Source organism: Bradyrhizobium sp. MI1.4 (assembly GCF_055811315.1).
The window spans coordinates 1-57,671 of the sequence record NZ_JBVVPP010000002.1; the positions used below are offsets into that span (position 1 = coordinate 1).

Here is a 57,671-nt window from a genome sequence, read left to right on the forward strand (position 1 = left end):
TTCGGTAGAGTGGATTGCGTTCTAGTCGACGACTACACGCGCACGCCTCCCCGGGCCCCGAAGGCCGTGGTGGTTTTGGTCATGCGTTTGGTGGTCGCGAACATGGCGGCGACTTATGCGGGAGAGTTGTCCCAAAACTTGATGTTGAAGAGCCACGGATGGCTTGAAGCATTCGAGATCGGACATTCTCAAGTCGCCTTCAGCATTGTCTGAACCCGGCCACCTTCTTTAAGGGACAACAAGTTCTGTTCAGGTCTATCGTAGCCTAACTGGATCAACATCTGCGGCGGCGCAACCGCAAGAAGACTGTCAGATCGAACCTCGATCCTGCTTGCATTTAAGTTCTTCGGGGCTGTTTGTGCTGGCAAGGCGAACATAACTGCGTGAGTAATGCTCGATGTGAGTTGCCGATTGATAGTTTCGAGCCACCAAACCGAGCATGTAAAACGGCCAGCGACACCCCTGAATACAAGCAGTAACCAGACACCCAGCGAAGACGGGCCGCAGGGCGTCGCATCACTCGTTGTGGGCTAGGTTTTCCTTGTGACCTGCGTGTCGCAATCGCCCAAATGATCCTAGACGTTCTGCCGGTCGCGAGCGCTTCGAAGGCGCTTAGATAGCCCCGATCGTGCACCTCCGATTAACGTCTCTCTTCATGTCTCCTCCTGCGGCTGCACTTTGGGAGCTCCAGGAGACTTTTCCTGCGAAATCGAACAAGACCCGCTGCAACAAACCTTCTCGCCCCTGTAGTTGGCCAAGGTCTGGAGCAACTGCGGCATATAATACTTTTTCGCACCTTCCCTCATATCGTCCGGCATTGCTTTCGGATGGTCTAGCCATGTCATTGCCCGCTCGATCAGCTCGATCGCGCGTTGGTTGTCACCACTCTCGTAGTAATACTGAGCGACCACCCTATAAGAAGAGAAGTTGAGGCCGCCGCTGGCTTGCGCTGAATTAAGGATATGTTCCGACACATCCCTGCCGATCGCGAAGCGTTCCGCACGCGGAAGGTGGGCCTTATCGTTCTCCGGATCAAAGAGTTGCGTCATCACGACAATCAGCCCACGCACAGCCTCTGACTGTTTCTCAATCGCATCTCGGACCAGTTGGCGTAAGACCTGGAACCCGGTCGCCGTGTCGCGCATTTTGTGAAGCAACAGATCCGCATGAATCTCGCGGAGATTGAGATTGTCCGGCATCGCGGCAATGCCCTCTTCGATCGCTGATAGCGCTGTCGGCCAATCATTTGCTTCCATCGCCGGTCGAATTGTCCGGCGCATTGACAATTCGCGCGCTAGGCGTTGGTCTTTCGCAATTCGTTTCGCATCAGCGGCTTTAGCTTGATAGCTGCCGCGCCAAGTGCCGTTGATAATTTTCGGCAAGACGTCGTCGATTTGGATCGGATGACCGATAAAGGCAATGTGGCCGTCGCGGTCGACGACGAACGATGTCGGAACCCCAAGAGAAGAGCTGGCATCCATCCAAAGCTTGTTCATTTCGCCTGTACTGTCGAACCCGATTCGATAGTTCAGATTTGAGAATTTTTCAGTCAACCATGCGTCCAACTTGGTGCGAGCCTCATCCGCCGTTGGTGCTTGTTCGCTAGCTGCGACTCCGACGACCTCAAGCCCCTCGTCTTGGTATTTTGCTTGCAGCTCTATCAGATGTGGCATCGCCCTCACACATGGGCCGCACCAACTTGCCCAAAATTCGACAATGTACACTTTCCCTGGCTGGAAGTTCGTGAGGGGCTCGCCACGCAGCCAGTTCTCGACTTTGAGCGAAGGAGCCGGGGACGCCATGCACAGCACCATGATTTTCTCCAAAGTTACTTGCTGCGCGACCTTGTCGCTTCACCTGAGTTAGCAATCACCGTGCCAGGCTGTCCGCGCCCACTGAGTACATGATAAAGCTTTGAAAAACATCCACACGACCAGTAGGGTCCCCTGTATGTAACCTGACATGCTTTGCGTCGGTGTCAGATTTCGGGCACACATCGCGCCCTTCGTGCCGCCAAAACATTGTCATGCGAATGCGCATCCGTGAGCCGCGCTGCGCCAATAGGCGGCGCGTGAGAAACCGGATGATGCCCGCTGACCGACAAATTGCAAGCGTGCGGACGTGGGGTCGCAAAGAACAACAGCGGTCAGCATCGGACACGGCACCAGCTTTCCGAACCGGGCTGCAAAGCTGCCTGTTCGGCGCGGTCCAGATGACCACGGAAGCCGATGACCTCGTGCGCGAGCTGCTCCGTCGGAATCGCAGGCGCGAAAGCCGGTGCGAGCCCTGCTTGAACATAGGAAGCCAAGTCTACCTCGCCAAAGCGGCGCAGTTACTCCCGTCGCCATGTTGATTTCCCCGCATTCCGGTTTCAACCAGTCGCGGGAGATGGTACTGACAGCCTCAGGGCCACCTCCGCACATCCGCTGCACGATTGTGTGGCCAGGACAACTTGCGAGCGACGTCCTTCGCATTGGTGTCGGCAATACCGCTGGGGCAAAGGCGTGGCATCTTGCGATGGCGCGGCGCGATCCGTCGCTGCCTGCGGCCATCAAGGATCGGATGGGTGGCGATCAGGGTGCCGTCTTCGAAGATCTGCATCTCGTTGGCGAGCGTGTGCACCTCGACGATCCGCTTCCGGGTGGCGTCGGGAACGCTATAGAGATTGCCGCCGACGCTCACCATCCCTTCATGGGAGACCCGCCGCTCCAATTTGAGCACCGAGCGGAATGATGCCAGCGGCAAGGGGCCTAGGTGTGGCTTCTCCGTCGCAAAGGCTTCGTTGACTACGCATTGGGTGGTGGCGTGCACGCGCGGATTAGCGACCGTATCGAGCCAATGCCGCAGCTAGGCGTTCAGATCGTCGAGATTGCGGAACGAGCGGGCGAGGAAGAAGTCCTCGCGGATATACCGGAACGGCCGCTCGACCTTGCCTTTGGTCTTGGCCCGGTAAGGGCGGCAGGCCCTGGGCTGGAAGCCGTAATGCCGGGCAAAATCGATGAGCGCGCGATTGTAGACAATGCTGCCACCTCCTTCGCCGATCACCGCCGTCTTCATGCGGTCGTAGAGGATCTCCTTGGGAACGCCGCGCCTCAAAGGCTGCCATGTGACAGCGCAGGACCGTCTGCATGCCCTGGTGGAGGACGAACCGGGCCCAGATCAACCGGCTATGTCCGAGCACGAAGGAGAACAACCACACGATCCGCGTCACCGAGGGCTCGTCGGTAAAGACGACCTGGAAGTGAGCAAAGTCGACCTGAGCCTGGTCTCCTGGCGGCGTCTCGAAGCGAACCTCGAATACCGGCAATGGCGTTGGCTGCAGTTCACGAAGCAAATCCGTGACGGCGGTATAACGCCGGCGTAACCGCGCTCGCGCAGCTCCCGCCACAGTCGCTGGCCGGTCAGGCCGGGGTAGGCCGTGACGCGCTCTCGCAATACGGCACGAACGGTTCAATCAGTCGCGAACGCGGCTTGCGAGGTCCGTACACTGGAGGCTCCAGGCCGCGGGCGATCGTTCGGCGAACCGTCTTCCGGTCGAGGCCCAATTCGCGGGCGATCACCGGTGATCCGGCCATCGACCCCGACGGAGCGGCATCGTCTCGCATAACGACGATGCTCATGCTGCCTTCGTGTTTAGGGAACACACTCGGCCTCCGCGAACATCCACCTTTCGAGGCTCATTCCCGCACCCCGCATGGCTCCTACATTTCAGACCCCGCGTTGCCGCGACGCCCGCAAGACTCGGTCCCGGCCTGCCTGCTTCGGTCTTGGCCGGATGGGACTTCCACCCACAAGCATTCATTAGCTTGGCATGATGTACTCCCCGGTGGTGGTGTAGCTCGGTAGAGCAAAGCCGCCCGGACGCGCGCCCCCAATAGCGCCGTAGCGGGCGGGCGGCTTTGCGGTGGTCACCGGCAGTTCTCCGGTAGGACCGGGTTGCGACACCCCAACCGAGGAACCAGTCCCGGACTTGATCCGGGATGACCGATGATATGATGAACCTGCGCACGCTCGTGGAGAAGACCCCTGATGCCGATCTGTTGCGTGAGATGATCGGCTTTGCGGCCCAGCGCCTGATGGAGCTGGAAGTCGAAAGCCAGACCGGGGCAGCTTACGGCGAGAAGAGCCCCGAGCCCCTGGCCCAGCGCAACGGTTACCGCGACCGGATTTGGGAAACCCGCGCCGGCGCGGTCGAACTGCGCATTCCCAAGCTGCGCAAGGGCTCCTACTTCCCGGGCTTCCTGGAGCCGCGCCGCGTGGCCGAGAAGGCGCTCACCGCCGTGGTGCAGGAGGCTTATGTGCAGGGCGTCTCGACCCGTTCGGTGGACGATTTGGTGCAGGCCATGGGCATGACCGGCATCTCCAAGAGCCAGGTGAGCCCGGCTCTGTGGCGAGATCGACGACAAAGTGAAGGCCTTCCGCGCCCGCCCGATCGAGGGCGACTGGCCGTATCTGTGGATCGACGCCACCTCTGTGAAGGTGCGGCAGAATGGCCGCATTGTGTCTGTCGCGGTGATTGTCGCAGTCGGCGTCAACGGCGACGGCCGGCGCGAGGTGCTCGGCATGGACATCGGGCCGTCCGAGGCCGCGACGTTCTGGACGGCGTTCCTGCGCAAGCTCGGCCGCCGCGGCCTGCGCGGCGTCAAGCTCGTCGTGTCCGATGCCCACGAGGGTATCAAGGCCAGCATGGCCAAGGTGCTCAACGCCAGCTGGCAGCGCTGCCGCGTCCACTTCATGCGCAACGCATTGGCGCATGCCGGCAACGGCGGGCGGCGCGTCGTCTCAGCCTTCATCGCCACTGCGTTTGCCCAGGACGATGCCGAGGCCGCAACTGCGCAATGGCGCAAGCTCGCCGATCAACTCCGCCCCAAGCGGCCAAAGCTTGCCGGCTTCCTCGACGAGGCTGAGACCGATGTGCTTGCCTACATGACGTTCCCGCCGCAGCATCGGACCAAGCTGCACTCCACGGATGAGATGGACAAGCGATTTTTTCCTGCCGAGCCGAGGATTGCGAAAATCCTGCAAGTCCATTCTTTTGTTCGGCCGCGCGGCGGGTCATTCTTCCGTCCCGGCCACCGATCTCGCAGCCGGCGCGCGCAGGGGCGGTCAAGGCTGGCCGCATTTGCGGCCACCGCAAGGCTTGGCCTTGACCGGCCCGAGCACGGTGGCAGGCTGCGTGGAACGGGACTGGCCAGCTCGGCTGGAAGTTGCTGTCAGCCGCGATTATGTTTGTGGGGCGCGGGCGACCTCGTGGCGAAGCGTGACGTGTCGGCTGCAAGCGTCACCGGACTGCCTATTTTGTCTTGCCGAACTGAGGCGCCCGCGCCCCGGCCTTTGGCCGCCCGCGGTTTCCATTGCGACACGAATCGCTCGTAGCTTTGCTCCGCCTGGGCGGCAATCAACATCTCTTGGTCGCGCAGCGCCTTGATGTTGTAGGCATAGGCTGGTCCACGCCGGCTGCCTTTCTGTTGCGGATGTCCGGCCTGAAGTAGCATCGCGCGGGTCTTGTTGGCGACCAGCGCTGGGCGCGCCCACAGGTAATCTTCGCCCCTCGTCAACAAATGCCAGCAGAGCACAGCGAGTTTGCGAGCCACGGCCACCGCGGCGATCTGATGGCCGCGCCGCGCGCGAATGCGCACGAAAAACGCATGCAGTGGACCGGCCGCCTTGGCCGCTGCCCAGGCCGCCTCGACCAGCATGGCGCGCGCGTGACTGCGGCCGATCTTGCTGCTGCGGCCGTGGTGGGCCGCTCCCAGTCCCGACTGCCGCACCCGCGGGTTCAGCCCGAAATAGCTCACCAGCTTCTGCGGGCTGTCGAACCGGCTGATGTCGCCGATCGCCGCCATGATGCCGGCGGCGACCGCCAGATTGACGCCGGTGATCGTCATCAATCGGTTGACCGCGGAATCCTCGATTGCGTCCTGCGCGATCTCGCGGTCGAGCAGGGCCAGGTCTTCCGCCAGCCGGTCGAACTCACGGACGTGCCGATCGATGGCCGCGCGCTCATCGTCCGGCAGCTGTTGAGTAGCCAACTACGCCCGGCCGCGGGCGTTGAAAAGATCGGCATGCGGGCACTTCCGGATCAGGTGTGCGTGCAGGATCGAATGCACCTCGTTCTTGAGCCGCGTACGATGTCGAACGACCTGGTAGCGCCGCGCCACCAGTCTGCGCTTGCGTTCGGTCTCCGCGTCAGGCGTCCAGATCTGCGGCAGGTATCCCGCCGCCTGCAGACTGGCGAGCGTGCCGGCATCGATCTTATCGGTCTTGACGTGAGCCTGGGCGATCGCCTTCACTTGCAATGGATTGGCGATAATCACCCGCGCCGCGAACGGTGCCAGAACCCGCGATACCGCCATGCTGTTGCCGGTCGCTTCGACCACCACCTCATCACTGGCCAGCAGGGTCTTGCTAAATCCCTCCAACGCAGTCCGCGTCATATCAATGCGGCCCGCATGTCGGAGCCTGCCATCCTCCCAAATCACCACCTCCCCGAAAGTTCGGTGGACGTCGATGCCAATCACCCGTCGCATTCGCACCTCCTGCCAATCAGACCACATGACGGGAGCTACGGGCGACACGACAACTACGGATTCGCGCTCTCAGCGCAACCGGGCGAGTCGCAGAGGCGGCCAGCTACTAACTCGAGCTCGCGGCTCATCGTATGCATCGGCCTGCCCGCACCTTCGTGCTCCCGGTGCCTCTGTCCCGATGGTCGCACCATACGCCACGGTGTAGAATACCGCAGCCGAACGTTGGCACCGAGAGATCTCATACCGGTTACCAATCCCATTGAACGCCTCAACGGCGAGATCAAGCGGCGCACCGAGGTGGTCGGCATCTTCCCCAACGAGGATGCCATCGTCCGCCTCATCGGCGCGATCCTGCTCGAACAGAACGATGAGTGGGCGGTCCAGCGCGCCCCGCTGCATGACACTGGAAACCATCGCGCCGTTGAGCGATGATCCGACCGTCAGCCTTCCGGCTATCGCCAGCTGACCTGCCCGGCTCCGGCCGGTGAACCCGGTGCCCCGCCGCCAGCTACACCACGCCACGGGACACGATCGAACGCACGACTTTCAGGGTCTCGAATCTGCTGTTTCGTGCACTGCGCTCGGGAGCCACAACGTGTCGGATGGAAGCACGTCGACGCCGCTCATTTCCAGACGACTACAACCGGCAAACCGTCGATCTGGTCGCATCGAGCGGCCGCTCGATCGCATCGGAGGAGGGAACTTGGCCTGCGCGATTCCGCGCTACGGCGCTGGGTGGAACGACGTGGGCCGGGCTGGAGCTGACCGCGGCGGCGCGGTGCCCCACAACGCAGGCGACGCTGCCGTCGACAGACCACGCAGCGGAGATTGCTTGTTTGCAGCGAGAGACCGAGCGGTTGCGCATGGAGCGCGACATTTTAACAGGTCAATGTGCTGGGCGCCGAGCGTCGACGGCGATGAAGTTACGATGAGAAGGCTCGCCTTGTCGAAGAGACCTTGCAGGCTGGCCAGACGGTCTGCGGCATCGCGCGCTGGCACGGGTGGCTCACAGCCTGTTGTTCACTTGAAGCCGACAAGCGCGCCAGGGTCGGCTGGACGGCGATTCCGTGCCAGCTCTCGTTCCCTTCGAGATCACGCCGGTGGCGGCTCCGATCTCGATCGACGCGCCACAATCGGCCTCTTCCCTGCCTGCGCAGCGTGCAAGAGCTGGAATCATCGAGATCGAGCTTGGCGGCGGCTGTCGCGTCGCGTTGCCCGTGACGGGGACGTTGAGGCGCTGTAGTGAGTTCTTGAGCTGCTGCGGCGACGATGATCCAGATTCCGAGCCGCGTCAGGGTTTGGATCGCCACTAGCCACACCGACATGCGTCCCAGCATGCGAAGTCTGACTCTTACAGTTCAGGAGAATCTAAGCGCGATCCGCACGCTGGCGATCTCAACATCTTCCGGGAACGCCGCGGCGATCTGGTCAAGATCCTCTAGCATGACGCAATAGGCATATCGCGGCAAGTTCATCTGGCCCTCCGCGTCGGCCGGCGCGGTATCGATCTCAGCGGCGGTCTCCTGTAATCCGCGAGCTCGCGACTTCGCGCACGAGACTATGCGGGTCATCGACGAGGCTAAGGATCTCAGTCACTGGCGCACGGCTTGCGACCTCGTAGCGGATGCGCCAGTCAGGATCGTGCCGCAGCAGCGGCACAAGCTGCACAGATAGTCGTCGGGCGATCTCCAGTCTTACCGACGCCTCACGATCGTCGATCATGCGGAGCAACCATTCATTTGGAATGCGCTGTGCCACAACACGGCGGACCTCGGCTTCCTCGTCGTCCACCATTCGGCGGAGCAGCATAGGCTCGATCCGGCTCGCGACGACAAGGCGAACATAGTAATATTCGTCTGAGGCCATGGGTAGCAATTCTTCACCGTCGAACAGGGTCGCGACCCGCTTCCTCAGCTCGGGATGCGGATGCTTCCGCAATTGCAACGCGTAGCGTCTAGGCAGGCGAACCATCGCATTCCATTGCACTTTTTCATTGGGATCATCGATCAGCCGCAGCAGCAGAAAGACATTGGCAGACTTCGCCGCGATTGCCCTTACCTCAGAATGCGGATGGCTGAGATAGCCGTCGGCGAGATCCGGATTCCATTCGAAGAACCTCTCGATGCTGGGGGGACAACGGTCGTTGACGCAGGCGTGCTTGAGTCGACACCCGCCGGTTTCGCTCAGTGGGAGATGCTCGCACGATGCGCAGTCAAGCCGGTTGCCTTCCCAGTCAAGAGCCTCGTCAATATTATCAACCATAGTCCTGCCCACTTAGGTCAGGCACGCGCAGCAACGACTTGGGTCCAAATTTTGTCGCAGGTAGCGAGCTCCAGAAGTTTTCCGAGCGCCAGCCCCGCGCCTGCATCTGAATGGTCTGATCGTAGAAGCCGACCGTCCCGTCGATAGAGCCGCCGACCAGCCCCCGCAGAGTCTTTGAGCCACCGGCTTGGAAGTTCTCAACGATAACGTTGAGACCATCGTCCCTAAAGGACCCAAGCTTCACGCCAAGCTCGACAGGCATATACTGAGCATCCGGGACTCCACCTCGATCGCTAATTGGGCCACCTCGGGCTCGGCGGCATGCTCCGAAATGACCGGCAAGCGGTAGCGCTATGACCAGCATCAGTCGTGTCAAAACGTGCATCCGAGCTTCCGTGACTGTTCAGAGAGCGTTACGAACAGGCTTCATGGGCAGGCGCGGGCCGCCAGACCAGGAGCCGCTTTCCGCGCGGTCCACGATGGCGTCGAGGACAACAACAAAGGCGGAAAGGACGATGATTCCTGCGAACACTCCGGTCGCATCGAGGATACCCTCGGCCTGCGCAGTCAGATGCCCCAATTCTGCGGACGAGCCGGAGATACTCGGCAACCACCGCTCCATGACGGCCATGCCGACGGACACCCGCAGGCCCGACAGAATCCATGTGGTTGCGGACGGCAGGTGCACGTGGCGCAGCAGGGAGGACTTCGATGCGCGCAGCAGGCGTTCATTCGCTAGCACGACCGGACTAACCTCGCGCACGCCCTGAAACGTGTTGAAGAATGCTACGAAAAGAACCAGCGTCGCGCCGAGCGCGACTTTGGAGGTGAGCCCCAATCCGAACCATATGACGAAAATGCGTCCGAGCACAATCCGCGGATCTCATACGAGGACAGCCTGGCTAAAATGGAGCCGGTGAAAACCCGCCGGCTGGGCTTCGATATTGAAGATCGCGCCGTACAGGTCGTTCGGCTCGATGCCAGATCTCCCGAGCTACCTTTGTCTCTGACAAACCAACCCTGTTCGTAGCGAAGAAAGTCGGTTTAAGCAGCTGGCACGTGGGTCTGACAGTTTGTCGGGCAGACCCGGGCGCAGGCGCTGCAGCCGATGCAGGCCCCCTCGTCCTTCATCACCATGACCTTCTTTTCGATCTCATCGTCATCCTCATCGAGATCGATCATCTCGCCGTCCTCGCTCAGGCCCTTCAGCGTCATGACCTCACGGCCGCAAACCTTATAGCAGCGGCCGCAGCCGATGCACTTCTTGGGATCGATAGAAACCAGGTAGTCCGGCCTCCAATTGCGACCATCGCGGGTTCTGCATGACATGGCTTAAGATCCGTTATGTTTTGTCCAGCGCCTGGAGATATTGGCGCTTGCTTTCGAGCTCGCTGAAGGCAGCGTGGGCTTTCTGGGCTACGTTCAGGATCGAGGACCAGTTGACCGGCAGCTCCTCGGAGAGGTCGTGGAGATCCATCTTGGCTTGGGTCGCCTTGGCCGACAGCTTCTTTATTTCCGCTTTGAGGCTTTCAACATCGCTCATGCTCGCCTCAATAATTCGCCACTTCCGGGAACTTACGGATCATCTCGACGCCACTGTTGACGAATTTGTCGCCTTGATCGGCGAGATCATAGAGATGGTCGAAACCAAAGCGATGCACATCGCGCAGCTGCTTGCTCACGACAACCAGCCGGCCGCCGATCAGCACGATCCGACCGAACCCTTCGTGATGCATCTTCAGCATTGGCGAGATCATTACACCGGTCGCCTTCTCGATCGAGAGCGCAACGGCGTCAAAGAACAGCTCCAGCCGCCATGTCGTGTCGGAGTCGGGATTGCCGACGATCGGCAGCGCACGGCGCTTGCGCTTGTCGAGAACGTAGGGTTCGAGCAGCTCGAGATCCTTCTTGCCCTCCCAGGCGCCGTGGGTGTCCTGGGCGCGCCAGATCTTGATGAGCTCTTTTAGAAATGAACTCTCCGCGGCGGCGGCTGGACTGACTTCAGACGGGTCGGCCATCTTTGTTCCTTCAGGCTTCGAAATCCACCGTACGTTCCGGGTTTTTGCTGAGCAGCTTCCGCAGCCAGGGCGGCGGCGAGCCCTTCAGCACGGTTTCGAGTTTGACGCAAAGGTCGTCGATGGGCTCTGGTTGCAGCACCTTCATCGGATGGACCTTGCTCGCGACGACTCGCGCAGCACCCGAGCCGCCGATCGCCGCAACATAGAGGATTGCGCAGTTCCTGATCGCCTCGATCTTCGGCGCGAGCTTATCCTCATTACCGTCTTCCGTGAGGTCACCGTCGAACTGGATCGCCTCAATAAACTGATGCCCGTCCGGGCCGACCTCGTAGATCGCGATGTTCTTGGCCCAGCCGAAGTGCGCATCGACATGCTTCAAGTCCTGAGTGGCGAATGCAACTTTCATCCGTGTTGTTTTCTCTCCTTGCTCAATGCAACTGTGGCGGATCGACCTGCAGGTCACCGCTGGTGGATCGCCAGGTGTCGGGCGTCGGCCCATGGTTGGTTTCGCGGTCGGTGATGATCAGATTGGCGATGTCAAAGATCAGATCTCGCGTGCCGCGATAGCCAACCGTCGTGAGGTGCGCAGCGCCAAGCCGATCGAACAGCGGAAAGCCCACCCGGAAGAACGGAACATTGAGTCGCGAAGCGGCCTGGCGACCATGTGAATGCGACATCAAGAGGTCGCAGTCACGCGACCTGGCAAGCTCTTCAAGATCCTCCAGATCGCCGATCAGGACGTCCTCGCTCCTGACCCGCTGGAGCACCGGTGAGTTCGTCGTCGTCACCGCAGCCGTTACCTGCGCCCCCATCTCGTGGAGGAAGCTGGAGAGATCGAATAACAAGTCCGGCTCGGCGCCGATCGCGAGCTTGCGGGCGCCGATATGGAAATGGGCATCCAGCATGGCGTCTGCCAGCTGTCCACGCTGCCGGCGATATTTCGAGGGCACCGACCGGCCGCTGATCTGGCTCAGGAACGCGATGAATTCGTCGTTTGGAATAAGACCGCAGAGCCGCTCGAACAGACGGAAAGGCGTGCCTGTCTGCGCCTGCATGGTCTCGGCCGCACGGCGCATTTGCGCGCCGATCGCGATCGTCCAGGCCGCCTGCCCCATGGTCGCGATCTCGTCCACCGCAATGCCGCCGATCGTGGTCGGCGTGAATTCGTCGGGGATGTGGCCGTCCAGCGAACCGGCAAGATCCGGCAGGAAGGAGGGCTTGAGCCCAAAATCCTCAATGATCGTGCGAAGCTCGTCGAGGTCGCCGGGCGTGAGGTGGCAACCAGGTAGCACGTTAACGCGGGAGGCATCGCGCGGTCTCGCTGCGTCGACGGGAGCCACAAGCACCTCGATCATCCGCGCCACTGTCTTGCCCCAGCCATCCTGAAAGGCATCCTTGAAATCCGGGGTCGAGACGTAGACAAGGGGGAGCTTTTCGAGCTGCGGATGCTTCTGTCGGATCAACCGGATGAAGGCTTCGACGTCATCGCCGTTGGTCTCGGTGACGCCAGTCGAATTGATGCCGATGATCTCGGGCTCGACGCGATTGTAGATGTTGAGGATCGCCTGTTCGAGGTTCTCGTGGCCGCCGAGCACGGTGGCAACTTCGCTCATGGCAGTGGTCTGCATCGGCACAGGTTCGTTGAAATGGCGCACGAAGAGTGTCAGCCCGAAGGAGGTGCAACCTTGCGGGCCGTGCAAAAGCGGCATGGCGCCGCGCAGGCCCATGAAGGCAAATGAGCCGCCGATCGGCTGGCTCATCTTGAGCGGATTGACCGAACAGGCTTTCTTCGAGGTAGTGACGATCGCCATGTCGTTCCCCTACTCCGCCGCCTGCAGTGCCGGGGGCTGGAGATCGGAACGAATGTCCTTACAAGCAACGCACAGTCCGCTGGAATTGGTGCACGGCTTGGCGGGCTCGTCGAGGTTCGGGCCATGCGCCGCAATCGCGCTTTCACAATTGCTGGCCTCACTTTGATTGGAGAAACTTATCGCATTGACGCCGTTCTTGCTCACGTCCCGAATTGGATCAGCGGTTTGCGCATGCATCTGCGCAACCGTCCTTGCCTGACGCTTCCGGTCGAACTCATCCCATGGCGCGGCTTGGCGGAGCTGATCCCATATCGGATTGTAGAGCGCTTTCTCGATCTCCTCCATGAGCTTGATAATGCCGACATAGCCCATATAGGCGTGGCAGCGCTCCTGGTTGATATCGAGCCATGGCATCGCCGCCTTTAGTGCGACGAATTGCGACTTGCCGCCGGAGAGCATGATGTCGGCTTTTGCGTCCTTGAGCATCTTATAGATCTCGCGAGGGGACATGTCCTCGATCATATGGGCGTGCTGGCCCATTAATTCCTTGATACGTTCCTTGTCCTTCTTGGTGGATTTCTTCACGGACGTGCCGACCATCTCGAGCCCGGCCTCCTGCAAAGCGGCCACCATCGACCAGGATTTCACACCGCCGGTGATGAGAACAACCCTCTTGCCGGCAAAGCGCGGCTTGAAACGTTCAATCGCAGCCCAGGCCTTGGTCTCTTCGCGTGCGATCAGGGCTTGCGTGCGTTCCATCAGCTCAGCCGGCGCGCCACTTTCGATCAGCATGCGCGCGATCTGGCGGAGTGAATCGCTGGTATCCTCAATACCGTAGAAGGAGCCTTCAAAAAACGGGATGCCGTAGCGCTGCCTCATCTTGCGTGCGACGTTGATCATTGCCCTTGAGCAAACCATCATCGCGGCTTTGGCCCGGTGCGAATAAGCGACCTCGCGATACTTGCCGTCCCCCGAGATGCAGGACAGGATCCGGATTCCGAGCTCATCGAGCAGGGGCTTGATCTGCCAAAGCTCGCCGGACAGATTGTATTCACCGATGATGTTGATATCATACGATGTCGTGTAATCCGGCTCTCCGGTACCGATGACGTGCTCCAGCAGTGCTTCGCCAGCAAGCTTGTTACCAAGGTTCTTCGACCCGACAAATCCCGGTGAATTGATGGGAATGACCGGCTTGCCGAATTTGGCGGAGGCCGCCTTGCAGACCATATCGATGTCGTCACCGATCATTGCGGGCACGCATGTCTGGTAGACGAAGATGGCCTGCGGGTTGTATTTCTCTGTGATCTCCTTCACTGCCCTGTACAGCCGCTTCTCGCCGCCGAAGACGATATCGGTCTCGCTCATATCTGTGGTGAAGCTTCTGCGCCACAGATCGGAGCCGGACGAGACCGAACCACGATTGTCCCAGGAATTGCCCTCACAGGCGATTGGACCATGCACAAGATGGGCGACATCGGTGAAGGGCTGCAGCGCGACTTTGGCGCCATCGAAGGCACATCCGCCGGCGGCGCCGCCCGGCTTGAGCTGCTTGGTGCAACCATTCTTACGCTCGACCTTCGACTTGCTCGCGTTCCTGGCGCAGCCCGGTTCGTTAAAGACGTCCTGTATGGTCGTGAGAAGCGAAGTCATGGTGTCTCTCTCGGGGATGTTAACACACCGCAGACCACAAGGATGACCGGCGGAGAACCTGTGATCCCCGCCGCAGCGCCGCTGTTTCTGCGGACGATGAGGCGGGGAGCTCGCCTTAGCGTATGATGTCGAAGCTGTAGTCTGTCTTGCCAACCGAGCTGGTCTTTCGATCGATCTCATCAAAGATCTTGTCGAGAATCTTGACCAGCACATTCATGCTCCCCTGATAGCCCCACACTGGATAACGATGGTGATGATGGCGATCGAAGATGGGAAAGCCGATGCGGATTAGCGGCGTTCCGGTGTCACGCTCGAGATACTTGCCGTAGGTGTTACCGATCAGGAAATCGACCGGCTCTGTGAACAGGAGCGATCGCATGTGCCAGAGATCCTTGCCTGGGAAGGCGCGGCAGTTTTTACCGAAGGGCGAGCTCGCGAACAGCGCCTGCATCTTCAGCTCCCACGCCTTACTCGCGTTCGTCGACAGCACGTGGGTCGGCTCAGCGCCGAGCTCCAGCAGGAATGCGGCCAAACCATAGCAGAGGTCTGGATCGCCGTAGATCGCGAACTTCTTGCCGTGAACATGCGCGCTGGAATCAGCCATTGCGTCTACCAGACGCCCGCGCTCCTGCTCCAGCGCATTTGGAATTGCCTTGTTGGTGATACGCGACAGTGTCATCAGGAAATCGTCCGTGGCGCTGATGCCCAGCGGGTGATTGAAAGCGACGACCTCCTGATCGTGCCCTTTGATGAAGGACAACGTCTTCTCCGTGCAATATTGCTGCATGGAAATGGTTGCCTTGGCGTGGACGGCGTTCGCGGCATCCTTTAATGTAGTGCCCCCATCATACATGCGGAACTCGCCGTCCGTGGGGGTATCGAACACGTCACTGTTATCCGCGAGGATGGTGTAGCCGATGCCCATCAGCTCGAAGATACGCTTTATCTCACGGACATTCCCGACAGTGTAGCCGTCGAAGCCACCGATGAAGTTGATCGTGTTGTTCGCTTTGCGCTCGAGTTTTGGGGCCGTGCCGGCTTTGCCATCCCAGAAATGCTCGAGGATGCCCTTGAGCGTGTTGTCGTAGCCAGTAACGTGGCTGCCGACGAACGCAGGAGTGTGAGCGAATGGTACGTCGTAGTCCGCTGGGACTGAACCTTTTTCCTTTGATGTTTTGATGAAGGCATTGAGATCGTCGCCGATGACTTCCGCCATGCAGGTCGTGGCGACCGCGATCATCTTCGGCTTGTACATGTTATAGCTGTTGGCAAGCCCATCGGTAAGATTGTTAAGCCCGCCGAACACGGCCGCGTCTTCCGTCATGGACGAGGAGACGCACGAGGTCGGCTCCTTGAAGTGCCGTGACAGATGGCTGCGATAATACGCGACGCAGCCCTGTGAGCCGTGGACGAACGGCAGTGTGCGCTCGAACCCGAGGGCGGCGAACACCGCACCCAGCGGCTGGCAAGCCTTCGCCGGATTAACGGTTAGCGCCTCGCGGGCGAAGTTCTTCTCGCGGTACTCGGATGTCTTGGACCATTCTTTGATGCGATCGACGTCGGCGGGATCATGCGGATTCTCAAATAGCGCCTTCTTCTTGGCCAGCATCTGCTGGTATTCGTCTCCCCGGAAAAGCTCAGAGTGGTCGAGTATGTGTTCGGCGTTCTGTGTCATCATGGCACTCTTTGGGTTCTTGCGTTCGTTCTCCTGCCCTTCCCCTCCTCTGCGGAAAGAAACGGCCCGGGGTCGGCCTTCCTATTCCGCTGCCATGAGGCTCGGCTGCGGAGCGTCCTTCCAAGGCGCGGTGGTCTTCCCCCAGATCGGGGAGTTAATCGCCATGTCCATGTCGCGGGCGAAGATCGCGAAGCCGTCATAGCCGTGGTAAGGACCCGAGTAGTCCCAGGAATGCATTTGGCGGAACGGCACGCCCATTTTTTGGAAGACGTATTTTTCCTTGATACCGGAGCCGACCAGGTCTGGCCGGATCTTTTCGACGAAGCGCTCGAATTCGTAGCCGGTGACATCGTCGTAGATCAGCGTGCCATCTTTGACGTAGTGCTGGGCGGTGCGTTGGTAGTCATCGTTATGCCCGAACTCATAGCCCGTGCCGACAACATCCATGCCGAGGTCCTCATAGGCGCCGATGACGTGGCGAGGACGTAAGCCGCCGACGAACAGCATTACCGTCTTTCCTTCAAGCCGCGGCCGGTATTTCGCGGTCACAGCATCGACAAGCGGTTGATATTTCGCGATGACGCGTTCGGCGCCTTGCTTGATCTTGTCATCGAAGAAGCTTGCAATTTTTCGCAGCGACTCCGCGATTTTGGAAGGACCGAAGAAGTTGTACTCGCACCAGGGAATCCCGAATTTTTCCTCCATGTGCCGTGAGATGTAGTTCATCGAGCGATAGCAATGCAGTATGTTGAGCTTTGCCTTCGGCGTCGCCTCCAATTCAGCGAGAGATCCATCCCCGGACCACTGGGCGATTACGCGTAGGCCCATTTCTTCCAGCAGGATTCGTGACGACCATGCGTCGCCGCCGATGTTGTAGTCGCCGATGATCGCAACATCATATGGCGTCGGTTCAAATTTAGGGCTGGTCTCTGGGGCGCTCTTGTCAAAGATCCAATCCCGAACGGCGTCGTTCGCGATGTGATGGCCGAGCGATTGCGACACGCCACGGAAGCCCTCGCACCGCACAGGCACAATGGTTTTGCCGCCATATTCCTTCGACTTTTCTCGGGAGACCGCCTCGATATCGTCACCGATCAAGCCAATCGGACATTCGGACTGAATGGTGATGCCCCTGTTGAGAGGAAATAGCTCCTGGAGCTCATCGATGAGTTTCGTGACCTTTTTATCGCCGCCGAACACGATGTCCTTCTCCTGAAAATCGGAGGTGAACTGCAGTGTCACGAACGTGTCGATGCCGGTCGTCCCGACGTAGTAGTTGCGCCGCGAGCCCCACGAGTACTGACCGCAGCCGACCGGACCGTGGCTGATGTGGATCATGTCCTTGATGGGTCCCCAGACCACGCCCTTGGAGCCCGCATAGGCGCAGCCGCGGATGGTCATCACGCCGGGAATGGACTTGATATTCGACTTGACGCCACAATCCGACTTCCCCGCCTCGTGAACACTGAGATGCTTGGCGCGCCTTTTGGCGGTCTTCTCGGGGTAGACCGTCAACACCTCATCGATTAGCTGCTTGTTGCGCGCCTTGATCTCTGCAACGCTTTGGGTAGGTGCTCGGCTCATACAGGTTTCCTTTTCGATTGTGGTCTCAACAAGAAGCGACGCTTTTGCGGTCGACCGACGGATTTCCGATCCGGCGTTCAGGTAAGCGTGCAATCTGCGTGGGCGGTCCTACCGATCGCAACTTCGCGACGTTCATGCCGCAGCGGTCGTTCACGATCATGTAGCTCATCTCGGCTGAGCGGTTAGGAGCGTCATGTGTGACGCTGTCTATCGATGACCAAGACGCTTCTCGGTGAAGTCATGCCTGCTCTCCAGCGGTTGGTCATATCGGCTTCTTTATTCACTCGCGTGCGATCACGGGGCATGTCCCTGTGCATGGGATGCAAAGGACTAACAGCCGCCTCCTGCGCAGGGGTCTGCAACGAGTGTGCCAGCGCCGGTTGAATAAAAAAAGCAACGTTTATAGAGCTAGATAGCTGCCGGATGCGGATTGTTATAAACCTGACCCTGTCTGCCACCAACAAGCGTAGCCGCAACGCCCTGTCTGAAACAAAACAATCGGATACGCTCTGCACCAGCGGCGTGGCTGGAGTCTGGCCGCGCCGACGTCACTCCAATGCGCAGCCTTGCTTCGTACGCGCCGATCCAACGATCGCAAACACCATCCGTTCGAAGCGGATTTCAGCGCGGTTAGATGTGCCCATCGTGCTCGCGATCCCACCCCCAGCAAGAATCGCATCGAGCGCTCCACCACCTGCTGCAGATGTCTCCACAAGAACTCAGTTGCCCAGCAGCAGTCCTCTCCCATTTCCGCATGGTCTCTCGCTCCGACGTTCTTTTATTTGATACTGCGGAGAGGCGCGCTCGGAGGGGCGAACAGCTGACGCCGTGGAGAGCACGTAAGCTGATCAATTCCCAAGCAGCGCGGTAGCTTAAACTCCGCAAGCGGTCACCCTGGGCTTGCCCGGATTTGAACTTGCCGGCTACGACACAGGGCGCTTCCGCATCAAACAATCTGCAGCTTTTGCGTTCGGCGTAGTTCGACAAAGGGGAACATCGGATTCTGACGCGTCAGACAGTTTGAGCGAATTCACGGAAAGGCCGGCAGCTTCGCAAGTGTCGGCAGTCGAGATAAGGCAGGTCGAATGCGGACCACTGGTCGATTTATCCTTTCTCGTTCCAGGACAGGATCGAAATTCCTTACGCTTACCTCCGTTGCGTGGTGTATCAATCGCCATTGAAACCAGTTTTGCTAACGCGCTCCGCCAGCCTTTTTGCAGAACAGCGCGCCGATGGTCCACTTGAACGGTATTTTTCTTGCCCAGGTAATTTATGGTAAAAAGGGCCAAGACCTCGGACCGAAGTGCTCAGGTGCGGATTTCACGCATTGCAACGTTCGTAAATTGGTGCATCACCACTGTTCCGGCGGTAACAGCGCTTGGGTTCATGGGACTTGCGCTCAAGGACATACCCATCACGGCGCTGTCGAATGCAAATCCTGAGATTATCCAGGTTGCCATTCTGAGCGTTTATATTTCGTGCTGGGCTTACGGGACCAGCATCGACACGAAAATCCAGGGTGGAATCTATGCGGACGACCCACAGGGAGGACGTGTCCGGACCGGATCAATTGCTGCTGTCGCCTTTCTCGCGGTTGTTTCAGTCATTTTGCGTCCTGAATGAGATGGAGGAGAAGTTCACGTTAGAACCGGCCATCGGGCGTGAGGGATCCCGAAAGCCCAGGGGTCGGCGCCGGCGTTCTTCAAGATGATCAGCTTCGGCTTCCGTGACGGACCCTGTTCGTCGATGCCGCGCTTCGCGAGGAATATGAACGGCTCCACTTCGAAAATCGACGCCGCCACAGATCGGTTACTTGCCGCATTGAAGCTCGAGGGAGGGACGAAGAAAGTATCGCCCAATCGCTCATCTTGAACATCACCGAGCACCGGCAGTTCGGGATCGGACTCATCGCTGCCATCGTCGCGCTTTCCGCTTTGATCCGCATGTCCGTTGGACTGGTTGGAATGATTCCACTTGGTACCTTCTGCCAACCATCATCGCCTTCTAGGTTCGGCATCACTACGCCTGGGGCCATCCTGAACCTCGTCTTTGGCTTGACCGCGCTCAGCTAAATTGATTCTCCGTGTCAGTGCCGATTGTCCTCGAAATCCGCATTGGACGCCATGTCACGGGATTCGGTACTTGGGCTGGCGAAGACTCCAGCCGGGATCCCGCTCTAACGATGTCTGCCCTCTGGATGGAAGATGCCCGTCATGCAAGCGGAGATCATCTCCTCCGAATCGATCGCTCTGCCTCGCGCGCCTTTCGCTTCTGTAGGGACGAGTTGGCTGCTGCACTAAGCCGCCGCGTCGGTTCACGACCTAGCGTTAGACCCGTTAATCTTCCCTTTTGAGCTTCTCGCGCTCCTGCTGAAGCGCTTCGGTCTCTCGGGCGACCTCGCGTCCTTCGCCCAGTTGTTCCTGGAAACGCTGGCGGGCCTCGGCGAGAACAGCGGGGGCGAAGGATTCAGTCAACCGAATCTCGATTGCAGATTGGGCACTGCAGGGTGAGTTCATGGGCCCTTTTGCCGCCGTCGGGTTAGGTGTCATGAACCCTCCATTTCGGCAGCTCTTAGGCCCGAATAAACGTGATCCGGCCCCCTTCGCCACGCTTCCGATGTGGCTTTATCTTTATTTCGACGTCCTGATCGAACGCCGCCAGCATGCGCAGCAGCTTCTCCACGGAAACCAACTTGAACTGCCCTTGAAGCAGCTTGGAGATGTTGGGCTGCTTCACGCCGACGAGCTTCGCGGCTTCGGTCTGAGTGATCTCCCGCTCCGCCATCAACCGCTTCAGTGTACAATGAGGGCTGCCTTGAGTTGGTACTCGTCCGCGTTCGGGAGGCGGTTGGCGGGCAACTTCTTCCTCGTGCTCATGATCGGGCTGCGTTTGTTCCGTGTTGATAGCTTCCGCGTCGCGCAGGCGCTGCCATGCGAGGCCAGATCGTCCCATATGCGGATCGGCGGCCAAAAGAGCTGCTGATCGGACCGCGTGAAGGTCAATTTGAACGCTCTACGCGCTCGAGTGCCTTCGGAGTCTTGGCTTAACCTGTTGCGGGTGTGCTCGTCTTGGGGGACGGCATATATCGGCCGGGGACCACATATGTGTGTGCTTAAGAGTATGGACAGTATTCGTGTGCACGCGCCTGCGGAATTCAGCGTAAGACACGCGTCACTTCCATAGAAGAGATTCTGGCCAGTCTGTGAACTCCAACTCGAAGCTACGTAGGCCGGTGGGTTTTGTCGTGAATTTAAGAGTCTTCCCTGAAAGGTCGGCCAATGAACCAGATGCGAATGTGAAAACTGTCGTGCCGGAAGTTGCGACCCCAATGCCTTGCTCGCCTTCCATGCTAGAGAAGTCGGTCGCCTCGGAGAGTTGCCCAAGTGCAACTCCCTCCAGCGCGTGGTGAAATTCCATGGAGGCCAAGTATGTCCCTTTGTCAGCAGCCCACTCGCTGACCGACACTGCTGTGATCCCCGCGTCGGTCAAGAGACCACCTTCGATCCGGCAGCCATATTGAACGGTGAGAATAATCCGCTCATTCCGAACTCCGGCCGGCTCTCGATCGGCGGCAGTGATCGTGCACGCGTACCGCCTTGTTTCCGCAACCGCCCCCATGCCTAGCCCGATCCACTCGAGAGCGGAACATAGTACAAAAGCGAGAGCGGGTCTTATCATTCGACTGCACCTGATCTGAAAAATCGTTCCCTGCTCTGTACAATCTGACGCTACGGGCGATTCAAGCTCCTTCGATCGCTCTGCCGGATCAACGTTACTCAGGTGACTGCGGTGTCGCAGAAGCGAGGCGAGCGGTATCCCCCGGCAGTGCCCTTGGATGGGGCCGGAACGATTTCAATGTCGGTGCGCAGCGGGCAGCACGTCGGTGAACCAAGGCTATGGGCCGAGCTTTTCAGGTCGGCGGCGGCCATGAGAGGCGCGACGGCCCGCGGCGCCGGGGCGCTACATTCCTGACCCAGGCGCAGGCGCTCTGTGAGCGGACGCTATTTAACGCGGAATGCTCCCGCGGCACAGGTCCCAAAATTTTGCTTCACAATCTCAATGTAAAAGGAAACGTGGCCGAGACGAGCCGTTCAAAGGCAGACTGCCGCTCAAGCAGACGCTCTTCGAGCATCTTACGCTGGAGATCATCTAGCTCGCTTTGAAGCCTTCTGCGACAACGCCAAATGTCATTCCGTACGGATCTGATCTCATTCAAGCGATCGTCAATCGAAGCCATCACGGATACCGTATCCAACTTGAACCAGCCATGGACAAGTGCTCAATCACGTCCTTCCTCGCTAAGCCGCCGATAGATCTCAGGACTTGGGCCATCTGCGGACATGATGTCACGACCTCCTCCCAGCGTGTCCTCTTGTATCGGCGTCTTTCAACGCAAGAGCACGAAGTAGCGGTTGCTCCTGCAGAAGTTCAGCTTATTCTGCCCTCACCGCGCAGGATTTCAAAAGCTAGCAGCAGCCCGTGAGTGGGCCGACTAGGTAATCCAACCAACACCCGCCGGATCACGGGGTCACACTCTGGGCAGCCGCGCCTTTCAGACTTGAGCACGGCAATTGCCATGCCAGCGAACCTCAGGTGGAATTGAAACAAGCCATGTTCGGTTCGGAGGCTCGTCCTTTACGAACGAGCCGGGCTTCGCGGCGGCGGCGCGCCAGAGCGGCCCGGATATGAGTCGGAGAGGCTTCAGTCGGCAGGGCTCGGCGAAATCGTGAACGATGCGCACCGCCGGGCGCCTCGGCTCAGTGTCTCGGCCAGCTGCGTAGGTCTTGTTACCGCCGTTCCCGCGTGCGGCCGGCAAGCTGGCAAGCGAACTTCACCACAAGCATCTGCGATCACCTCTAGCCGGGCCTGGCGCCTTGTAGCATCTGTGACACTGAATGTAGTGATCAAACCAAGACATCCGCCTTTGTTTGTTCCTCCGGACCCGTTCTACAACTAAATCAGCAACTTGCATCTCGGACGCAACTGGCATCGCAGTTGCTAATTGTCCAACCACACCGTGAGCGCTGAGCGCGGCCAGCGGTGCAAGACGGATACATCAACTTTGCGGGAGCGTATTGGCCACCCAATCGCTCGATGGAGCACCGATGCGGCCACCGGACAGCTTACTGCTTGCGGCACACTTGTTGTTGTCAGATCGACCTTCACGCCGAACGTTGAGGCGCTAGTCTGATCGACCAACAGAAAGGCCGCGATCTAAGCTCAAAGCGAACTCGCGAATCACATAAGCCCCTCAAGCCCGTGCGTGAACGCCGGCGGCGAGCTCCTCAGAGTCGTACATTTTTGATGCAGCCTCGCTTCAGAGGATCCGCTGCATGCTGCGCCGGACCCTCGAGGAGCGCGTGGCATCGCTTTCGACTGTTTCCTTTTCTAACAATCAGAACTAATGAGGCGGTGTATGAACATGTCGATCCCGGAGCTTCGGGTTGTCGCTGAAGCATCTATTTTAGCTATTGGGCTGCTGATGTCGTCAGGAGCTAACGCCGACGATGATCTGATGAGAAACGCCAAGCAGATCTTCCATCCAATCCCCTCGGTCATTCCTGCGGTAAAAAACAATCCGGTGACGCATGGAAAGGTGGAGCTTGGCAAGATGCTGTTCTTCGATCCGCGGCTATCGGCGAGCGGGGTCATTAGCTGCAATACGTGCCACAATCTCGGCACCGGCGGAGTCGATGCCGGTCCGACCTCCGTTGGTCACGGCTGGAAGGTCGGCCTGCGCCGGGCCCCAACTGTCTACAACGCAGTGTTCAATGCGGCGCAATTTTGGGACGGACGCGCCGCGGACCTCAAGGCGCAGGCCACCGGCCCGGTGCAGGCGAGTGCCGAAATGAATGCGACTCCAGATCATGTGCTCGGTATCTTGAACTCAATGCCCGGCTATGTCTTCTTGTTCAAGAACGCTTTTCCGAACGAAGCGAGGCCGGTCACCTTTGAAAATTTTGCGAAGGCGATCGAGGCTTTTGAAGCGACTCTCATTACACCTGCGGCTCCATTCGATCAGTATCTGGAGGGCAATACACATGCCCTCGATGATCAGCAGAAGTCAGGGTTGGCACTGTTTATGGCGAAGGGATGTTCCTCTTGCCACAATGGTATCAATCTCGGTGGACAGGCCTACTTCCCGTTCGGCGTGATGAAAAAGCCGGACGCAAGCGTGCTTCCGGACGCCGATAAGGGCCGGTTTGCGGTCACCAGGGCGGTCGGCGACGAATATGTCTTCCGCGCGGCGCCATTGCGAAACGTCGCGTTGCGAGCCCCTTACTTTCATTCGGGACAGGTTTGGAGCCTGAAGCAAGCTGTTGCCCTGATGAGTGAAATCCAGCTCGGCACCAAGCTTAGCGATAGAGAGGAAAACGACATTATCTCATTTCTGAATTCGCTGACCGGTCGGCTGCCTAAGATCGAATATCCGATACTGCCGACGCGCACCAACACGACACCAAAGCCTTCAATAGACAGATAGCCTTAGCAGCACCGGCCTCATGCCCTGCCGAACAGCAACAGATGCGCTCCAAGAACCCGGGGTCCCGCAATGACGCCAAAATGAATGATCCCCTGCTGTCACTGATAAGCAGGCACATAAAAAGCCGCCCGGCCGCAATGCGAGGCCGGGCGAAAGTCACGCGGGAGCGACGCTGCTTTCCGCATCGTTCCAGCTTTCGTCGGTAGGGAGGACTACCGGCGATCGACTTACGACGAGGGCACTCGCCGTCAAACAACAAGAAGCGGATATCGCTCTGCACAAGTTAGCGAGCCGCTTGCCTTCCGCTCCTGTCGTAAACTTCAGGACTTGCTCACCACTTGCCAGCTGTCCGGTTGGCACGGGCAGCGCCTTGACGGAGCTGGGATCCATCGCGCAGGCGGTTTGACTGCCGAGCCCTGAAACTCAACCGTCAGTTTGCCGTCACGCGCCAGTATTTTGGCACCGCCGAATACCAGCAAATCTTCCCGAAGACCGCGCGAAGGCGCAAATTAGGTATGAAATTCCGCAAGGGCGGTAAAATAGATTGTTGTGATGGGACGCATCCATGGGATGGATAAATGAAGCGATAGGATCGTGGTTCGCGTCGAGCGCAAGTGACTGGGAATATGTCACCTAATCGGTATGGCCGGCATGCGGTCGTCCGCCGGATTCGAGCTTGTCGCCGCTGTATGCGATCGCCTCCGCCGGGGCAAACCGGCATTCGTAGGCGCTGGAAACTTTGGAAGCTCGCAAGGTTATCGCGAGCTCCCAAAGCGCGTTCATCTTATTCACAGATAGGTTGGCGACACGCTCCGTACGATCATGCCTCGGCCCGCAACTCGCGTGCGGCGGCCACCATATTGACGAGCGCGGGACGCACCTCCTCCCATCTTCGAGTTTTCAGTCCGCAGTCGGGATTGATCCAGAGCTGCCGATCGGAAACCCGCTGCCGCGCCAACACAATCAGCTGCTTGATCTCGGCTGCTGCGGGAATGCGCGGTGAATGAATGTCATAGACGCCCGGCCCGATTTCATTAGGATATTTGTAGCTCTTGAAAGCGTCGAGCAATTCCATTTTGGAGCGCGACGCCTCGATTGAAATGACGTCGGCATCCATTGCTGCGATCGCATCGATGATTTCGTTGAACTCGGAATAGCACATGTGCGTATGGATCTGAGTTCCGTCAGCGACAGCGGAGGAGCAAACACGGAAACTGTCCACTGCCCAATCTAGATAGTCCTTCCACTGCGATTTGCGCAGTGGCAATCCCTCCCGCAACGCAGCCTCGTCGATCTGGATCATGGTCGCTCCAGCCGCCTCAAGGTCGATGACCTCGTCTCGGATCGCGAGAGCGATCTGTCGGCATGTCTCGCTCCGCGGGATGTCGTCACGGACAAACGACCAGTTCAGGATCGTCACCGGTCCGGTCAGCATAGCCTTGACGGGTTTTTTGGTCAGAGACTGCGCATGTCGCCACCATTTAACGGTCATGGGCTTCGGGCGGGAGACATCTCCAAACAGGATAGGAGGACGAACGCACCGCGAGCCATAAGACTGAACCCAGCCGTGCTTGGTGAATGCGAAACCCAACAGCTGCTCGCCAAAGTATTGAACCATGTCATTGCGCTCGAACTCACCGTGTACGAGCACGTCCAGGCCGATATCTTCCTGCCAATGCACGGTATGGGCTGTCTCCGCTTTCAGAAGCTGCTCGTACTGCGTGTCATTCAGCGCTCCCCGCGCATGAGCTGCACGCGCATTGCGGACGTCCGCCGTTTGCGGAAAGGATCCGATGGTTGTGGTTGGAAACATCGGCAATGCGAAGGCGACGCGCTGGACGTCGGCGCGCTGGGTGAACGCACTGCGACGGCGACGCATGCTATCGTCGATCGCGGCCATTCGTCCGGCGACGTTCGCACTGTGGATCTTCGGCGATGTTTCGCGGGTGACGGATGCATCCTCTGAGAGCGTGAGTTCATCGGTCACGTCGGCAGCATGGCCAGCCAGCGCTTTGCCCAATATCGAAAGTTCCTTGATCTTCTGCACTGAGAACGCCAACCACGTCTTCAGATTGGGATCGAGATCGATCTCTAGTTCAATGTCGGTCGGAACATGAAGCAGCGAGCAGGAGGGGGCAATCTGAACACGGTCCCTGCCCAGTTTTTTGACCATAGGAGCAAGTTGGTCGAGTAGCGCCGGCAGATTAGAGCGCCACACGTTGCGACCATCAACGACACCGAGCGAGACCACGAGATCTCTACCTGCTCTGGCGACAATCGCGTCCAACTGGTCAGGTGCACGAACCAGGTCGACATGAACCCCGGCAACGGGCAAGGCCAAGACTGTTTCAAGATTGTCGCCGACACCCCCGAAGTATGTGGCCACCATGATTTTAAGGGCCGGCACGGCCTTAGCGAAATGAGCATAGGCCCGGCGGACAGCGGCCCGAGATGCTTCGTCGACGTCCATCACTAGGCATGGCTCGTCGAGCTGAACCCATTCAGCGCCGCGCGAGGCTAGTTCGCGGAGAACATCGACATAGACGGGGAGGAGTCGATCAAGCAGCGACAGCGGATTGAATGCGGGATTTACGCTTTTGCCGAGCTTCAGGAAAGTGACTGGGCCCACTAGGACGGGCCGCGTCTGATAACCGAGGCTTCTTGCCTCCTCATATTCCTCGATCGGCTTCCGAGAGGCATACTTAAAGATCTGATCCTGGTGAAATTCCGGCACCATGTAGTGGTAGTTCGTATCGAACCACTTCGTCATCTCCTGTGCGGCTACGCCGGGCCCATGCTGAGCGTGACCACCGTCTTGAGCGCCACGCGCCATGGTGAAGTAGGTTTTAAGCGACACAGGACCTTCGTTCCAGCCGTAAACGTCGGGAATGGCGCCAACCATTAGGCTGGTATCGAGCACATGGTCGTAGAGCGAGAAGTCATTCGAAGGAATGACGGTCGCACCGCGGGATTTCTGCCGTGCCCAATTAGCGGCACGAAGTCCACTCCCCGCCTCGAGGAGCTCGGCTTCGCTGGATTTTCCCGCCCAGTAGCTCTCGAGTGCGAATTTGAGTTCGCGTCGTGGGCCGATGCGTGACGTCCCCAGTGTGGCAACGGGAAGCGAAAGGATTGACATAGCTTAGACCCCATGTTGGGGCAAAGGCCATGGCGGACGCAGACAGCGAACATCGCGTGAGCGACAACTGCTTGGCGCACACCGGGACGCCCCGCCCGTGGACGATATCTTGTCGAGGCAGGTCTCCTGGCTCACGGGTCGTCGCTGCTGTCCGGCCTTCCCGAAGCCGCATGGCTTCAGTGACTTCGTTGGACAGCGGCTCGCCGCTTACAGTTGCGGGGGCAGCGCCGGCATTGCACCGGCTTCCCTCTTAGCTCCGGATCAAACGAAATCCGGAGACCGCGACGGCTTGAAATTATGCGCACGAGGATCGATGCGTCAACCTACCGATTCTCGCTGCGACATTGCCCAAGCGATTACGAGCGCACTAGGCGGGTACGACGGTCTTGCTCGCGGCCTGGTGAACACGCCCTGATCCGTGGAGGCTCCGCTTGTGAAATGCATTCGCTCCCTGCTCGCGTAACGGTTGAGCTCCACCACCGGAACGAACCCGGGCCGCTTTCGGTATCTGTGTGATCGCGAGGAGGCGACCTTCCGTCAGCAGCTTTTCGAACCTGCGCGTCAGGAAGGTGCGATCATCCTCGGCCGGCATCCGTTTGGTCACAGCCCACGAGGCTCCCTAAAAATTTCGAAAGCCGGATTGCTCCAGGACCGCACGGATGATCAGGTCGGCTCCTTGGTGTTCGGCGGGCCCGCGACCAGGCACGAGGTCGACCGCTCCGTGAGGTTGGCCAAGATGATCTTCTCGGTGCACTAGGTGTTCACGTGCTGAGCGACTTTTGCGTCGGCTTCGATGCGTCGGTGGCCGCTCGACGCCGGTCTGCCTCGCCTCGACTCGCGGCGAGCGACGATAGGCCTTAACGCGGCCACTGAGCATCGAGGGCCTTGTCCTTGTTCGTGACAAATTCGACGGTGTCCTCCGACAGAGCCCTTTGAGGGGTTCCTCGGAGTCGCTCAGCGCCTTAAGCTCATAACGATGTTAATCGACCTCGATGCGCCCCATGCGGTCGTGGTCTCCTCAAGGTCCCACATCTACAACTTCGTTCGCGAAATCGAGCGATGAGGCCTTTTGGTCGCGGGCTGCCTATCCTGTCTTGGACGGGACACAGGTGTCAGGGACCGGACAGACCACCGCGCATTGCGGCGTGTCGCAATGGCCCTCGCACTCCGTACATTTTTTGGCATCGATAACGTAAATGTCGCGCTTCAGACTGATCGCCGCGTTGGGACACTCGAACTCACATGCGCCACAAACGGTGCATTGCGAAGCGACGATCTTGTAAGCCATGCCTTCCGACTCCTTAGGCGAGCGATGCCATGGGCGATCCCTTTCAAATGCCGTGCCAAACGCAGACGCGCTCAATGTTGGGCAATTTGCCCAATTCGGCTGTCCCGGGTCTGAGACCGTGTTGCATCTGCGACAGCAACAGGTCGCTTCAATTTCAGGCTACGAGCCCTCGGGCCCTCTTGCGAGAGTCAGTCGCGACTTGACGCTGGAAGCGTCCGTCGGTTTGTTTGGCACGTCAGCGCGGGGGCAAGCGAGGCTGACGCTTCCTCAACCGGCGACGGCAAAAACCGCCAACGGACGCAGGTCTACGTTGGATCTCGGCAAACCTCCGGTCACACACCCCGACTGGAGGTTTGTGCAAGCCTCGCTCATGGCTGCAACGCTAGCTGCGCGGAGGACTCGCTGGAGGCTTGCCAAAACGGGCTTGTGGTATAACAAGCTTCGGAGGGAAATGAAGTGGCGGCGGGACGAGCGACACTGGCCTTGCAGACCGAATTGCACTCAGCCTCATGCCTGGTGCCGAGTAGGCATGGCGGTGCTCGTGAGCGTCGCTTGGCCGCACTCAGCCACTCGCAACTATTTTAGACCAGCTGGAGCAGGGTTGAAAGATGACTGTGCAAATTGCTTCAGTGGCATGGCTTTTCCGAACAGATGGCCCTGCGCAAGGTCGAAGCCGAGTTCGGCCACGGCAATTAGGTCAGCCTGGCTCTCCACACCTTCGGCGACGGTGCGCACATTGTACTCTTTGGCTAGATCGACGATATGGCGGCACACCGTTCGCTTGAGGGGCCCATTCGCGCAGCCGCCGACGAACTGACGATCCACTTTCAATTTCATGAACGGGAATTTTGTCCTCCCCATCAGCTGCGGCCAATTGGCACCGACATTGTCGATTGCAAGGCCAATGTTGTGAAAGCGAACCTCACGCGCAACCTCGACCAGGAGATCTAGGTTCTGGATCGCTTCCACGCTCTCGATTTCAATCGTCAAACCGCCGAAAGCGGCGTGCGACGGCATGCGCCGACAGAGATCGCGTACTGCCTGCGGGTCAATCAGGAATGCTGCCGGGAGATTGATGGAGAGATCGATCGAAGTTTGCTGCTCCAGAAGATACTGCCAATCCTTGATCGCGCGGTCGATCACGAACTGCGACAAGTTCCTAAAATGCGGATCGTGAGGTTCCGGGATGAAATAGGCCGGTGGAACAACGCCCCAGGTCGGGTGCCGCATTCGCACATGCGCCTCGGCGCCGCGGCGGCTAAGGGTACACGCGTCAAACTTCGGCTCATACCAGAGCTCAAGCCAGCCAGCGTGTAAGGCTTCTCCGACATGGACCGCGGGACGGGGCGCCGGCTCTCTTGGCAAGAGCATGCCGATCCGATCGCGCAACGTCTCGGCTGCAAACGGCGCCCTGAGCGGCGGCAGCATAGCAAGTCCATATTCACTGCCGACCTGCTGCACTGCCGCCATGATGATCGACTCGCGCGCTCCGAACGCCAGCACTCGGCCTGCAAATTCTTCGCGCACCAGTATCTCGAGCAATCGTCCAGGCTCGATGCGGTCCGAGCCAATGCCGAGCAGGATCAGATCAGGGAACTCCGTGCGGAGTACATGCGGCAACTCATCAGCAGTCCTGCATTCGCTGATAACAAATCCCATATCCTCCAGCACATCCCGTAGAAAGGCGCGCAGATGCCGCTTGCCGACGGCCAGGCATGCCCGCGGCCGCACCTTACGTTGCCCGAAGATTACAGGTTTCCGTCTGACCAGTTCGGCCTGCCCATGTTCCATCGCAACCACTCCCGTTCCGTGACGGTGCCTTAAACGAGGAGCGAAGGTCCAAACAAGCTGTGCTTCCCGATATCTTTCGATTGTTCGAGATAAGCTTAAGATAGTGCATTAGTGTGCAAAATCTTTCGCGATCTTGCTCAGACGATTTTATCGGGCGCACGCGTATGATACCTGTCGCGCTTCGCGCAACTTTGTACGATGTCGTACGCGAGGTGGGAATCTCTCCTTCGGACGGACCGAGCTGACGCTCTATGGCGCTGCGATCATCGTGGCGCACGATTTATTGAATAGAGTAGTTCGTGAGCGACGATCGGCAATCACTCTTACGAACGTTTGATCGACATGACCGGCGTGTGCCGTTTGGTGATTGTTTTCCAATCGAAGGCAGCCCATCATGAGTTCGCAGCTGCTCAAGCCGCAGTCGATTCTGAGAACGGCAATGGCTTGCAATTACCTCAGCTCTGTTGCCTATAGCGAGTGTGGACGTGCTGCTTCCTACCGAGCCAGATAGTTGCTCTCAATTGCGTTTTCTGTATCCTCCTGAGCATGAATTTCCTCTAGAGGGCTCGGTCAGGTGTTCGTGTTGGCGCTGAAGGGCGAGGCACGTCCAGCGCGGGCACGGCTTTGCGCAAGAGCGTGCCAGGAGATGAGAACGCGGTCGCAAAAGCGGTCGAAGAGCTACTTTCCGAATTAGGTGGCCTCGGACCGGAGTTCAGCCTTCGAGGCGCGAAGCAGGCGCCGTTGCGCCTGATTCAGGATCCCGGGCAGGGCTTCATTTTTGTCGTCGAGGAACAAGGCACCGGGCAGATTGTAGGGGTAGCTAGCATCTCGGCCGTACAGGCCGTGAGAGCAGCCGGAGCGTACGGCGTGCTTCAGGAGCTATGGATTTCTCGTGACTTCCGCAGCTCTGACTGCGGTCGGCATCTGCTCGAGGCGGTAGATTCGGAGGCGAAGCGACGCGGCTGGCAGATGATTGAGGTTGCGTTGCCTCCGGATGGCTATCCGGCCCTAGAACGGGTACGCCACTTCTACGAGGAGAGGGGATATCGGGTTGGAGGATTGCGCGCGCGCAAGAGGCTCTGACAGTGGTACGACCTCTGCGCCACACACTTAAAGCGCTCCTGGGCTAGCGTGCTATCGGTAAAGTCCTTCACGCAGTCAATCCTGGGCTTGTTGCTTCTCAAAACGAACGCTTCACGCGTGCGTCGCGGCCCAGCATGATCGAGAACCTTTGACGCTGATGCGGTGCTGACTCCCACCGCGAGCGGTTACCTCTTCGGCCTTCTTGGCGAGAACGTTCAAAAATATCAGCGATCAATCATTCTGCATTGTGGGAAGCGATACCGCGACCCGCCCGACCAAAAGGCGACAGGTCGGCTGCGGCCCGTCGCGGGCGAAGCCCGACCCAGCCTTACGAATCGTTCGTTTGCGCTTCCCATGCAGTGCGATTTACTGGCTCTGGCTTGAGATCACCCACACAAACGCCATCCATTCGTCACCAATTACATTCTCTCGGCAACTGGCCAGCCAGTCGTCTACCAGTCTCATTTCCTGCATCTTGGTGCGGCGGACCGGCGCGTGAAAGGATTCCGCACCACCTTGCCACTCCTGCTGGCGAATTTCGAGGAAGGTGCGCGAGATCAGCCATCACACTGATCCGGTAGAGGATTCCGTAATGAGCAATGTGCCGAGTGCCGCGTCCAATACGACATTCGTGCAGCTCCCCCATGCGCAGGACTGGATGCAAGCGGACCGCTTCGCCGTTTGGCGCCAATACGAAAACGTGGGCCGAGGGAATCATGCGCGACAAAGAGCCGCCCTTTTTTGATCGACCGTCAGTCCGTCAGGACCGCTCGTCGCGAAGAACCAGCTGAATCGTCCGACTTTCCCCACGCCATCACGCATCAGCGGTACATGCCAGATGCTATTGTCGCGCGTCATTGCAACGAACAATACGGTCTCGTCCGAACTGAGCAGGCCATTCGGGCCCGGGCCATTAGAAATCAAGCAATGATCCGGCCGTCAGGGCAAAGTCGAAATACCCGGCCGGTCCGATCGTGCAATCCAGTCTGGCCCTGATCGGTGAAATAGATGTCGCCTTTGGTCGCGATATGCAGGTCGTTGCAGCCTCTGAAGGACTCGGAATTGCGGTGGCCCAGCAACGGTCGGATGGTCCCTCTCTGTGGATCGAGCTCCAGGAGACCGTTGATATAGTCGGACACGAGCACCCGGCCGTCCGGAGCAACCTTCAGACGTTCGGCCAGCCGTCGTATTCGATGATCAAAGACCAGACGCCCTCCGGTGAAATCCGGAAATGCAGCCGAAGGGGATGTCGACGACATAGAGATTCCCGGACTGGTCGAACGACGGTCCCTCGATGAAACAATCTACTGGATATGCCCCGCGGTTCGCGTCTGCCCATTCCGAAGAAACAGCCGGGCGACGAAACTCCGCCGGCATCGACGAGAACACGCTAACCTCCATCAGCTTGGGCGGGTTTTCGAGATGCTCATGATGCGCCTTCGAGCCTGCGACGCGGCTGGCCCTCGTATTTGTAGCCGAACTGCTTGGGCATCGGGCCCTTGTTGCGATCGTTGCGCCCAGTTTGCTCCCAGGCGTGAGCCAGGATTCCGACCGCGCGCGACAAGCAGAAGACCCCCCGCGCGAGCGGAGAGGCGAAGCCCAGTTCGCCGTAAATGACCGCGGTCGCGCCATCGATGTTCATCGGAATGAGCTTGCTCTTGCGCTGTTGCATCACCCGCTCGATCGCGCGAGCGGCCTTGGCATAATCGCCGCCGACACTGCCCTCGTCAGCTGCGGCATCCACCAGCGCCAATAGCGGGGCCGCGCGCGGGTCGACTGGATGAAACCGATGGCCAAAGCCCGGCAGATATTTGCTGCGGGTTGCGGTGAAATGGTCGATTGCAGCGCCAGCGGCCTGCTCGATCTCTCGCCCTTGGCGCCGTCGCAGCACATCCTCGTAGAGTTCGATAGCCTGCTCCCCTGCTCCGCCATGCACGTCATCGAGCGTGTTGATTGCCGAGGCCATTGCGCCATTCAGGGGCAGGCCGCAGCTCACCGCCATTTGGGCAATTGCAATGGAGGGCGCGTGCGGACCGTGGTCAACGGATCCAACCAGCGCAGCTTGCAGCAGCTGCTCCTGTGCTGGCGTCGGCAGATTGCCACGTAACATCAGCCAAATCATGGCGGGAAAAGAAACGCGGCCTATCAAATCTTCAATTGGATAACCCCGATAGGCGATGCGACCTGGCGCGATATCGCAAATGGAGGTTCGCCACCAACTGGCCGCTTGCTGTCTCAGTTCTTCTTCGCTCATTTCCGCTTCCGTCCTTTCAACCTGCCGATTGCCAACCGACGCAAGCCGTCGGATGTCATGATATCGGTCCGTCCGTGGCTGCGCGGACGGGCAGGAAATCAGCCTCTCCTTGCTTTGGCCTCCCGACGGCTCGGCTTGAGACTAGTTGCTCAACCTCCGCATACGAATAGCCGAGCCGCTGCAGCCATCGCTCAGTGTCTGCTCCGAGCGTCGCAGGTGGTGAAGGCACCGAAAACTCCTCATCCAGCCGGAACCCCGGCCGCGTGATTCGTAACGGCTGCGCATCGTCTTGTTCTGGCGCCAAAGTCTCGATGAATCCGCGCTCAACGACCTGTGGCTGCTGCAACACTTGCGAGACCGTCAGCACACGGCCGGCAGGGACACCAGCCAAGTTCATTTGGGCCTCCCATTCCTCAGCGGGCTTGCAACTCAATGCCTTGTTCAACTCCGCGCTCAGCGTAGCGCGGTTCACCTTGCGCATCTCGCGTCCAGCAAAGCGTGGATCCGTCTTCAGGTCCGGTCGGTCGATCAGGTCGCATAGGGCTTGATACTGCTTCTGCTCGTTGGCGGAAATGTTCAGCGGGCCCGTTGCGGTGCGGAACGTGCCGGAGGGAGCCGCGGTAAAGTTCTCGTTGCCGATGGGCTGCGGCTCGATCCCGGCGTTCAGGTGGTTGGAGACGACCCATCCCATCGCCGCAATGGTGGCCTCGAGCAGGGACACGTCGATGAACCGACCCCGTTGCCTATGCCGCTGGTCGACCAGAGCCGCGGCGATAGCAAACGCAGCAGTCAGTCCCGCAATCGTGTCCGAGATCGGAAAGCCCGTGCGCAGGGGAGCCGAGGCTATATCGCCGGTGACGCTCATGGCTCCGGAGAGACCCTGGACGATCTGGTCATAGGCCGGACGGGCGGACCACGGTCCGCTCTGCCCAAAGCCGGAGATCGCGCAGTAGACCAGACGCGGGTTCAGCCTGACAAGCACATCAAAGCCGAGGCCAAGGCGTTCCATCACCTTCGGCCGGAAGTTTTCGAGCACCACGTCGGCTTCCTTGACCAGTCGCAAGAACACCTCGCGGCCCGCTTCCGATTTCAGGTCCAGTGCAATCGATTGCTTGCCGGCGTTCACAGCGACAAACGAGAGTCCCTGCAGGCGCTCCGCTCTTTGCGGATCCGCGCCGAGGCGCCGCGCCAGGTCGCCGCCGTTCGGATTTTCCACCTTAATGACCTCCGCGCCAAGGCGCGCAAGATGGTAACCGCAGAACGGACCCGCCAACACGTTTGACAGGTCGAGAACGCGGATACCGGTTAGCGGCAGAGACATCTGAAGAGCCTTCTTGTAGGTGATCCGATAGCGAGCGCTTAGTACGCAACTTATTTCAGTTGCTGCGCAGCACGTTCCGCGAATCGATTCGTGAAGGTCTTGATCAGGTCGATCTTTGCGGCTGCGATCTTCGGATCAAAGTCGCCTAGGACAGCCAGCGGGATCTTGGCCGCCTCGATGTCCATCTGACCTGTTGGCGAGAACAGCGCTTTCGACGCGTTCATGATCTCGATGTTCACCTCGCGATTGTCGGTCTTGTATGCAGGAGGCATCGCGTCGACGAGTTGTTCCGTCGACGCCGTGTTGATCCAGCGGTGGGTTTTGAGCAAGGCGTTGACGAGGCGCTGGACCGTTTCTGGATTTTTGTCGATGAAAGTCTGCTGCAGGTAGAGACAGGCGGTCGGATAGATTCCGCCAAAGGCCTGTTTTGAGCCTTCGAGTGTGCGCGCGTCGAACAGCGGCGTCGCACTCTTTTTGCGCGCGAGAAGGGTCGCAATCGGGTCGAAATAGACGAGCGCGTCGATATTCCTGGCCTCGAGTGCCACCATACCGGGTGCCCCGCTGCCGACCGCGATAATGTTCACGTCGCGCGGACCCAACCCAGATTTCTTGATGTAGTAGCGCGCCATGGTGTCGGTCGATGACCCCGGCGCCGTGATCCCGAGCTTGAGGCCCTTCAGGTCGGCACCGGACTTGACCTTGTCAGCGAGGCCGCTGCGGATACCGAGCAACACGCCGGGAATGTCATTGAGCAGGAACACGCAGGAAATCTGTTTGCCCTGCGCCTGCATCTGAATGGTGTGATCGTAAAAGCCGACTGTCCCGTCCACCGAACCGCCGACCAGCGCCTGCAAAGCCTTCGAACCACCGGCCTGGAAGTTTTCGACGGTCACCTCAAGGCCCTGGTCCTTAAACGAACCGAGCTTCACACCAAGCTCGAGAGGCATATAGTTGAGGATCTGTGATCCCACTGCGATCTTCAATTTTGTCTTCTCGGGCTCGGCGGCATGCGCTGAAATGAGCGGCAATACAGCTGCCGCGATAACCACCATCAGTCTCGGAAAAGCGTGCATGGGAACCTCCGTGAGAATGGGAGCGCTACGATCAAACTTCGTGGGCAGGTGCCGGCCGCCAGACCAGCAGCCGCTTTTCCACCCGGTCGACGATGGCATCGAGCGCGATGACGAAGGCGGAGAGGACGATGATCCCTGCGAAGACACCGGTGGCATCAAGGACGCCCTCGGCCTGCGCAATCAGGTGCCCCAATCCTGCGGACGAACCGAGATATTCGGCGACCACCGCTCCCATCACGGCCATGCCGACAGATACCCGCAGACTCGACAGGATCCACGTGGTGGCGGACGGCAGGTAGACGTGGCGCAGCAGCGAGGACTTCGATGCACGCAGCAAGCGGGCATTCGCGAGCACGACCGGATTGACCTCGCGGACCCCCTGAAACGTGTTGAAGAATGCGACAAAGAGGACCAGCGTTACCCCGAGCGCGACCTTGGAGGTGAGCCCCAATCCGAACCAGATGACGAAGATGGGTCCTAGCAAGATGCGGGGGATCGCGTTGAACATCTTGATAAAGGGCTGGACCACCTCGGCCGCAAACGGGCTTAAGCCGAGCCAGATACCAAGCGCGGTGCCGATCCCGATCCCAACCAGGAAAGACAGCACCGTCTCCAGCAGTGTTGTCCCAACATCGGTCCAGAAGTCCGATGTTGACATCCACTCGCCTATTCTTGCGACAAGCGTCGATGGTGCCGGAAAGAAGAAAGGATCGATCAGCCCGACCCTCACACCCAGTTCCCAGATCAGGATCACACCGAGGACGATGGCGAACTGCGTGAGAGCAACCTTACCCCTGCGCATAGCTTTTCTCCACTTCGGCGCCGAGCAGCGACCAGATTTCACGATAGAGCGCGACGAATTCATCCGTGGTCTGGAGTGCCAAGACGTCGCGTGGACGGGACAGCGTGATCCTGACATCGCCAACCATGCAGCTGGCAGGACCGGCAGACATCACAACGACGCGGTCCGCCAGCGTGATCGCCTCATCGAGATCATGGGTGATAAAGACGAGGGAGCGCCGGTCCGCCTGCCATAGCTCGAGCAGGATGCGATGCATGAGGCGGCGCGTGTGAACGTCCAGCGCGGAGAAAGGCTCATCCATCAGGACGATCTTCGGCTCCATGATCAGGGTCTGGGCCATGGCAACGCGCTTGCGCTGGCCTCCGGATAATTGATGCGGATAGCGCTCCTCGAACCCCTTCAAGCCGACCTTGGCGAGCCAGGGCCGCGCCTGCTCGCGCGCCTTTGCGATCGAGCTTCCCTGAAACACCAGCCCGAGGCCGACATTGTCCTGGGCTGTTTTCCAGGGCAGCAGCCCTTCCTGTTGCAGCATGTAGCCGGACTGACCGTTCAGGCCCCTAAGCGATTTGCCGAAAATGCGAACCTCGCCGGCGGCCGGCTTCAGCAGTCCGGTGACAGTATTGAGAATGGTCGATTTTCCGCAGCCGGTCGGCCCGACCACTGCAACGAATTCGGTTTCGCCGACCTGGAGGTTCATGCTTTTCACGGCGGTGAAGTCGCCGAAGCGAATCATCACGTCGCGCAGGTCGACGGCAAGTGCCGGCTGCCCTTCCATTGTTTCGCTCCGCAGAACCTGTTCTAAGCCTCAAAACAGGTAAATGGCGCTACATCCGGAGTCAATTGCATTCTGCAACATAGAACCCAGATGAGCATTGAATACTGGACTTTCTATCCATTCTGGATATCTGTTCTGCACGACAGAACACGAGGACTGTATCAATGGCAAAGACTGGGGTTGATGCGGTCGGGCGCGCCCTGGCGATCCTCAAGGCCTTCGGCGCTGAGCGAGCAGCCATGACGCTGACCGAGATTGCCGAGGCGACCGACTTCTACAAGAGCACGGTCCTTCGCCTTGCCGCATCCCTGGAAGCGGACGGATTCCTGGTGCGGGGGACCGACCGGCTATTTCGACCCGGACCGGAGCTATGGCGCCTTGGGGCGCTCTATCAGCGTGGGCTGGACCTCGGTGACCTGATCAGACCCTCGCTCCATCGTCTGGTCGAAGCAACCGGAGAGACCGCATCCTTCTACATCGCGGAGGGCGACGAGCGCATTTGCCTTTATCGCGTTAATTCTCCGCGTTCCGTCCGGCATCACCTCGAAGAAGGACAACGATTGCCGATTGATCGCGGCGCTGCGGGCCGCGTTCTTACCGCTTACCGCGATTTTGCATTCGCTGATGGAAAGAAGATCAGAGATCGTGGCTTCTACGTCTCGATCGGCGAGCGTGATCCTGAGGTTGCGGCCGCAGCGGTGCCCGTAATCGATGTCTATGGCAAATTGCGGGGCGCGCTCTCAGTCTCCGCCATTCGCACTCGCTTTGATGCAGATGCTCGGAAATCTGCCGTTGAAGTGCTGAAGTCCGAGGCTAAAGCGCTGATTGGTTTGCTGCCTGCAACTGAGCGCTGAGCTACATGGCAGCGTTCTGTTTATAACGCACAGCTCGGCGGGTGCCGCAATGGCCTCTCCTGAGCGTAGCGCGCATTTCTCGCATTGTTGAGGCCTGCAGATCATCCTCGATCTCGACGCCACCCATCCCTACAGAAGCCGCTGTCGCGGCGTGCGTGGCGAGGTGGCGTAGATCGCCTCCTGCTGAGAGGATGTGGGTGTTGGAGCCCCCCTCAGACAGGGTATTGAGATGGCCGATTTGAGCCTCTTCGCCGCCGCATGATCGAGGACATGACAGTCCGCAATCTGTCGCCGGCGACGCAGCGATCCTACATCAGCGCGGTTTCGAAGTTCAGCCGCTATTTCGGCCGATCGCCGGAGCGGTTGGAGCTGGAAGACGTCCGGGCCTTCCAGGTGCATCTGGTCTCGACCGACATCTCATGGCCGGCGCTGAGCCAGATCATCGTCTGTGCGCTACGGTTTTTCTACGGCGTCACGCTCGGCGAGGCGCTCATCCCGGAGCGCATTCCCTATGCGCGAGAGCCCCGCAAGCTGCCGGTCGTTCTCAGCGCCGACGAAGTGGTGCAGTTCCTCGAGGCGGTGTGAAGCCTGAAGAGCCGCGCCGCGCTCACCACCGCCTATGCGGCCGGCCCCAGGGCCTCCGAGGTCGCGGGACAGCGGATCGAAGACATCGACAGCACCCGCGGTGTCATCCAGGTGCGCCACGGCAAAGGCGCGAAGGATCGCAACGTGATGCTGTCGTCCCAACTGCTCGGCATCCTGCGCACCTACTGGCGGCTCGCCCGGCCGCGGCTTTATCTGTTCCCTGGGCGTGACGAAGGTCACCCGATTGATCCGACCGAGTTGCATGCCGCCTGCCGCTCGGCGGTCAAGGCTGCGGGCCTGACCAAGCGCGTCACGCTGCACACGCTGTGCCACAGCTTCGCGACGCATCTTCTGGAGAACGGAATCGACATCCGGATCGGCCAGGTTCTGCTCGGGCACAATAATCCGTCGTCGACCGCGCGCTACACGCAGGTCGCCACCCATACGATCCGGGCGACCCAGAGCCCGCTCGACCGCCTGTCGCTGGAGGTGACGCCACCGGCATGACAACGGCTCCGGGATCCGGCTTATGACCCCCCGACGTCCGCCCGCACCGACCGCCATTGACATTGCCGATATCTTGCGCCGGCATGGCGACGCCTATCGTCGTGACCATGCCGGTCATCACGGTCGCGTCGAGCGGCGGGCGATGAGCGCCATTGTTGGGTGCCGAACCGAGGCGCTCGGCGGCCACGTCGAGGCCCGCAATGACTGCGGCATGACGCGGATCGCCTATAATTCCTGCCGGAGCCGGCATTGTCCGAAGTGTCAGGGGCCAGCCCGAGCCGCGTGCCTTGCCGCGCGAGAAGCCGACCTGCTGCCGGTTCCCTACTTCCACGTCGTCTTTACGCTTCCTGCACCGATCGCCGCGATTGCTTTCCAAAACAAGGCGGTCGTCTAGGCCATCCTGTTTAGGGCCGCCGCCGAGGCGATGACCGCCGCTTGCTGCCAATCCGCGCCGGCTCGGCGCGGAGATCGGCGGCGTCGCGGTCCTGCACACCTGGGGACAATCGCTAACGCATCATCCCCACATTCACTGTGTCGTGCCGGGCGGCGGCCCGTCACCTGATGGAACACGCTGGATCGCCAGCCGACCGAACTTCTTCCTGGCCGTCAAACCGCTGTCCCGGCTCTTTCGCTGTCTTTTTCTCAAACGCCTGATCGGGGCCTTCCACGCCGGCGCCTTGCGCTTCTTCGGCGATCTTGCTTCTCTTGCCGAACTCGACTCTTTCGCTGGTCGCATCAAAGCCATGCAGCGCGTCAACTGGGTTGCTTACGCCAAGCGGCCCTTCGGCGGACCCGCACAGGTGCTGGCCTATCTCGGCCGCTACACCCATCGCGTCGCGATCGCCAACAGCCGGCTCGTCGCACCCGACAACGATCATGTTGCCTTCACATGGAAGGATTACCGCCAGGACGGCGCGACAAAGATCATGAAGCTCAAGCCCGACGAGTTCATTCGCCGCTTCCTGCTTCATACGCTGCCCGATGGTTTCCATCGCATCCGCCACTTCGGCTTCATGGCCAACCGCCATCGCGCTGCCAAGCTCGCCCTTTGCCGCGAACTTCTCGATCATGAGACAGCCCAAACGACAGCCAGCCGCCGCCTGTGGATTCGGAAGCTCAAACCTGGGCCGAAGTTCCTGCCTGTCCGGATTGTGGTGGCGTCATGCGCATCATTGAGCGCTTTCGACACAGCTTCAGACGCTCCATCCCTCGAACATCACCGTTCCGATGCGACACATCGTGAGCCAAGTCATGCCGTGCACGACGATCATCATTCGTCATTTCGCTCCCAGCGTCTCGATCATCGCGGACGATGTCGACTCCGTGCTTTCACACTGCGCGACAACAACCGTCCGATGCAGCAAAATGCCTATCGCGATCTCCAGTGAAGCGCGTCTGATCTCAACTCTTCCCCGATGCGCACATCTCGTGTCTCTGCCTCACGCGCCGAGCCAGCAGATCGGGCCTTCCGATCTCGAATGTGCTGCATGCTCTGGTCCTCGTCTTCGGCCAGAACGAACTTCAAACTGGATTAAGCCCGAGGGGCAGGGTCAACACCCACGCCTTCCTCGGCGGTGCAAAATCCATGCACCAGATTCGTGTGGGCGTCGGCGGCGCCACTACAACGATCGCGTGGTTGCCCCCCAGCGCATCCAGTACGAGGGCAACCTATGGCGTGAGGACACCACGCGGCAATCCTCAGCGCGCGGCAATCCTCAGATGGGCTGTGACGGGCGTCTCTTGGAGACTCGTACGACTCTCACGGCTACTCGCCGTTCCCAGCCGGTGGTCGGCCACAGTCGTCTCTTCTGGCGCGATTTGGCGGATTGTTAGCAAAGTTGCGCGACTCTCCGACCGCCTACATCTGTTCGTCGGAGCCGTGGCCTCTCGCGAGATCCCGTGTCCGTTGCATCGTGTGGGAAAAATATTCGTCGCGCTCGCGGCGCACGCGCTCTTGATGCGCTCTGAAATTCGCAACTCGTTTGCTGATGTGCTCTCGCTCGGAGGTGTCCCAGCTCAACCGCGGGGGAGAATCGGGTGGGGAAGCTTTTGCGATTGGCGCGATGGGTGCTATCAGCTTTGGAATAGGCGCTACGCTCCGTGCGCGTTCTACGAGTGCCGCGGATTGTTGAACCAGCGCCTCCAGTTCCTTCTTCCAGTTCATCTTCCATGTTCTCCGACCAGTCATGGGAGCATGCTAATTTGGTGCGGTACGCTCGTCCAGCTACCCCTTTTGGTAGTTGCGAGGCCGCTGCTTGTCCGCAAAATAGTGGCCGATGAGCCATTTGGGCCGATGAAATTCGCGGCTTCCCTGCTAGGAGAACCCACCAACGTAACCTTCGTCACCCAAGTGACGCAACAGGATGGAAGATCAGAACGATGCGACCTGGGTCAAACCCGTCGGCTGTGCCTGGTCTCTGGCATGAAAGCATGATCGCCCAGGCTCGCCATGCTCGAACTCCTCAAGCGACTACGCTGACGCCGAAGCAGCGGAGATTGTGCGTCAATGGGCGAATCGGCGCCGCCCGAATGGTCCGACCAGAACTACTCTACAGTATTGCTCAAATGGGAGATGGGAGTGGCGAGGGGTGTTGTGAAATGGTTTAACGCGACGAAGGGTTTCGGCTTCATTCAGCCGGATGGGGGCGGCCAAGATGTTTTTGTACACATAAGCGCCCTGGAGCGCGCTGGCCTCTCTGACCTGCGGGAAGGGCAGGCAGTCTCTTACGAGCTTAAAGTCGACCCGAGGCGCGGTAAAAGCAGTGCGGAAAATCTGCGTGTCTGATTTCATGTCGTAGGCGTCTGGCCTCAGCCCCCCGCCCAAGTCTGGCGCTTACCTCGGAACGACCCCAGCCTCTTTAAGCACTGGGGTCGTTTCATTTCTCGCCAATTTTCGACGTTTCGCGGGTCCGAATACAAAAGAACGTAGCTAGCGATGCTCGCTAGCGCATCGCCTCTTTGTCCCGTTTGGTAGACGGGTAACAGTCAGTCCGCCCGCTCGTCATAGCGCGATTTGAAGGCGCTCGCGAGCGGCTTATTGGTCGGAAGGTCATCCTCCCCGATCATCCTGGACCGGAGGTGGTGGCGCCGGCGCTGATCAAACCCGATACCGTGCTGCGGCGCGAGTTCAACAGTGTGGACCAACGAAGGGATGGGAAACCTAAGCAAGGACTCTCGCGCGTTCGAGAGGGCTACGATATCAGGCTATTGATGCGCGAGCTCCCTTCGCCGGACGTTGGATCCGGTCAAGGTCGCCAGCCTCGAGGGCTCACAAGCAGGCAATTCGTAGATTGTGGGCAGGCTCCTCAACGCCCTCCATCAGGAGCCTTCGGGGATCTCGGGGAGCACGACGCCGCACCTGCGGCCGCGGTTGTGCATGCGGTCGCCGCGTTCTTTGCTCAGCCACACGCCTGGCTCGTACGCTGAAGCTGCAACCGCGTAGTCGCCCTTCAAGTGCTGGATGATCTCGCCGAGAAATGATACGCAGCGGCGATGATCGTTTACCTTCACATCAATAAGTGTCGGGGCAGGGCTGGATTGAATTTACCTTAATTGGGCGGGGCCATCTTTGGTTGAGTGCTCGTCCGGTCGCCACGCCATTATGGGATCGCTCTCCGCCCTAGAGCCTCTCGTCGTGGAGGTTGGCAATCCTCCTGGCGCAGCGAACCGGCTAGAACTGAAAATCGAATTTTGAGATGCACGAAGGCAATGCCGAACTCACCTATCGGAATTCCAAGGGGATTTTGCTGAGCCGGGACATTTCGGGCGTCCACCACCGATCCGCGCCCCTCGTAGTCTAATTTATGTAACCGCGGAACGCTTCCGTCCATCATTAGGGCTTCGCACGGACCAACATACGGCCCGTTGGCATCGCGCGTTGAAGCCCACTTGAGGATTCAAAGCCGGAGCGGCTGCTAGCATCAATGCTAAAGCTCGATCCGTCCTCCTAATGAACCAGCGCATGCGACGGCACCTTGAAACATCGCGCTTCCGATCGGCATCAAGCGTCGGCGCCTATCTGGGTCTTACGCCTCGACGCAACCACTCTGGCGAAACTGGGCAAGATATCACGATGGGGCGACCGTCTTCTCCCAACCTACCTGTACGAGGCGGCGATCGTCCTGCTTCATCGAACGAAGAAATGGTCCTCTCTTAGGGCTTGGGGCATGAAGCTCGCTAAGCGGATTGGCATGCGAAAGGCAAAGGTCGCCATCGCGCGCAAACTCGCCATCCTTCTTCACTGTATCTGGGTCTACGGCACATCGTTCGACTGGGGCCAGAGGAAGGAAGCCTGATCCGATCTTGTAGAGTTCCTGGTCCGGTCTGCCGGACTGGCGATGTCTCGCTGGGACGGTGTTGTGGCGGCCTCGGTCAATCAGGCGGTGGCGGCTCGTCCGCACTCCGCTGCAAACGTTGAGGCGCCCGACCCCGACATCATCATGAGGCGCTGCGCGACTTGGAAAGGACCATGATCCCAGCGAAGACCTCAACCAGCCCCGGCGATCTAATGCACGTATCAGCCGGCCCGCGCCGTCTCCGCAATCCGGACCAGCTCCGACGGCGCGAGCACTACCACCGTGCCGTGGGCGAGTTCAGAAATGTAAGTTTTGACAACAAACCGCAATTAAAGGGCCGATTGACACCCAGCGCGCGCGTACGCAGGCGAGGCAATCGCGGCTCCCCGGAGATCATGATCCGCGAGCGCCCTGCTAAAGCTGCCGAAGCAGTGCCGGGACATCGTGAGTGAGACCTCCTCCTCGGTGTTGGCAGCTCGGCAATCTGCAGGCCGTCCGAACGCACGAAAGGCATCACGATGCTATTGCACCGTTCGTTTGGCGGGGTTGGCGAAGCGCAGCGCCTGGTGGCGAGCGACGCAGCTCTTCGAGTAAGGTCAGGCCCTCTTTCACGACGCCGGCCGGAACGACAGTCCCACTCAGGACGCCAGTCGAGGACACCGAGTGCCGTTTGTCGTGTGTCAACTATCAACTCTCGCAGTTGATGGAGAGAACGACCCATGCAACCGTAACGATCGGATACCACCGATGCAGGTCGATTAACATCCGGAGAGACGCCCGTGCCATGCGGCGCCACGTCCATGGATGAAAAATGCGTACAAGCAGCGGCTGATCATCGACAAATCAAACGGGCGGATCCTTCGTACAGTGATGTTTAATAATGACGAGTGACGGCACAGAATCTTCGCTCCGCATCTGGCTCGCCGTCATCGTGCTAGGCATCGCCTCGTTTCACATCGTCTTGGCAGAGATAGCACCTATCGGGCTGTTGTCTCAGATTGCTCGCGACCTCGGACGAGATCAGGCAGCGGTCGGGCTCACGGTGGCCCTCTATGCCTGGATCGGTGCTGCCAGCGGTCTGTTGTCACCCGTTCTGCTTCAGAAGTTTCCTCGCAAGCCGCTACTCATCGCCTTGACTCTTATCCTTTCCGCAACAACGTTTGCGGCGACGATGTCTCACACTTTCGAAGGGTTGTTGCTGGCACGCACGGTGGGCGCTGTCGTTCACGGTTTCTATTGGGCCATGGCGGCTGCGGTTGCGTCTAAGATTGCGCCGTCCCGCAGTATGGGTGTTGCGATGGCAATCGTATTCGGCGGGATCTCGATGGCGACCGTTGTTGGCGTGCCGCTCGCGAACTTCGTCGGTCAGGTGAGCGGATGGCGTGCAGCGTTCAGATTAATTGGCGCCATCGGACTGATCACCTCAGCCCTGATGGTGGCAGTTCTTCCGAAAATGCAGGCCGGGACGCCAGCGGGATGGAGAGAGCTTGGATCGGTCTGCCGCAGGCATGACCTGTTGGGGATCTATGCCGTAACGACATTCATGGCGGCGGCGCATTTCGGGGCGTACACATTTATAGAACCATTCCTCAGCGAGATTCCAAACGTTGCCCAAGTCATGATCGGCGCGCTGTTGTTCGGCTTTGGCGGAGCAGGATTCCTGGGGAACATCCTGGCGGGCGTCCTCATCGACCGCTTCATGAAGCCCATCATCACTGCGGGGCTGCTTGCTCTGTGTCTGGCGCTCGTTGGCCTTGGATGGTTTGGTCCCCACTTGGGGACAGGCCGGGTCCTTGTCTTGCTGGTCATCTGGGGCGCTGCCGTCGCGGCGCTGTTCGCGGGACTCCAGACCTGGATCCTGCGCGCCGCCGGTTCGACAGTGATGACTGCTGCCGCGATGCACTCGGCGGTCATCAATTCGGCCATCGGCTTCGGAGCCGTCCTTGGCGCCCAGATGTTGACTGTAGCCGGCCCATCAGGAGTGATGCTGGCAGCTGGTATGGTCGTCATCATCCCTCTGCTGATAGTTCTCCCGCAAGCAGCCCCAGAGGGTGATCTAAAAAAGGGGGCGTTGCTTGATGGATAACGCCGCAGCCGTGCGCAACGCGCGGATCGCCGCGTGCCCTACCACGAATGTCGCACGAAACCTTCCGCTGGTACGCGAGCGTTGGACCAAAATGTTCGTGCAGCCAAGCGGACCGGTCGAAGGGGGTGAAACACCACGCCAGGCCTTGCCCGAGAACTCGTTGAGGAACTCGGCATCGAGGTTTCTGGCGATGTACGCGAACATTTCGGGGCGATTGCGCCGTTGCGGCATTGCGAGGAGCATTCGGTCGAGCGGTCTACCGCACTGCGGAACACTTTTGCATTCTTTCCACACAACAATGTCTCTGTCCTGAGATTACCCGGCATTCTAGCATCATAATTGGCGCTACCCGACAGACGGGCAAGCTCGCCTTCTTCATCCCGTGAGCGTCCTCACGCTGGCGTGTGACGCGCTTCTCGATGATCGGTCCTATCGCGCTCAACCGAAGGCGCTCTTTGCTGGCTCTTCTGAGGCGCTGCCGAGCAGCTGAGCCATCATCGCCTTCCTGCGCGAAATGAGCAAGCTGATGACCTATTTGCGTGCCTTCCTGATTGAGCGCTCACCAGCATCACAATGGCATTCCAAGCAGCGACTTTGATCAATTGCGTCCTTAGACCCACTGGGATCTCAAAGCCATGGTCTAGAACTGGGCTTACTGTCAATGAACGCGCATGATGGTGCCTTAAGACGAGACGCAAGATCGGCGCGGCCTCTAGATCAAGTTTACGCGCTAGACACGTCCGACCAACGGCCGATGATCCAATGCGACGGCCATCCCGAAACGAGTGAAGCGACCTGCCACAATGCGCTCGGAAATGTTGTCATCTGGCGCGGACTCTCCAGACACACCGGATCGAACTCTGCGCCGAAATTGGAGCGGTTGGAAATGTGGGTAAATGAAGTCTCATCGAACAGTTCCACCGCTGCGGCTTTGGAGCGGCTGTTTCCGCGGTCAGCGTGAGTTTCCGGTGCGCCAACCTGTCGAGCAGATTGACTCGCCGCAACTGCAAAATCGGACTAGTGGCACACCCGATAAAAATCCATTAGCGTAAGCTTCCTATGTTTAGCTTGCCTGATTTGCGTGTACTGGAAGTCGCGGCTGTCGTCATCGAAGAGGGCAGCATGAGCGCGGCCGGCCTCAGACTTGGCATCACTCAATCGGCCGTTTCACAAGCGATGAAGCGCGCGGAGGCGCATATTGGCGCGTCCCTCGTCCGTCGCGATCGTCGTCCTCTTGGGCCCACGGAGGCGGGGCAAGCTCTGCTCACCCACATGCGCGAGATAACCCTGCGCGTCGGACGAGCTGTCGAGGAAATGCGGGCCGCCGCAGCGCGTCCCGAACGCGAGGACCTTCGGCTCGGGATGATCGACACGTTCGCGTCCACAGTTGGACCACTGTTGGTCCGCAGCCTCATGGCGGGTTCAATCGCGCTTCGCGTGAGCGCGTATTCGGGGCTGGTACCCGCGCACGCCGAGGCATTGATGCGCAACGAGATCGATGCAGCTGTCACATCGGATCCAATGGAGGGCGTTGACGAAGTTACCCCATTACCCCTATTGCGCGAGCCATTCCTCCTGGTAGCACCGATTGCCTGGGCGGATACTCTTCGCGATCGTCCACTGGACGACCTACTCCTCGAGCACCGACTTATCCGCTACACTGCGCGTTCGCACATGGGAACGCAAATTGAACGTCATCTCCGGCGTCTAAGGATAGAGCATCCGCAGACGATGTCGTTCGACACGTCGGACTCGCTGCTCTCGATGGTCGCCAATGGCATGGGCGTGGCGATTACAACACCCCTGTGCATATTGCAGGCTGCCGTCCATCGACCGGCGCTCGAAGTCATGCCATTGCCGGCGACCGGCCTCTCGCGCACGATCGCGTTGGTGACTAAGCAAGGCGGATTAGACACGTTGGCTGCGCGAATAGCGGATGATATTCGTGTGCTCCTGCGGAACTGGACCTTGCCCCAGATCGCTGCTCAAATTCCCTGGATGGCTCGTTCCGTCGGCAGCATCGTGTTGGATCCGCTCGCTCACGAGGACGCCGCCTGCCGGTGCGTTGCGGGCGGCTCCACCCGGACGCTCGACGAACAGTATATCCCTAATTAATCATACTTATTAGCCTCCATAACATCTCCGATCTCAGCTTTAACTCTCGCCCGTCTTCGGAGAGAGTTGTTTGCGTAGCGTCCGAACCCGGGATCAGAGATGTCAGCGACTCGCACCGAAATAGACAGTCTAGGAACGCGCGAGCTGCCGCTGCGCGCCCTGTACGGCTTGGCCTCCCTGCGTGGGAGCGAGAATTTCGACATCTCACTCCAGAAGCTCGGTGATCAGCCGGCACTTCTTCGGGCACTAGCGCGCATCAAGCGCGCTGCCGCGGCGGCGAACCGTGAGCTCGGAGCCCTCGACGCCAAAGTAGCAGGAGCACTAATCGCGGCTGCGGACGAGGTCATTGCTGGTAAACACGATCGGCAGTTTATCATCGATTTGCTCGAAGGCTCCGGCGGCACATCGATCAACATGAACATGAATGAGGTTCTGGCGAACCGGGCCCTGCAAATTGTCGGTGAAAAGCCCGGCCGGTACGACGTGATCCACCCAAATGATCACGTGAACCTTTGCCAGTCGACGAACGATGTGCTGCCCTCGGCGCTCAAGTTGGCGGCGCACGAAAAGTCCGGCGATCTGGTGGGTGCGCTGGAACAGGTGGCGGCCGCTCTTTCGGAGCGGGCCATTGTATTCGCTGACGTATTGCGCGTCGGCCGCACATGCATGCAGGCCGCCCAGCCGATGACGCTCGGTCAGGCGTTCGGCGGTTACGCATCAGCGATCAAGCGGCTCTCCTTGAAGCTGTCCGTGGCGCGCCAGGAATTGATGGTGCTTCCCCTCGGAGGCACTGCGATTGGCACCGGGCTCGGAGCAGTGCCGGGCTATCGCCGTGCCGTCTATGGACATCTTGCGGCGATCTTGGGCGCCGCGGTACGCCCAGGCGACGACATGTTCGATGCCATGCAGAACGCCGACGCCTTCGCACGCGTGTCGTCGGAAATCCGCATCGCAGCAGAGGTATTGGCGAAAATTGCCTCTGACCTGATCATCCTTTCCTCTGGGCCAAATACGGGGCTTGGCGAGTTGCGGTTGCCCGCTCTCCAGCCCGGTTCTTCGATCATGCCAGGTAAACTCAATCCAGTTCTGCCGATGATGATCCAGCAAGTTGCGTTCGCTATCGTCGGCAACGACGCCGCAGTATCTCTCTCTGCGTTGAGCGGCCAACTCGAAATCAATCACTTCGAGCCAGTCATCGCCTCGCGCCTGTTCGATTCGATCGAGCTTTTGACGCGATCGGCCAGAATATTTGCCGACCACTGCATCTCGGGGATCCGGGCAAATCGGGAACGGTCGCTCAGCAACTTGATGCAATCTTCGGCTCTTGCGACCGTGTTCGTACCGCGCCTGGGTTATGAACAGGTATCGACACTTGTCCTTGCAGCCGCTGAGCAAATGCGGCCCTTCGTCGAAATCGCGATCGACCGCGGACTTCTGAACCGTAGCGCGGTTTTGCAGATGCTGCACGAGAGCACCCGTTATCGCGAGAATGGCGCATGAGCGCGATTCTGCACCTGCCCTTGTACGGGAAGGGCTCACGAGCATGCCGCGAGTCGATGCACAACACCGGAGGATCAACCTACGAAGGTCATACCACAGCCAACTCGCCATCGCCCTGTCTCAACCCGATGCGGCGGATGAGACGATGCGCCGCGATCGAGAGGCCGCTTGTTCATGGGTCAGTGCTCCGGCCTCTCTTCAAGTCGTGCTTATACGGACGCGCCTGGCCGAAGTGCCAGGGGCAGTGATCGGCAAAATCAGCAAACACGTAAGAAATTGTCGATAACGTATTCTAACCATTCGCGTGGGGCCGTCCTGGCCTCCGCCAATCTTCACATCCTGTTCGGCCGGTAGCCCGATCAAGATGTGCAAGTTCTCCGATAGCTGGTTACGGCCTGATTCACCTGATGATACATTCACGAGGCGTGATCGAGTCCCGCAGGTTCGAACACGGGCCCAACATTTTTTCGTTCGTTCGCTGCCGTATTCAAGACGGCACTGAGGCACGCGAAATCCATCCGATGCCGAGAGGCAGCTGCGCGCGTCAGAATCTCATCCGTCGTCTCGACTGGGGCCCAGCTGAAGTTTCCCCACTCCCAGCCGTTGTTTATGTCGTATGCGACATTCGGTTTGAGTATAAGGTAAGGTCAATCAAGATGCTCTGGCTATAGGCCTTGTCGATGACCGTGCCAGTGTTTACCTGGTTTGTAGCAAAAGTTAGCATCACCTTTTGTATTGGCGTCATTGCATTTAGCTGCTTGCCATAGAGTGGCAAAGCGCAAAGGGGTTCGCATTTCCATTCACCAATTCGGAAACGCCGCATGTTACTGGTGTGACAGTCAGTTCTCGATTGAGATCACCCCCGCTTCACGGCCGACCACATTGCCGCTGCCTTGGGCCGTTTCGACTTCCAGCCTTTGGCCGATATCAATGCCGTAAGAGCTGACGCCCTTAATTTGGCCGGTAGGGCGCGCAATCGGGCCGCCAAGCAGTTTGGAGTGGCGATCAGCACGGCGATCGGCTGGATGAAACGGGTCGATGAGACCGGCAGCGTTGCTCGGGGCCAGATGGGTTGGAAAACCATTACCTTTCTGGCGGCCCTGCGCCATGACCGGATCGATGCGCCATGGTTCATCGAGGGACCAATCATGGCGTGAGCTTCCGGATCTATGTGGAGAAGGTTCTCCTGCCGACCCTTCGGCCCGGCGACATCGTCGTCCCGGACAATCTCGGCAGCCACAAAAGCAAAGCCGTACGCCAGCTCATCCGCTTCGCCGGAGCAAAGCTCTTCTTCCTGCCAAAATACTCACCCGACCTGAACCCCATCGAACAAGTCTTTGCCAAACTCAAGCATCTGCTCCGCAAGGCAGCCGCACGAACTGTCGATGCGGTCTGCGCCGCCATCAGCGAACTCCTTTATGCATTTACACCCGAAGAATGCGCCAACTACCTCAAAAACTCAGGCTATCGAAGCTAGTCCCATCACGCTTTAAGGGCGAGCCTCCCAGGAGGCTAGCGCCCAATGCTCTGTGCCTCGATCATATCCGTTCTCAGCTCAACCCGCTATCCCGATCGCTCTTGAGGACCGTGCCGGAGCGCTCGTCTGAGCTCGCCGAACTGGTTGAACATGACGATGAGAGCGATTATTCCGGCGCCAAGCTCTGCGAGCGCTTGACTGGCTAACAGTCCGTTAAAACCCGCTACCAGCGGGAATAACAGTACGGCCGGTATGAAGAGATACCCCTGCCTGGCCAAGGACACAATTGCACTGAGGCGCGCTCTCCCAAATGACTGAAGCATTGCCGTCACGAAACTCTGCACCCCAAACAGTCCAAAGAAGAGATGGAACACGATGCAGGTCGAGACGGCAATTTCGGTGACGTACTCGTTATCGCTAAATAGGCTCACCAAAGGCCTCGCAAAAATCACAACGGCCGCAGAATACAGCACCGAGAATGCGATCGTCACGAAGAGCATGAACTTCGCAGCTCTCAATATATGAGCATAGTCGCGTGCGCCCCAACCGAAACCCAGGATAGCTTGAGCGCCAATACAGAACCCGGTGATAGGCAGTGCGCCGACCATCAAGATACGCACAGCTATTCCAACCGCGGCGATGGAATCGTCGCCGAACGGCGCAGCAGCTCCGTACAAGAGCATAACGGCAAGAGCAGATAAGATACTCGTCATTGTCGCCGGCGCGCCTACCAACGCGAGCTGTCTGATGCGATCTGCTCGCAATGATATGTGAGATATCCTGACGAGAACCGTCCCGCCAAGCTTCGTAAAATACACGATATACAGTCCGACAGCAGAGATCTGAGACACCAGCGTTGCGAGGGCTGCGCCTCGCACGCCAAGGTCAAGTGAAAATATGAAGACGGGATCAAGCACAGCGTTCAGGATAAACGCGGTCATCATCACCCACATGCTAAATCGTGTATAGCCTTCGGCTCTTACAATGAACCCGCTGACGGTATTTAGTAGCATCGGGGTGTACCCCAACAAAACCGTTCCCGCGTAGTCGAGCGCCACGGGCATGATGGTTGGGGTTGCTCCGAGCGTTGCAAATATCCCTGGCAGATTTGGAAGCAGAGTGAGGGTGACTATGATACCGATCGGAGCGGCGAGCGCGAGTGCCGTGCTTGCGCCTCGACTCGCTTCTAGGTACTCACGAGCGCCCAGATGACGAGATATGAACGACGCTGCTCCAACACCGATCCCCTGTCCGGCTGCGGCGAGCAGGACCACGATCGGCAAGGTCATGCTAACAGCTGCGATCGCCTGCGCGCCTAGGGCGCCAACAAAGATCGCATTGACGACCTGCTGCAGCGCATGGATCGATAATCCAACAACAGACGGAATGGCGAGCCGCAGGATAAGACTCAAGAGATTCTGGTCCGATAGATCGACGTGCTGTTTTTTCTTCGGCATCACATTGCGCTTGCTGTCGAGGGCGAATTCTGTATTCGGTCCATTCACGGACGAGTGAACTTTTCCAAGTTCGACGATGGCGTACTCAGCGCAATCCTCTCTGGATCTGCTCTGGCACGCCGTGATCGCCTGGATAGGTTGACGTTTTCAAAGCTGATTTTTGCCTGGGCATACGCCTCCCATCAGTTGTAGCGAATACTGACTGAGGTGTTTGAGGGTAGCCCCCAGGTTCTGCTAGTCATATTGTGCCGTTCCGCCCTTTGGTTGAGCATCGTGCCGGTTGCGTTCACTTCTCGGGATGATGATCGGCGGGGAAACGCGGCCAGACCCTAGAGCCTCAAGTTGGTTTTGGCATCTACCGGATCTTGTAGTAGACGCTCCATCATCTGCATGGCACAAGCAATGAACGTGCTCAGAACCACTGTGGTGGTTCGATGATGTCCTGCAATCTTTACAAGATATCGGGTTCCTCAGCGCGATCGAGACGAACGGCAGGCTGCCGGCCCCGGCCAGCGTGGTGACTGGATTTGCGTCAGTAAATCGCGCCGCGCTGGCCGTCACTCGCGGACACGAACTGAAAATTCGTGTGGCCGCAACCGGCAGCCTGCCAGACCGGTTCGATGAACGTGGCTTGGACAATTTCTGCTTCGATCGAAAGACCGCCCTGACGCCGTCGAGCGGCGGGCTATCTCGTACTGCCTGGCTCAGCCGAAATGGCGGCTCAGCGTGCCGTCCCACAAACACTCGGCATCACATGAAGATATCCCAAGCATTTAAGTTCGAGGCAGCGCACCGACTTCCAAACGTCCCGCAGACACATCGCTGTCATCGGGCGCATGGTCATTCCTATCGCGTCGAGGTCGTGCTGAAAGGGGCAGTCGATCCGCACACCGGATTCGTAATGGATTTCTTCAACATGGAGGAAGCGTTTGGCCTTCTTATAAAGAAGCTCGATCACCATTGCCTCAACGACGTCCCGGGACTGGAAAATCCGACGGCGGAAAATATCGCCATCTGGATCTGGGAGCACGCGAAACCGCGCCTCGCCCAACTCTCGAGCGTGAGGGTGTACGAGACGACGGATAGTTGGGCGGAATATGACGGGCCCGATCGCTGAATTCAGCGCTGATTTGGGACTGTGTCGATGCGGCGCGCCTGTCGTTCTTCGGCTCAGAAGCGGACTTGCTCGATCTGCGATTCGGCTCTTCATCCGCCACGCCCGCGGCCAGATTTCTCGCTCACAGAGGAGCCCTTGGATCCGACCGGAGCGCCCGGTTTGGCTATGAGGACACCCATCACGTGACCGCATTCGAAAAGCTTCCGGCCAAACGATTCGGAATCCCGCGTTGTGCTAACCGCGGAACGATCTGAGGGATTCGTCCTCAGGAGCGAATTCGATGCTGATTGTACCGGCGAGACGACCCGCCATCCCGGACGCTGCGGCTCGGCGACTTGGTGCTGCAGCAGGTCGGCGCTAGCCGCCAATGCGAGGAGCACGGGTGGATGCAAGATCGCGCAAGCCCGCATGTGCGCGAGCGTGCCATAGACATCGCCGTCAATATCCCCCGTTCGAACTTCGACGGGCGAAGCCTCAATTGAAGCTGGCGAGGTGCCGGACTCGAGCGTCCGCGCTGACTGGTCAGGGATGCATCCCTTGGCCGACTGGTTATTTCCACCCAACCAATAGCTGCGGACGTAAACCGGGCGAACAGCTGTCCACAGGAACCGATGCCTCGCCCCGCCGCATCCGATAGAGTGCAGTCAGGCCCGCACCGACCACGGGTTCATCCCGGGAACCTCCAATCCCCAAACCTTAGCCGAAATGGCGGCCGCGCTCGAGTAATCGCCGGACTATCGCGTCTTGGCCGGCTCGTTTCGCGCCCAAAATTGGCGGGGATTGAATTTCTTGGCAACTATCTAAGCCTGCAGCAAATCAGCGGTCTCTTTTCAGACAGCAATTGCAGCGCGGTCAGGAAGTGAATAATTCTCCACCAAGAACCAATTGAAAAATGGGTACGCCACCCATTCGGGGAACATGGATTCTGTCCCTGTCCCGGGCGACGTCAATCTTGCGAGTTATGCTGCCGTGATGTCCGGCAAATCACGTGGCGGTGGCCTGCTCGGTCAGGTAACAACAGCATCCGCCTGTCGGAGCAGAAACGGATCTGCGACGCGCTCTTCGCCGAACACATGACCCCCCCCAAGCTTCGCACCACCGGCTTGAAGCTCCGGACGCGCAAGGGACCGTGAAACCCTCCCAGGCATCCGTCGCTCACCACATCTGCACAATGAAGCGGCGGTATTTGGTCGCGATGTAGTCCTTCACCTCGGGCAAGCAGTAGATCGAGACGAAGCGCAGCAGCCGCGGATCATCCTTCCTGTCCGCCGCCATGAACTGCAGGCACCCAGTGCGATCAAGTTACCGCGGTCGGCGAGCAGCGCCGCTACGCTAGCGGCGCGATCGAGCAACCCGAGTTGATCGTTAGGATCATCGCTTGGCCAGGTGGGCATCGGATGCTCCGATGAAGGCGAGCTCGGCGGCGTTCTGGACGTGATCGGAACTCGCGTCGGCGCGGTGATCCGACGCGATCGCGACATAGAGCGCCGGCAGCACGAAAAGCGTGAACAGCGTGCCGATGGACATGCCCGCGACGACCACGAGCCCGATCGAGAAGCGGCTCGCGGCGCCAGCACCCGTTGCGGTCAACAAAGGTAAGAGGCCCGTGACCATCGCCGCGGTGGTCATCAAGATTGGGCGGAGGCGGACGCGCGCCGCCATCTCGATGGCCGAGCGGGAATCGAGTCTCTCCTTGAGCTGCAGCTGATTGGCGAACTGGACCATCAGAATACCGTGCTTGGATATCAGCCCAGCCAATGTCAACAGTCCGATTTGGGTGTAGATGTTCATCGTCGCCAAGCCAAAGAATAGCGGGATTAAGGCGCCGGCGATTGCCATGGGAACGCTGAACATGATGATGAGGGGATCGCGCAGACTTTCGAACTGCGCCGCGAGCACCAAGAAAATGACGATGAGTGCAAACGCAAAGGTGATGACTAGTTTGTTACCCTCCTGCACATATTGACGGGCGTCCCCGAGGAAGTCGTGGCTGAACTCTGCGGGCAGTTTCATTGCCTCGACGTCGAGGAAGTCCACAGCCTGACCGATCGTGACGCCGGGCATCGGTACGGCTTGGAAGGTCGCGGAGTTGAGCTGGTTGTAGTGGGTGAGTGCGTTCGGATTGGTCGCAGTCTCGATGGAGACCACGGTCGATAGCGGCAGCATCGAGCCCGCCGCTGTCTTGACATAATAGCTCCCAAGTGATTCCGGCGTCAGGCGTTTCTCGCGCGGCACCTGCGGGATCACTTCGTAGGAGCGGCCCTGCAGGTTGAAGCGATTGACGTAGTTTCCGCCAAGGAGGGTCGCGAGCGCGCTACCGACGTTCTGCATGGTGATGCCAAGGTCGCTCGCCTTGGATCGATCGACCTTGATTCGCACCCCCGGCTGGTTGAACACAAGGTCAGAGTCGCTGACCATGAACAGACCGCTCTTGCGCGCGGCATCCTTCAGCTCCGACATCTGCTCGTAGATGTACTGGAAACCGAGCGTCGACTTGATCACCATCTGCACTGGTAAGCCGCCCGAACCGCCCGGAAGCGGCGGCAAGCTAAAGGCAAATGCGTTGATGCCTTCCAGTTTGGACAGCTCGGCCTGGACCAGCGATTTCAGCGCGATCGATGAGCGCTTGCGCTCGGCCCAGGGCTTAAGCAACATCCCGGCCATGCCGCCCTGCGGACCGCTGATGCCGTTGAGCACGAAGCGAAAATCCGTCTCGGGAAACTTCTGGAGTGCCTTGTCGAGCTTGGCGCCGTAATAATCCAGGTAATCAATATTGGCGTATTTCGGCGCTTTTGTCAGTGCGAATACGATGCCCTGATCCTCCTCGGGTGCGAGTTCCTTGGAAGTGTGCATATACAGAAAGGCGACGAGGCCCAGCATGGTCAGCGCAAACAGCCCGGTAATCGGGCGATAGTCGAGCGAGCGGTCGAGCTTGCGGCCGTACCAGCGCGTCATGGCGCTGAACACACGATTCACAAACTTTGCAAACCGCCCCTCTTCAGCGCTCTTCAGGAAGACCGCGCACATCATGGGCGACAGCGTCAACGCGATCACGCCCGACACGATCACCGAACCCGCCAGTGTAAACGCGAATTCGCGGAACAGCGCGCCGGTGAGGCCGCCGAGAAAGCCGATGGGCGCGTACACGGCGGCCAACGTAATCGTCATGGAGAGGACGGGGCCGACGATCTCGCCCGCGCCATTCGTAGCGGCCTGCGCGGGCGACGCACCTTCTTCCATATGGCGATGAACGTTCTCCACCACGATAATTGCGTCATCAACCACAAGACCGATCGCAAGCACCATCGCAAGGAGGGTCAGCAGATTGAATGAGAACCCCAGCGCCAGCATCATACTGCAGACGCCAATAATGGACAGCGGAATGGTGACGACCGGAATGATGACAGACCGCAGGGAGGCCAGGAACAGGAAGATCACCAACACCACGATCGCGACCGCCTCAAGGAGCGTCTTCTCCACCTCGTCTATCGATGATTGGATGAACTTGGTGGAGTCGTAGGCCACTTCCATCTTCAGCGATGGCGGCAGGCTGCGCTTCATTTCTGGAAGCAGTGCCCGAACGCCTCGCGCTATGTTCAGTGGATTACCTTCTGGGCTCGCCTGCACGGCGACGAAGATCGCGTGTTCGCCGTTCATCGCGACGCTGGCGTTTGTGCTCTGCGCCGCAAGCTCGACTGTCGCGATGTCCTCCATGCGCACAAAGCCGCCGTCGTTGGCTTTGACGATCATGCGCTTGAAGTCATCAACACTCCGCAGATCAGTGTTGACCGTGACGTCGGCGAGAGTGAAATAGCCCTTAGTCTGGCCGGCCGCAGCCTGGAAGTTGTTGGCCGCGATTGCAGCCGAAACATCAGCTGGCGACACGCCGTGGCCCGCCATTCTCGCGGGATCGAGCCATAACCGCATCGCAAAACTCTGGCCGCCGAGGATGTCTGCCGCTGCGACGCCGTCTACAGTTGACATAATCGGTTGCACCACGCGCGAGAGATAGTCGGAGATCGCGCTGGCCGTCAGTTCTTCGCTGGAGAAGGCGATATACATGACAGCTGTGGTCTGACCGGCAGATTTGGTGACGACCGGATCGTTCGATTCCTTAGGGATTAAATATTTGACCGAG

Annotated in this window: 37 protein-coding genes, 10 pseudogenes and 1 riboswitch (1 of these 48 running past the window's edge); of the genes and pseudogenes, 16 read left to right on the top strand and 31 right to left on the bottom strand. The window is 59.2% G+C overall.

What is annotated here, in order from left to right:
• Positions 1–213, top strand: a pseudogene (locus AC0L23_RS02385) (hypothetical protein); the annotation flags it as partial.
• Between the two features lie 440 nt (positions 214–653).
• Here AC0L23_RS02385 and AC0L23_RS02390 read toward each other — a convergent pair.
• Positions 654–1,814, bottom strand: a complete 1,161-nt coding sequence (locus tag AC0L23_RS02390) for a TlpA disulfide reductase family protein (protein ID WP_219682838.1) — start codon at positions 1,812–1,814, stop codon at positions 654–656.
• A 691-nt stretch (positions 1,815–2,505) separates the two neighbouring features.
• Positions 2,506–3,605: pseudogene (gene istA / locus AC0L23_RS02395) on the bottom strand (IS21 family transposase); the annotation flags it as partial.
• A gap of 375 nt (positions 3,606–3,980) precedes the next feature.
• On the opposite strand from istA, the pseudogene AC0L23_RS02400 reads away from it, so the two are divergent.
• Positions 3,981–4,983, top strand: a pseudogene (locus AC0L23_RS02400) (IS256 family transposase); the annotation flags it as partial.
• Positions 4,984–5,333: 350 nt separating this feature from the next.
• On the opposite strand, the pseudogene AC0L23_RS02405 reads toward AC0L23_RS02400, so the two are convergent.
• A pseudogene (locus tag AC0L23_RS02405) lies at positions 5,334–6,512 on the bottom strand (IS110 family RNA-guided transposase); the annotation flags it as partial.
• A 264-nt stretch (positions 6,513–6,776) separates the two neighbouring features.
• On the opposite strand from AC0L23_RS02405, the pseudogene AC0L23_RS02410 reads away from it, so the two are divergent.
• Positions 6,777–6,996, top strand: a pseudogene (locus AC0L23_RS02410) (transposase); the annotation flags it as partial.
• Positions 6,997–8,039: 1,043 nt separating this feature from the next.
• On the opposite strand, the gene AC0L23_RS02415 reads toward AC0L23_RS02410, so the two are convergent.
• From AC0L23_RS02415 to nifD, 11 genes and pseudogenes are all read right to left on the bottom strand, one after another.
• Entirely contained in the window at positions 8,040–8,792 is a 753-nt protein-coding gene (locus AC0L23_RS02415; RefSeq protein WP_259217580.1) for a 4Fe4S-binding leucine-rich repeat protein, read from the bottom strand.
• Entirely contained in the window at positions 8,785–9,054 is a 270-nt protein-coding gene (locus AC0L23_RS02420) for a type 2 periplasmic-binding domain-containing protein (RefSeq protein WP_374762365.1), read from the bottom strand. Before AC0L23_RS02420 ends, AC0L23_RS02415 begins: the two co-directional genes overlap by 8 nt.
• Before the next feature lie 151 nt (positions 9,055–9,205).
• Positions 9,206–9,672 (bottom strand): annotated as a pseudogene (locus AC0L23_RS02425) (ABC transporter permease); the annotation flags it as partial.
• A 164-nt stretch (positions 9,673–9,836) separates the two neighbouring features.
• A complete protein-coding gene (gene fdxB, locus AC0L23_RS02430) occupies positions 9,837–10,121 on the bottom strand; it encodes a ferredoxin III, nif-specific (RefSeq protein ID WP_219682841.1) in 285 nt (94 codons plus the stop codon).
• Positions 10,122–10,134: 13 nt separating this feature from the next.
• Positions 10,135–10,335: a CCE_0567 family metalloprotein gene (locus AC0L23_RS02435; RefSeq protein ID WP_219682842.1), complete on the bottom strand. Its 201-nt coding sequence runs from the start codon at positions 10,333–10,335 to the stop codon at positions 10,135–10,137.
• Positions 10,336–10,342: 7 nt separating this feature from the next.
• Positions 10,343–10,810, bottom strand: a complete 468-nt coding sequence (locus AC0L23_RS02440; RefSeq protein WP_219682843.1) for a NifX-associated nitrogen fixation protein — start codon at positions 10,808–10,810, stop codon at positions 10,343–10,345.
• A gap of 10 nt (positions 10,811–10,820) precedes the next feature.
• Positions 10,821–11,216 carry a nitrogen fixation protein NifX gene (gene nifX, locus AC0L23_RS02445; protein ID WP_219682979.1) on the bottom strand — a complete coding sequence of 132 codons (396 nt, stop codon included), beginning with the start codon at positions 11,214–11,216 and terminating at the stop codon, positions 10,821–10,823.
• A 22-nt stretch (positions 11,217–11,238) separates the two neighbouring features.
• The gene (gene nifN, locus AC0L23_RS02450; protein ID WP_259217586.1) at positions 11,239–12,621 is read right to left on the bottom strand and encodes a nitrogenase iron-molybdenum cofactor biosynthesis protein NifN; all 1,383 of its coding nucleotides are present in this window, start codon (positions 12,619–12,621) and stop codon (positions 11,239–11,241) included.
• 9 nt (positions 12,622–12,630) lie between these two features.
• On the bottom strand, positions 12,631–14,274 hold the full coding sequence (gene nifE / locus AC0L23_RS02455) for a nitrogenase iron-molybdenum cofactor biosynthesis protein NifE (RefSeq protein ID WP_259217587.1): 1,644 nt from the start codon (positions 14,272–14,274) through the stop codon (positions 12,631–12,633).
• A 115-nt stretch (positions 14,275–14,389) separates the two neighbouring features.
• On the bottom strand, positions 14,390–15,949 hold the full coding sequence (gene nifK / locus AC0L23_RS02460; protein WP_219682981.1) for a nitrogenase molybdenum-iron protein subunit beta: 1,560 nt from the start codon (positions 15,947–15,949) through the stop codon (positions 14,390–14,392).
• A gap of 81 nt (positions 15,950–16,030) precedes the next feature.
• On the bottom strand, positions 16,031–17,533 hold the full coding sequence (gene nifD, locus AC0L23_RS02465) for a nitrogenase molybdenum-iron protein alpha chain (RefSeq protein ID WP_007600010.1): 1,503 nt from the start codon (positions 17,531–17,533) through the stop codon (positions 16,031–16,033).
• A gap of 1,311 nt (positions 17,534–18,844) precedes the next feature.
• Here nifD and AC0L23_RS02470 point away from each other — a divergent pair.
• Positions 18,845–19,156 (top strand): hypothetical protein, encoded by a 312-nt coding sequence (locus AC0L23_RS02470; protein ID WP_219682845.1) that lies wholly within the window; start codon positions 18,845–18,847, stop codon positions 19,154–19,156.
• A gap of 14 nt (positions 19,157–19,170) precedes the next feature.
• Here the strand turns inward: AC0L23_RS02470 and AC0L23_RS02475 are convergent, their stop codons facing one another.
• From AC0L23_RS02475 to AC0L23_RS02490, 4 genes are all read right to left on the bottom strand, one after another.
• Positions 19,171–19,524 (bottom strand): hypothetical protein, encoded by a 354-nt coding sequence (locus AC0L23_RS02475; RefSeq protein ID WP_219682846.1) that lies wholly within the window; start codon positions 19,522–19,524, stop codon positions 19,171–19,173.
• A 345-nt stretch (positions 19,525–19,869) separates the two neighbouring features.
• Positions 19,870–20,007 carry a hypothetical protein gene (locus AC0L23_RS02480; protein ID WP_219682847.1) on the bottom strand — a complete coding sequence of 46 codons (138 nt, stop codon included), beginning with the start codon at positions 20,005–20,007 and terminating at the stop codon, positions 19,870–19,872.
• Between the two features lie 97 nt (positions 20,008–20,104).
• On the bottom strand, positions 20,105–20,503 hold the full coding sequence (locus tag AC0L23_RS02485; protein WP_246648982.1) for a helix-turn-helix domain-containing protein: 399 nt from the start codon (positions 20,501–20,503) through the stop codon (positions 20,105–20,107).
• A gap of 201 nt (positions 20,504–20,704) precedes the next feature.
• Positions 20,705–21,151 (bottom strand): hypothetical protein, encoded by a 447-nt coding sequence (locus AC0L23_RS02490; protein WP_157158625.1) that lies wholly within the window; start codon positions 21,149–21,151, stop codon positions 20,705–20,707.
• Between the two features lie 1,798 nt (positions 21,152–22,949).
• Between AC0L23_RS02490 and AC0L23_RS02495 the strand changes: the two genes are divergently transcribed.
• Positions 22,950–24,017 carry a cytochrome-c peroxidase gene (locus AC0L23_RS02495; protein ID WP_473356766.1) on the top strand — a complete coding sequence of 356 codons (1,068 nt, stop codon included), beginning with the start codon at positions 22,950–22,952 and terminating at the stop codon, positions 24,015–24,017.
• 820 nt (positions 24,018–24,837) lie between these two features.
• Here the strand turns inward: AC0L23_RS02495 and metE are convergent.
• The 3 genes from metE to AC0L23_RS02510 all read right to left on the bottom strand — a co-directional run bounded on the left by metE (position 24,838) and on the right by AC0L23_RS02510 (position 30,232).
• Positions 24,838–27,153, bottom strand: a complete 2,316-nt coding sequence (gene metE / locus AC0L23_RS02500; RefSeq protein ID WP_259217598.1) for a 5-methyltetrahydropteroyltriglutamate--homocysteine S-methyltransferase — start codon at positions 27,151–27,153, stop codon at positions 24,838–24,840.
• Positions 27,154–27,252: 99 nt separating this feature from the next.
• Positions 27,253–27,452, bottom strand: a riboswitch (cobalamin riboswitch).
• Positions 27,453–28,237: 785 nt separating this feature from the next.
• Positions 28,238–28,441 (bottom strand): 4Fe-4S binding protein, encoded by a 204-nt coding sequence (locus AC0L23_RS02505; protein ID WP_007600001.1) that lies wholly within the window; start codon positions 28,439–28,441, stop codon positions 28,238–28,240.
• A gap of 576 nt (positions 28,442–29,017) precedes the next feature.
• Complete coding sequence (locus AC0L23_RS02510) at positions 29,018–30,232, bottom strand: EAL domain-containing response regulator (RefSeq protein ID WP_259217602.1); 1,215 nt, start codon at positions 30,230–30,232, stop codon at positions 29,018–29,020.
• Positions 30,233–30,856: 624 nt separating this feature from the next.
• On the opposite strand from AC0L23_RS02510, the gene AC0L23_RS02515 reads away from it, so the two are divergent.
• Positions 30,857–31,315: a GNAT family N-acetyltransferase gene (locus AC0L23_RS02515; RefSeq protein WP_473356767.1), complete on the top strand. Its 459-nt coding sequence runs from the start codon at positions 30,857–30,859 to the stop codon at positions 31,313–31,315.
• A 920-nt stretch (positions 31,316–32,235) separates the two neighbouring features.
• Here the strand turns inward: AC0L23_RS02515 and AC0L23_RS02520 are convergent.
• The 6 genes from AC0L23_RS02520 to AC0L23_RS02545 form a co-directional block, all read right to left on the bottom strand.
• Positions 32,236–32,574, bottom strand: a complete 339-nt coding sequence (locus AC0L23_RS02520) for an SMP-30/gluconolactonase/LRE family protein (protein ID WP_310473285.1) — start codon at positions 32,572–32,574, stop codon at positions 32,236–32,238.
• A 167-nt stretch (positions 32,575–32,741) separates the two neighbouring features.
• Positions 32,742–33,569 carry a citryl-CoA lyase gene (locus tag AC0L23_RS02525; protein WP_259217604.1) on the bottom strand — a complete coding sequence of 276 codons (828 nt, stop codon included), beginning with the start codon at positions 33,567–33,569 and terminating at the stop codon, positions 32,742–32,744.
• 55 nt (positions 33,570–33,624) lie between these two features.
• A complete protein-coding gene (locus tag AC0L23_RS02530; protein ID WP_259217605.1) occupies positions 33,625–34,890 on the bottom strand; it encodes a CaiB/BaiF CoA transferase family protein in 1,266 nt (421 codons plus the stop codon).
• 50 nt (positions 34,891–34,940) lie between these two features.
• Positions 34,941–35,942 carry an ABC transporter substrate-binding protein gene (locus tag AC0L23_RS02535; RefSeq protein WP_473356768.1) on the bottom strand — a complete coding sequence of 334 codons (1,002 nt, stop codon included), beginning with the start codon at positions 35,940–35,942 and terminating at the stop codon, positions 34,941–34,943.
• 52 nt (positions 35,943–35,994) lie between these two features.
• A complete protein-coding gene (locus AC0L23_RS02540; protein WP_259217608.1) occupies positions 35,995–36,765 on the bottom strand; it encodes an ABC transporter permease in 771 nt (256 codons plus the stop codon).
• The gene (locus AC0L23_RS02545) at positions 36,752–37,540 is read right to left on the bottom strand and encodes an ABC transporter ATP-binding protein (RefSeq protein ID WP_259217610.1); all 789 of its coding nucleotides are present in this window, start codon (positions 37,538–37,540) and stop codon (positions 36,752–36,754) included. Before AC0L23_RS02545 ends, AC0L23_RS02540 begins: the two co-directional genes overlap by 14 nt.
• A 164-nt stretch (positions 37,541–37,704) precedes the next feature.
• On the opposite strand from AC0L23_RS02545, the gene AC0L23_RS02550 reads away from it, so the two are divergent.
• The 3 genes and pseudogenes from AC0L23_RS02550 to AC0L23_RS02560 all read left to right on the top strand — a co-directional run bounded on the left by AC0L23_RS02550 (position 37,705) and on the right by AC0L23_RS02560 (position 40,729).
• Entirely contained in the window at positions 37,705–38,394 is a 690-nt protein-coding gene (locus tag AC0L23_RS02550) for an IclR family transcriptional regulator (protein WP_259217612.1), read from the top strand.
• A gap of 258 nt (positions 38,395–38,652) precedes the next feature.
• A pseudogene (locus AC0L23_RS02555) lies at positions 38,653–39,486 on the top strand (tyrosine-type recombinase/integrase).
• Positions 39,487–39,508: 22 nt separating this feature from the next.
• Positions 39,509–40,729, top strand: a pseudogene (locus AC0L23_RS02560) (IS91 family transposase).
• A 615-nt stretch (positions 40,730–41,344) separates the two neighbouring features.
• Here AC0L23_RS02560 and AC0L23_RS02565 read toward each other — a convergent pair.
• On the bottom strand, positions 41,345–41,650 hold the full coding sequence (locus AC0L23_RS02565; RefSeq protein WP_259217614.1) for a hypothetical protein: 306 nt from the start codon (positions 41,648–41,650) through the stop codon (positions 41,345–41,347).
• Between the two features lie 414 nt (positions 41,651–42,064).
• On the opposite strand from AC0L23_RS02565, the gene AC0L23_RS02570 reads away from it, so the two are divergent.
• The 5 genes and pseudogenes from AC0L23_RS02570 to AC0L23_RS02590 all read left to right on the top strand — a co-directional run bounded on the left by AC0L23_RS02570 (position 42,065) and on the right by AC0L23_RS02590 (position 49,482).
• Positions 42,065–42,271, top strand: coding sequence for a cold-shock protein (locus AC0L23_RS02570; protein ID WP_219682983.1), 207 nt, complete (start codon positions 42,065–42,067; stop codon positions 42,269–42,271).
• A gap of 1,200 nt (positions 42,272–43,471) precedes the next feature.
• Positions 43,472–43,781 (top strand): annotated as a pseudogene (locus tag AC0L23_RS02575) (transposase); the annotation flags it as partial.
• Between the two features lie 880 nt (positions 43,782–44,661).
• Positions 44,662–45,867, top strand: coding sequence for an MFS transporter (locus AC0L23_RS02580; RefSeq protein ID WP_259217615.1), 1,206 nt, complete (start codon positions 44,662–44,664; stop codon positions 45,865–45,867).
• A gap of 1,059 nt (positions 45,868–46,926) precedes the next feature.
• Positions 46,927–47,982 (top strand): LysR family transcriptional regulator, encoded by a 1,056-nt coding sequence (locus AC0L23_RS02585; protein ID WP_259217616.1) that lies wholly within the window; start codon positions 46,927–46,929, stop codon positions 47,980–47,982.
• Between the two features lie 99 nt (positions 47,983–48,081).
• Complete coding sequence (locus AC0L23_RS02590) at positions 48,082–49,482, top strand: aspartate ammonia-lyase (protein WP_473347443.1); 1,401 nt, start codon at positions 48,082–48,084, stop codon at positions 49,480–49,482.
• A gap of 839 nt (positions 49,483–50,321) precedes the next feature.
• On the opposite strand, the gene AC0L23_RS02595 is transcribed toward AC0L23_RS02590, so the two are convergent.
• Positions 50,322–50,591, bottom strand: coding sequence for a hypothetical protein (locus AC0L23_RS02595; protein ID WP_473356774.1), 270 nt, complete (start codon positions 50,589–50,591; stop codon positions 50,322–50,324).
• Here AC0L23_RS02595 and AC0L23_RS02600 point away from each other — a divergent pair.
• Positions 50,556–50,959, top strand: a pseudogene (locus AC0L23_RS02600) (IS630 family transposase); the annotation flags it as partial. The gene AC0L23_RS02595 and the pseudogene AC0L23_RS02600 overlap by 36 nt on opposite strands.
• Positions 50,960–51,045: 86 nt before the next feature.
• Here AC0L23_RS02600 and AC0L23_RS02605 read toward each other — a convergent pair.
• The gene (locus AC0L23_RS02605) at positions 51,046–52,464 is read right to left on the bottom strand and encodes an MATE family efflux transporter (protein ID WP_157234121.1); all 1,419 of its coding nucleotides are present in this window, start codon (positions 52,462–52,464) and stop codon (positions 51,046–51,048) included.
• Between the two features lie 706 nt (positions 52,465–53,170).
• Between AC0L23_RS02605 and queD the strand changes: the two genes are divergently transcribed.
• A complete protein-coding gene (gene queD / locus AC0L23_RS02610; RefSeq protein WP_473356773.1) occupies positions 53,171–53,533 on the top strand; it encodes a 6-carboxytetrahydropterin synthase QueD in 363 nt (120 codons plus the stop codon).
• A gap of 1,371 nt (positions 53,534–54,904) precedes the next feature.
• Here queD and AC0L23_RS02615 read toward each other — a convergent pair.
• Positions 54,905–57,671, bottom strand: the 3' portion of a protein-coding gene (locus tag AC0L23_RS02615; RefSeq protein WP_473356769.1) for an efflux RND transporter permease subunit. It continues 338 nt past the right edge of the window; 2,767 of the gene's 3,105 nt are visible here — the last part of the coding sequence; the start codon falls outside the window, past its right edge; the stop codon is at positions 54,905–54,907.

What these genes read in the sequence shown, in the direction of transcription:
- AC0L23_RS02390 (WP_219682838.1), bottom strand. Translation starts at nt 1,814, where the DNA reads ATGGTGCTGTGCATGGCGTCCCCGGCTCCTTCGCTCAAAGTCGAGAAC.
- AC0L23_RS02415 (WP_259217580.1), bottom strand. Translation starts at nt 8,792, where the DNA reads ATGGTTGATAATATTGACGAGGCTCTTGACTGGGAAGGCAACCGGCTT.
- AC0L23_RS02420 (WP_374762365.1), bottom strand. Translation starts at nt 9,054, where the DNA reads ATGCCTGTCGAGCTTGGCGTGAAGCTTGGGTCCTTTAGGGACGATGGT.
- fdxB (WP_219682841.1), bottom strand. Translation starts at nt 10,121, where the DNA reads ATGTCATGCAGAACCCGCGATGGTCGCAATTGGAGGCCGGACTACCTG.
- AC0L23_RS02435 (WP_219682842.1), bottom strand. Translation starts at nt 10,335, where the DNA reads ATGAGCGATGTTGAAAGCCTCAAAGCGGAAATAAAGAAGCTGTCGGCC.
- AC0L23_RS02440 (WP_219682843.1), bottom strand. Translation starts at nt 10,810, where the DNA reads ATGGCCGACCCGTCTGAAGTCAGTCCAGCCGCCGCCGCGGAGAGTTCA.
- nifX (WP_219682979.1), bottom strand. Translation starts at nt 11,216, where the DNA reads ATGAAAGTTGCATTCGCCACTCAGGACTTGAAGCATGTCGATGCGCAC.
- nifN (WP_259217586.1), bottom strand. Translation starts at nt 12,621, where the DNA reads ATGGCGATCGTCACTACCTCGAAGAAAGCCTGTTCGGTCAATCCGCTC.
- nifE (WP_259217587.1), bottom strand. Translation starts at nt 14,274, where the DNA reads ATGACTTCGCTTCTCACGACCATACAGGACGTCTTTAACGAACCGGGC.
- nifK (WP_219682981.1), bottom strand. Translation starts at nt 15,949, where the DNA reads ATGACACAGAACGCCGAACACATACTCGACCACTCTGAGCTTTTCCGG.
- nifD (WP_007600010.1), bottom strand. Translation starts at nt 17,533, where the DNA reads ATGAGCCGAGCACCTACCCAAAGCGTTGCAGAGATCAAGGCGCGCAAC.
- AC0L23_RS02490 (WP_157158625.1), bottom strand. Translation starts at nt 21,151, where the DNA reads ATGGGGGCGGTTGCGGAAACAAGGCGGTACGCGTGCACGATCACTGCC.
- AC0L23_RS02495 (WP_473356766.1), top strand. Translation starts at nt 22,950, where the DNA reads ATGAACATGTCGATCCCGGAGCTTCGGGTTGTCGCTGAAGCATCTATT.
- metE (WP_259217598.1), bottom strand. Translation starts at nt 27,153, where the DNA reads ATGTCAATCCTTTCGCTTCCCGTTGCCACACTGGGGACGTCACGCATC.
- AC0L23_RS02505 (WP_007600001.1), bottom strand. Translation starts at nt 28,441, where the DNA reads ATGGCTTACAAGATCGTCGCTTCGCAATGCACCGTTTGTGGCGCATGT.
- AC0L23_RS02510 (WP_259217602.1), bottom strand. Translation starts at nt 30,232, where the DNA reads ATGGAACATGGGCAGGCCGAACTGGTCAGACGGAAACCTGTAATCTTC.
- AC0L23_RS02520 (WP_310473285.1), bottom strand. Translation starts at nt 32,574, where the DNA reads ATGTCGTCGACATCCCCTTCGGCTGCATTTCCGGATTTCACCGGAGGG.
- AC0L23_RS02525 (WP_259217604.1), bottom strand. Translation starts at nt 33,569, where the DNA reads ATGAGCGAAGAAGAACTGAGACAGCAAGCGGCCAGTTGGTGGCGAACC.
- AC0L23_RS02530 (WP_259217605.1), bottom strand. Translation starts at nt 34,890, where the DNA reads ATGTCTCTGCCGCTAACCGGTATCCGCGTTCTCGACCTGTCAAACGTG.
- AC0L23_RS02535 (WP_473356768.1), bottom strand. Translation starts at nt 35,942, where the DNA reads ATGGTGGTTATCGCGGCAGCTGTATTGCCGCTCATTTCAGCGCATGCC.
- AC0L23_RS02540 (WP_259217608.1), bottom strand. Translation starts at nt 36,765, where the DNA reads ATGCGCAGGGGTAAGGTTGCTCTCACGCAGTTCGCCATCGTCCTCGGT.
- AC0L23_RS02545 (WP_259217610.1), bottom strand. Translation starts at nt 37,540, where the DNA reads ATGGAAGGGCAGCCGGCACTTGCCGTCGACCTGCGCGACGTGATGATT.
- AC0L23_RS02550 (WP_259217612.1), top strand. Translation starts at nt 37,705, where the DNA reads ATGGCAAAGACTGGGGTTGATGCGGTCGGGCGCGCCCTGGCGATCCTC.
- AC0L23_RS02565 (WP_259217614.1), bottom strand. Translation starts at nt 41,650, where the DNA reads ATGAACTGGAAGAAGGAACTGGAGGCGCTGGTTCAACAATCCGCGGCA.
- AC0L23_RS02580 (WP_259217615.1), top strand. Translation starts at nt 44,662, where the DNA reads ATGACGAGTGACGGCACAGAATCTTCGCTCCGCATCTGGCTCGCCGTC.
- AC0L23_RS02585 (WP_259217616.1), top strand. Translation starts at nt 46,927, where the DNA reads ATGTTTAGCTTGCCTGATTTGCGTGTACTGGAAGTCGCGGCTGTCGTC.
- AC0L23_RS02590 (WP_473347443.1), top strand. Translation starts at nt 48,082, where the DNA reads ATGTCAGCGACTCGCACCGAAATAGACAGTCTAGGAACGCGCGAGCTG.
- AC0L23_RS02595 (WP_473356774.1), bottom strand. Translation starts at nt 50,591, where the DNA reads ATGGCGCAGGGCCGCCAGAAAGGTAATGGTTTTCCAACCCATCTGGCC.
- queD (WP_473356773.1), top strand. Translation starts at nt 53,171, where the DNA reads ATGAAGATATCCCAAGCATTTAAGTTCGAGGCAGCGCACCGACTTCCA.